This is a genomic window from Microbacterium sp. 01T413_2 (genome assembly GCF_056398985.1).
Genome location: NZ_JBFTQL010000006.1, coordinates 57,672 through 115,342, shown reverse-complemented (window position 1 = coordinate 115,342; position 57,671 = coordinate 57,672). Strand labels below are relative to the sequence as shown.

Genomic DNA, 57,671 nt, shown 5'->3' with positions numbered 1-57,671 from the left:
CCCGCACCGGCGCCGGCGCAGGCCGCGGCCGCTCCCGCGCCCCTCGCCTTCACGGGGATCACCCCGAATCAGACCGTCGGCCTGCTCGGGATCCGGATCCTCAGCAGCTACACGCTGAGCCTGTCCGGGCAGCCCCGCTCGACCGCCTCCGTGACGTACGGCGGCGCACCGGCCGGATCCGTGACCTTCGACGGATCCGGCCGCGCATCGATCACGGTCGGCGCGGGCGCGCTCGATCTGGGGATCGGGAATCCGATGATCACCGCCGCATATGCGGACGGCACCGCAGGCGAGCCCATCCAGGCCCGCCGCAACTCGATCTGACGGGGTGCGGGCGCCACGCCACGACCGCGTGCGGTCCTCCGCCGGGGCGCCTGGCGGGATCTCGGTGGCCGATGGCGGCCGCCGTGCTCGACCGATGTCGGAGGTCTCTGCGACGATCGAAGCATGACCGAGACCACCCCGGAACGGATGCGGGGCCCCGCGCAGGGCGAGGGCACGAGCACGCCCGCTCCACGGCGCAACGGCGCCCTGGTCCTGACGGCGGCGTTGGTGACGGTCGTGCTGTGGGCCTCGGCGTTCATCGGCATCCGCGGCGCCGGTCCGCATTTCGATCCCGGCGCGCTGGCGCTGCTGCGCATGGCGGTCGGCACCGTGGCCCTCACGGTCATCGCGCTGAGGCGCGGGATCCGTCTGCCGTCGCGACGACTCTGGCTGCTCGTCGCCGTCTGGGGCGTGGGCTGGTTCTGCGTCTACAACCTAGCGCTCAACGCCGCCGAGCACACCCTCGACGCCGGCACCGCGGCGATGGTGGTCAACCTGGCGCCGCTCATGGTGGTCGTCTTCAGCGGGCTGTTCCTGCGCGAAGGTTTCCCCAAGCCGTTGCTGATCGGAGCCCCGATCGCCTTCGCCGGCGTGGTGCTCATCGGCCTGAACTCCGGGGCGAAGAGCGGCGTCCTCGACATCGCCGGGCTCCTGCTCGCACTGCTCGCCGCGGTCATGTACGCCGGGTGCACGCTCGTGCAGAAGCACCTGCTGAGCGCCGGCGCCGACGCGACCACGCTCACCTGGCTGGGCGCGGCGGCCGGCACGATCGCACTGCTGCCGTGGACGGGCAGCCTCGTCGGGGCGCTGCACACCGCCCCGATCGACGCGACCCTGTGGGTGGTCTACCTCGGCATCTTCCCGACGGCGATCGCCTTCACCACCTGGGCGTACGTGCTGCAGCGCAGCACCGCGGGGCAGACCTCCGCGACCACCTATGTGGTGCCGGCGATCGCGATCCTGCTGTCGTGGCTGATCCTCGGCGAGGTGCCGACACCGCTCATGTTCGTCGGCGGCGCGCTCTGCCTGCTCGGGGTGCTCGTCACGCGGCTGCGGTGGCGGCGTGCGGCGCAGGCATCCGCCGACGGAACCCCGCCCGCCACCGAGCAGGACCCCGACTGACGGCGGTACCCCCTGCCAGACCGCACTCCTCGCCACGGAAAAGGCGCCTGACGGCCGGCCTCAGCGCGGCCGGATCTCCCCCCGGGCCAGGCCGAGGGCGGCGATCGCGTCGGCGGCCGCCGCGCGCTTGAGCTCGAGAGACTCGCCGATCTCGGCCGCCAGCCGCGGATGCGTGCGGATCAGCTCATCGATCACGGCCAGGGGGATCCGCAGCACCGTCAGGACCTCGACCGCCGAGATCGTCACCGTGGTGCGCTCACGGGTCAGGGCCGTCTGACCGATCAGCTCGCGCGGGCCGGCATCGCCCACGGGGATCCGCGCGTCCCCTGACTCGAACTGCATCACGACGCGGCCGGACACGATCAGGCGCACCTCGTTCGGCACGATGCCGGCGGGCAGTACGACCTCGCCCACACCGTACCGCTGCAGAGTCGCGCCCGCGCGCACCAGCTCCCGCCCCGCGTCATCGAGGTGCAGCACGGGAACGGCCTCCTCGATCGCCGCGTCGAGCATCGCCGGCTCGGCGATCGGGTCGGTGGCGTCGCCGTCGAGGGCGAACCCGCGCCGCCGCGCCGCGTACCAGAGCCACGAGAGGTAGAGGGAGAGCGCACCGGAAGCCTCGGCCGGTGCCGAGATCGGGATCGACACGGCGTACTTCGCGGAGCCGCTGTACTCCGCAGTGGCCCGCTCGTCGCGCCACCGCATCGGCAGGCCGTCGGCCAGCTGCACCAGCAGCGCCATCACCTCCTGAGGCGGATCGTCCGTGCTGAACGCCATCGACGCGGTCGCGTAGTACGGCCCGGCCGGTTCGCTCATGTTCGTGAACGAGGCACCGGAGAGCGTCGAGTTGGGCACGATCTGGATCCCGGATCCGGTGTCGATGTGCACCGCGCGCCAGTTCACCTCGACGACGCGCCCCTTCACCCCGCCGGTGTCGAGCCAGTCGCCGATCTTGAACGGCTGCTCGAACAGCAGCAGCAGTCCGGAGACGACGCCGCCCGCCGCGTTCTGCAGCGCCAGGCCGATGACGATCGAGGTGACGCCGAGCGCGGTGAACAGCCCGCCCACGTCGGCATCCCACACCCAGGAGAACAGCATCGCGAGGCCGACCACGACCAGCACGAGCCGCGCGATCTCGACGAAGATCGACGGCACCCGATGGCGCCAGGATCCCTCTTCGGCGTTCGCGAACAGGACCACGTTGAAGGCCGAGAGCACGAGCAGGATCAGCAGGAAACCGAAGATCGTCGCGACGACGCGCACCCAGACGTAACCGTCGTCCTTCTGCCCGATCGCGAAGACGAGCAGCGCGAACAGCGCGCCCGCGGGGACCACGGCATTGCGCAGCAGCGCGATCGGCTTGGCCATCGGGTTGCCGCGACGGCGCAGGGCTCCGAGCAGCTCGGTCAGCCCCACCAGCAGCACGGGCACGCCGACCGCGAGCGCGATCAGCCACCAGGTCCAGCTCTGCTGGAACACGGCGCCCACGTCAGGCCACCTTCCACACGGTCTCGGCCTTGCCGCGCACCTCGACGGTGCCCGCCTCGATGTACTCCACCAGCTCGGCGGTGCGGTCGCGCACCTGCTGGCTGACGTAGATGCCGGGGTCGCCGCTGACCGAGCGCACCCGGTACGCGAGGTTCACCGCATCGCCCCAGAGGTCGTAGGCGAGGCTTGTGCGAGCGACCAGGCCGCTCGTCACGGATCCGGTGTCGACGCCGGCGCGGAGCCCGATCGACGTGCCGTACTGGGCGTTGAACCTCTCCAGCACCTCGCGCAGGCTGCGGGCGAACTCGACCGCGCGGCGCACGTTGTCGACGCGCGGCACGATGAGTCCCGACGAGGCCAGGTAGCCGCCGTGCAGCGTGCGCACCTTCTCGACGCCGGCCCGCTCGGCCGCTTCGTCGAAGCCGCGCATGAGCACGTTCAGCTGCGCGATCTCCTCTTCGGCGCTGAGCGCGCGGCTGTGCTCGTCGAGTCCGATCAGCTCGGCGAACACGACCGACACGTTGTCGTGCGCCTCGGTGATCGCCTCCTCCCCCTGCTTGTACTTCTCCGCGACGCTCTGCGGCATGAGCGTGTGCATGAGCTTCTCGTTCTCGGCGCGCTGGTCGTCGATGAGCTGCTGCTTGATCCGCAGGCTCGACGCCATGTCGTTGAACGCACTGCCGAGATCGCCGAACTCGTCACGGGATCCGGCCGGCACCTGCACATCGAGATCGCCCTCGGCGACCTGGTGCACGGCCGTGACCAGGCGGTTGATCGGCCTGGTGAACACCTGCGCGAGCACCAGCGAGAGCAGGGCGACCGCGAGCATGATGCCGAGCAGCGAGATCAGCACGATCCGCGTGAAGTCGTCCACCGGCGCGAACGCCTCGCTCGAATCGATGCGCGCGACGACGACCCAGTCCAGACCCTCCACGTCGAGCGGTCCGTAGCTGACGACGCTCGAGGCGCTGACGTAGTCGGATCCCTCCAGCGTGCCGCTCTTGCCGCTCTGCGCCCTGGTCACCGCGTCCCCCGTGATCGGCTGGATCAGCACGGTGCCCTTGACCGCGACCGCGCGCTTCGCCGCCGACGGCGGGGTGCCGTGGTCGATCACGCGCTGCGCGTACTGCTTCGGATGCTCGACGACCTCGCGCGACGTGCTGCGCATCAGCCCGTCCCGTCCCACGAGGTACACCTCTCCCGTCGTGCCGAGCCCCTGGTCCTTCCACCCGTTGCTGCCGGTCATGACGTCGTTCACGAAGCTCAACGGCACCTGCAGCGCCATCACTCCGGTGATGCCGGTGTCGTTGCCGACGGGGGACACGATCCACATCGAGGGCACTCCGAGCGAGGGCACCCAGCGCTCGAAGTCCGTCATCACGACCGTGTCGACGGAGTTGGTGGCCACAGCCTCGCGATAGGCGTCGGCGAGCTTGGAGTCGCGGAACGGCCCGGTCTCGAGATTGGTGCCGAGCTCCGGGCCCTTGTACGCGGTGTATACGACATCACCCGTGAGGTTGAGCAGCATCACATCCTCGTAGCCCGCCTGGTGGACGAGGCGGGTGAAGTAGTCGCCGTAGCGCACCGCGGCGGCCGAGTACGCCGACCCGTCGCCGGCATCGTCGTTCTTCAGGTTCGCGTCGTAGCCGGCATCGTCGAGCGTCGTGTTGCGCACCGTGTAGTGCGCCTGCAGCCACTGGCCGGCAGGGGACGCCGGAACGAAGGCCTGCTTGCCGTACGTCTCACCCGTCTTCTTCTCGAGGGTCGGCACGAACGTGTCGGCGTAGTAACCGTCGAGCGCCGCATCCTGCGCCGGGTCGAGCGTGCTGCTCTGCAGCTGGTCGAAGCCGTCGTTGATCGCCTTGGACATGTTCTGCGCACTGAGGTTGCGCGAGTTCAGGGATGCGGTGCGCTGGACGTCCTCGAGCGCGACCTTCATCTCGTGCGTGCGCATCTCGCGGATCGTCGTGAGCTGRTCGATCGAGCTCGCATGCAGCGAACTGCGGCCGTTCAGGAACCCGATGGCGCCGATGATGAGCGCGGAGACGAGGCTCACCGCGAGCAGCATGATCAGCAGCTTCGACTGGATGCTCAGGCCTGCCCGGAGGCGACGCCTCCTCGGTACACGTTCCGCGCGCGATCCTTCGACGTCCATCCGCCCCCCTTTGAGCACAACTCCTCGAGCAAGACTCCCGGTGGCCACGCTGTGGCACTCGAACCGTACCGATATAACGGTCGGGCCCGAAAGAGGAGAGGCGCCGCGCCTGCGTGAAACGTCGGACGTTCAGAGGGTTGCGGGCTGGTGTCGCGCCCGGTACTCGGACGGCGTGACGCCGTGCGCACGCCGGAACGCACGGGCGAACTGATCGTCGCCGCCGAACCCACTCAGCCGAGCGATGGCCGCGATCGTCAGATCCCGCGTGCGCGACCCGGCGAGAAGGGTCGCGGCGTGCCGGATCCGTGTGGCCCGCAGCTGCGCCCCCGCGCTCAGATCCTCGCCTTGGAACAGGGTGTGCAGGTAGCGCGGGCTCACCCGCAGCTCGTCGGCGAGGGCGGCGACGCCGAAGGAGGGATCCGCGAAGCGGTCGGCGATCGCGGCCTGGGCACGCTCCCGGTACATCGCCCTGGCGTCATAGCCGGCATGCACACGATCGGCCGCCTCGTGCAGCACAGCGAGGGCGAACTCCCGCAGTGCGTGGCCGACGTGGCTGGCCGAGGCGGCCGGAACCGGGTGCGACCCGCTCGTCACGGAGCGCAGGATCTCCCGGAGCACCGACGCCGACGGTGTGATCTCCCAGGAGCGACCCGCCCACGCCTCCGGCGCGTAGCCGTGCGCGAGCATCAGGCGCAGCGGGAGGTACAGCTGGATGGATTCGGCCTCGTCATCGATCCGGGTGCGGAACGGGAGGCTGCCCACCAGCAGGCTGGCCGCACCCGGTTCGATCGTGCCGTGCCGGCCGGACTGCTCGATGTGCATGCGGCCTGACAGCACGAACCCGAGCTGGGCATACCCGGAGTACGGGTCATCGAGACGATCGGGAGTGCGCTCTGCGTGCAGATGGCGGGAACGGATGCGCGTCGCGAACATCTCGCCGAAGGTGGTCGTGGCGACGAGCGTGCGATGGTGATGCGGGCGCGGGCTCGACATGCGGGACGACACCGAGAGTCCGACGAGACCCTCGGCGCCGGAGAACAGCGCGCCGCCCTCGAAGGGGCCTCGGCGTTCGAGCATGGCGTTGTCGACCGTCACCTCCGCACCGCCCTCCGTCGCCGCCCTCCCCTCTGGAAGCGTAGCGTCCGACGGATCCGACATTTCGTGCACGCGTCGATCGGGTACGGAGTCCGACACCGTCTCGGCCGGCTGGCTCGTCATCCGCGAGCGCGGCCCCCGGCCAGCCGCACCGCCGCGAGTACCAGGGCCACGCCGATCACCCAGGCGGAGGGAGCGGATCCGGCCACGAGGATCACGACGACACCGGCCACGCCCAGCGAGGCGGACGTCGTCGCACGCCCGCTGCCGACCGAGATCGTCCGGGTCTCGCGCGCGGCCTCGCGTCGGCCCGCACGGACGACGACGAGGGCCACTGCGATCAGTGCCGCCGCGAACCACAGCGGCCGGCTCGCCCACCATTCGGCACTGAGCGGCACCGGCAGGGCGAGCGGCGAGAGCAGCAGAGCCCCGGCGAGCGCGACCACCACGAGCATGTGCCAGGAGTAGATCGTCATCGCCCTGGCGTTGATCCAGCCCACCGCGGATGCGGTGCGCGGACCCGCGGCCCAGGTGCGCAGCCGGGGGCGCAGGGCGAGGAACAGGGCGGTCTGCGCGACACCGGCGACCACGAGGATCGCCATCGGCGGGTTGAGCGCCGTGATGAGGTCGGCGGGGGCCGCGCCGGTGAGGATCAGCACGGCCGCCACGACGACTGCCGAACTGGCGATCGCGAGCAGCGGTGCGCGGCGCAGCCGGTCGAGGGATCCGTCTGCCACCGCGAAGCCGAGCTGCTGCAGCAGCAGCCACACGAAGGCCATGTTCACGAGTCCGATCGCGGTGACGCCGGTCGCACCGCGCAGGATGTCGATCGCGACGACCCCGGTGGCGAGCGCGACGACGGTGCGGATCCGGTGCCGCTCGTGCAGCCGCACCATGAGCGGCACGAGWGCGGAGCAGCCGAGGTACACGCCCAGGAACCACAGCGGCTGACTGATCCGGAAGCCGGCCGTCGCGACGATGTCGGCAGGAACCCCGGCGATCGCGAGACCGGCCAGCACCACGGCGGTCGCCGCGATCGCGCCGGACGCAGGCAGCAGCAGCCGGCGCATGCGCCCTGCCACGTAGTCGCAGGCGGTGGCTCCCTTCGCCCGCTGCCGTGTCCACTGCGTGTAGGACGCGAAGCCGCCCAGCACGAAGAACAGCGGCATGATCTGCAGGATCCAGGTGAGCGGAGCGAACCCGTCCCAGCCCTCCATGGCGTTGCGCAGGATCGGGGATCCGTCGGCGGCGACGCTCACCCCGACCATGAGCGAGTGCAGCAGCACCACGACGCCCAGCAGGATCGCCCGCACGCCGTCGACGGCCGTGTCGCGCGCGACCTTCGCGGGGACGGGACCGGGAGCGGCGGTGCGTGCGGGCGGTGCCGGCGTGGAAGCAAGGATCGGGCTGAGGAGTGCCATGCCCCTACGGTCGGGCCCGGGTCACGGCCTCCGCGTCCCGCTGCGGAGCCGGATCCACCCCCTACTGCGGTATCACGATCTCGGTGTCGCAAGTTCGCGATAGCGCGCGCGAGTTCGACTCGACTGCGCTAGGAAAGGAGTCACGGCGCATCGCGTCGCACCGACCAGGGGGAATCATGACCTATCCGCAGGATCCGCAGCCCGGACCGCCCTATCAGTCCACGCCGCAGTATCAGCCCGCGCCGCCGTATCCGATGGTGCAGCACCCCGCGAACGGCCAGCCGTACTATCCGATGCCGGCCTACCTCGCGGCGCCGGAGCCCAAGGGCCTGAGCATCGCGTCCATGGTGCTGGCGCTCGTCTCGATCGTGTTCGGCTTCACGTTCCTCGTGCCGATCGCGGCGCTGATCCTGGGCATCGCGGGGCTGCGCAAGGAGCCGGCGGGACGCGGCATGGCCGTGGCAGGCGTGATCATCTCGAGCCTGATCCTGGTGGTGTGGGCGCTGATCCTGATCCTGTTCCTCGCGGTCGGGCTCTCCGTGTTCGGCGTCGCGGTCTCGCAGACGGGCTGATCCGGGGGCGACGTCGACGGACCGAGCCGGTCTCAGCCGACGGGCGCCACGGTTGTCGGCATCAGCCGGCGGGCGCGACCAGGCCGGCGTCGTAGGCGAGGATCACGGCCTGCACGCGGTCGCGCAGCCCCAGCTTGGAGAAGATCCGGCTGACATGCGTCTTGACGGTCTGCTCGGCAAGAAAGAGGCCGGCCGCGATCTCGCGGTTCGACTGCCCACGCCCGATCAGCACGAGGATCTCGTGCTCGCGCTCGGTGAGCCCCTTCAGGCGCAGCTCGGCGTTGTTCGAGCGCGGACGGTTCTCCGCGAAGCGCTCCAGCAGGCGCCGGGTGATCCGCGGCGCGAGCAGGGCGTCACCGGCCGCCACCACGCGCACCGCCTGCACGAGCTCCTCCGGCAGGGCGTCCTTGAGCAGGAACCCGCTGGCCCCGGCCTGCAGGGCCTCGTGCACGTATTCGTCGGCGTCGAACGTGGTGAGCACGAGCACGGCGGGCGGCGTGCGGCCGTCGCGCTCGGCGGCGGCGATGATCCGTCGCGTCGCCTCGATGCCGTCGAGGTTCGGCATCCGCACGTCCATGAGCACCACCTCGGGGCGCAGTCGGCGCGCCTCGTCGACGCCCTCCGCGCCGTCCGCGGCCTGCCCGATGACCTCCAGCCCGTCCTGCGCCTGCAGGATCGCGGCGAAGCCCGCCCGGAGCATCGCCTGGTCGTCCACGATGAGCACCGTCGTCATGCCTTCTCCTCCCGCGGGATGCGCACCTGCAGCACATACCCGCCATCGCCCGTGACGGCCGCGGCGACCGTGCCGCCCATCGCCTCGACCCGCTCGCGCATGCCGCGGAGGCCGTGCCCTCCGTCGTCCGCCCGCGGCGCGGCCGCCCGCGTCGGGGCGGCGTTGCGGATCCTGATCCCGCGCTCCGTCGGCGTCTCGGTCCAATCGATCTCCGTCGCCGCGCCCGGAGCATGCCGGGCGACGTTGCTCAGCCCCTCCTGCACCACGCGGTAGGCGGTGAGCCCCAGCAGCGGGTCGCGCCGCTCGGCGGGAGTGAGCTGCCAGGATCCGGTCTCTGCGACAGATGCGAGATCGTTCGCCCGGGCGACGAGCGCCGGGAGGTCATCGAGCCCCGGCTGCGGCGCATGATCCGCCCCGCTCTCCTCATCGCGGAGCAGCCCGAGGATCACGCGCATCTCCCTCATCGCGGACCGCGCCGTGGCGGCGACCTCGTCGAACTCGGCGGCCGCCTCCGCGGGCAGATCCGGCATCCGGTACCGCGCGCTGGCCGCGCGCACCTGGATCGCGGACATGCCGTGCGCGACCACGTCGTGCAGTTCGCGGGCGATGCGCGCCTTGTCCTGCACGGCCTCGCGGCGAGCGAGTTCCGCGGCGGTGGCGGCGCGCTCGGTCCGCAGCTGGGCGCGCAGCAGCGACCAGTTGCGGATGCCGAGTCCGACGAGCACCGCGCCGAGTGTGACGGCGGCGAAGACGACGAGATTCGCGATCACCGGTCCGTCGTCGGGCAGCGCGGGCGCCTCCACGGCGACCATGACCGAGGACAGCACGCTGAACGCCCATCCGGCGACCGGCAGCCACCAGCGCGCCCGCAGCGCGACGCCGACCCAGACCAGGGCGTAGGCGACGATGGTCGACGCGGCGATCGGCCACGGCTGTCCCGGGGCGGCCACGGCGAGTCCGGACAGCGCATTGCCCGCGATCAGCGCGAGCACGGTCGCCCACGCCGGCGCGAACAGCGCGAGCACGATGGCCGCCGCCTGCACGAGCGACAGCAGCAGCGCCGCCGCGAGCGGGATCCGGTAGAGGGTGACGCTGAGCGAGGCGGAGACCGCGAGCTGTGCCAGCGCGCACGCGATCGCGACCGCCCAGATCGCGAGATTCGCGCGCCCCGGCGCCACGCGCAGCGGCAGGATCCCGAGGCGGCGAAACCCCGGACGCTGTGCGGCCTGCAGGTTCTCGACGGTCATGCCGCCCCCTCTCCACGGTCGCGTGCGGTCCGATTCACGCTACGACCTCCCACGCCCCCGCGCGTCACCCCGCAGTATCGACCTCGGCGCGGTGTCGTTTCGGTGCCGGCTTCACGTCGGCAGGGGCGGGCGCTTCCGGCGTTCGCGGCGGGGAACCCGCGATGGGTAGTCCTCCCCATGCCGTCGGAGCTGCACTGGAGACGCCGGCGGTTACGCTGGCAGAGGTGCGCGTCGCCGGATCGTGCACACGGGAACCAGGGGGAAGCCGCACGTGAGCCAGAACAACGACGCCACATCCTTCGCCGCGCAGACGCCGCCCCCGCCGGCCAGCACGGTCGCGCCGCCCCCCGTGATTCCGCCCGCGCCGCCCATGCCGCCCGCGCCGAGCATCCGGCGGGAGCAGCCGGTGGCGCCGGCTCCGCAGCCGGCGACGACCGCGGCTCCGCCGACCGCAGCCCCGGCAGTAGCGGCCCCCGCAGCACCGGCCGCCGAGAGCCGCCCCAGGCCGGAAGCGCCCACCCCCGCCGCCGATGCGAAGCCCGCACCTACCGAGGCGGAGATGGCGCGAGCGCGGCAGATCCTCGACACCGTCTCCCAGGCCTACTCGGCCCGCATGGTCGGGCAGGAGCGCCTGCGCACGAGCCTGCTGCTCGCACTCATGGCCGGCGGGCACATCCTGCTCGAGTCGGTTCCCGGCCTCGCCAAGACCACGGCCGCGAGCACCCTCGCCGACACSGTCAAGGCCGACTTCAAGCGCATCCAGTGCACGCCCGACCTGCTGCCGAGCGACATCACCGGCACGCAGATCTACGACGCGGCGAGCGGCACCTTCCGCACCGTGCTCGGCCCCGTGCACGCCAACTTCGTGCTGCTCGACGAGATCAACCGGTCCAGCGCCAAGACCCAGTCGGCGATGCTCGAGGCGATGCAGGAGCGGCAGACCACGATCGGCGGCGAGATCCACCGGGTCCCTCGTCCGTTCCTCGTGATCGCGACGCAGAAYCCGATCGAGCAGGAGGGCACGTACGAGCTGCCCGAGGCGCAGATGGACCGATTCCTGCTCAAGGAGATCGTCGAGTATCCGAGCCCGGCCGACGAGCTCGAGGTGCTCGCGCGCATCGACTCCGGAGCCCTGGATCCGGATCGGCATGCGACGACGACGATCTCGCTCGCCGACGTCGAGCAGCTGCAGGACATCTCCTCACGCGTCTACGTCGATCCGGCGATCCGCAACTACATCGTCTCGCTCGTGTACGTCACGCGTAATCCGGTGCCGTACATCGGCGAGACGCTCGGCGGCTACATCAAGTACGGTGCCAGCCCGCGCGGATCCATCGCGTTCCTGCAGGCGTCCCGCGCGCTCGCGCTGCTCGCCGGGCGCTCGTACGTGATCCCCGAGGACGTGCGGAACCTGCGCCACCTGGTGCTGCGCCACCGCGTGCTGCTGACGTTCGAGGCGGAGGCCGAGAACGTGCGCAGCGAAGACGTGATCGACGCCGTGTTCGGCGCCGTGCCGACCCCCTGATCATGGATCCGTTCGTCCGCGGCGCCCGTGTCGGAGATGGTTTTCGCATCTCCGAAGCCCTCGGCAGCGACGTTTTCCATCTCGACGACGTCAACCGTGCGGCCAAGAGATGGATTTCGCCCCTCCCGAGCAACTCGGAGCGACGTTTTCCATCTCCCACCGGGCGCTGACCCTACCGAAAAGCCGAACAAGCCGAGAAGCCGAAGGAACCGAGGATCCCGCCATGGCCAGCCTGCTGACGCCGGTGAAGGGCAAGCTCTTCATCGACTCGACGCGCAAGTCGACGCACGCGCTCGACGGCGCGTACGCGTCGCTGCTGCGCGGGCACAGCCTCGACTTCGACGATCTGCGCGCCTACGAGTACGGCGATCAGATCCGCGACATCGACTGGAAGGCCACGGCGCGGCTCGGATCCCCCGTCGTGCGACGGTCGCTCGCGACCCGCATGCACACCGTGCTCTTCGCCGTCGACACCGGCCTCGCGATGACCGCGCTCGCGCATGATGAGAAGCCGAAGAAGGATCTGGCGATCCTGACGGTCGGGGTGCTGGGGCTTCTCGCCCTCCGCCACGGCGACGACTTCTGCCTGGTCAACGGGGATTCCGCCGGTGTCCGTCGTCGCGAGATCGGCCGCAGCGAGGCGGCGCTGGAGCACACCCTGCGCACGATCGACCACGCGGTCGACGCCGCGTCCGCGCCGAGCGACCGCGACGCGCTGCTGTCGTACATCGCCCGCACGATCGCACGGCGCATGATCGTCGTCGTGGTCACCGACGATGCCCCGGTCTCCGACGAGACCGAGCGACTGTTGCGGCGTCTGCGCGTGCAGCACGACGTGCTGTGGATCACGCTGCGCGACGCCGAGCCCGTGCTGGAGCACCTTCCGCGCTCGTCGAGTGCACACGCTCCCACCGAACGCACACGCTCTTCGCGTCGAGAAGGTGTGCGTTCGGCGAGAGGACATGCTGTCGACGGCCGGGCGCCCGAGTCGGCCGCTCCCGAGCCGGCCCGCGCCCGCCGCGACGTCGCGACGCGCTGGGCGATCCCCGAGTTCCTGCAGGGCGACGCCGAGCTCGCCGCGGAACTGCACGCGGCGGATGCTGCCGATGCCGCGCACACCGAGGCGCTGCTGCGCCGGCTGGAGATCACGCACGTGCCGCTGGCGGAGCAGGACGAAGCGGTCGGCGCGCTGCTGCGGATGCTGGATGCGAGGTCGCATGTCCGGCACGGATGAGCTGTACCCGCCCGCCCAGTACGGCTGGGGCTGGGTCCTGCTCGCGATCGGCGTCCTCGCGCTGATCGCCGGGATCGCGTGGCTCGTCGTCGTGCTGACGCGCCCGCGCCGCGCGGTCGCGTTCGCCGCCGCGCCGGTCGCGGTGCCGGCCTTCACCGCCGACGTCGCCACCGTGCTGCGGCAGGAGTACCTCGGCGCGATCGCGCAGGTCGAGGCCGACTACCGCGAGGGCCGCACCGATGCCCGCCGCGCCAACCTCGAGCTCAGCCGCGTGGTGCGCGGCTTCGTGAACGAGTACAGCGGCATCGAGGCACCCGTGCTCGCGCTCGACGACCTCGTGCGGATGGGCGTGCACCCCGCGCTCATCGACGCGATCGGGCGCAACTACTACCCCAGCATCTTCCGCCGCACCGCTCCGGTCGACCCGCTCGTCGGCGCCGACGCCGCCCGGACGGTGGTGACGACGTGGTACTAGCGAACGTCTGGCTCCTGCTCGCGGTCGTCGGCGCGCTGCTGGTGGCGATCGTGCTCGGCGTGCTGCTCGGACTGCGCCGCCGGGGCACCGGATCCGCGGAGCCCGGCGCCCCGATCGCCCGCGCCGAACGGATCCGCTCCCTCCCGGCGTTCCAGCGCGCGGTGCGCCGGCGCCAGGCGGCGCTCGCGGGCATCGTCGCGCTGGGCGTGCTCGCCGTGGTGCTCGGCGGCGTGGTCGCAGCCCGCCCGATCGCCCAGAAGACGATCCAGCCGGTGTCCACGAACCGCGACATCATGCTGTGCCTGGACGTGTCCGGATCCATGACCGACGTCGACAAGGAGATCGTGTCGATCTTCGACAAGCTCGCCGACGGCTTCAAGGGCGAGCGCGTCGGGCTCACGATCTTCAACAGCTCCGCCGTGCAGGTCTTCCCCCTCACCGACGACTACAGGTTCATCCAGGAGCACCTGCGCAGTCTCATGAAGGGCTTCGACTACTCGACCGACATCCCCGAGCAGTGGGTCGGCACCATGAACGGCGTCGGCGCCTCGCTCATCGGCGACGGCCTGGCCTCGTGCGCCCTGCGCTTCGACCATGCCGACGAGCAGCGCGCCCGCTCGATCATCCTCGCGACCGACAACGAGCTGAACGGATCCCCGATCGTCAGCCTGCAGGAGGCCGCCGACTACGCCGCCTCGAAGAAGATCCGGATCTACACGATCAACCCGGTCGACGGCATCGACCAGCCCGACAGCAAGACCCTGTCCGATGCCGCCACGACGACGGGCGGCAAGGCGTAYGCGCTGCGRGAGACCACGACGGTSGGCGACATCATCGSYCAGGTGCAGAAGCAGGAGGCGACCCAGCTCAAGGGCCAGGCCACGGTGATCTGGACCGACGTGCCGCAGCTGTGGATCGCGGCGCTCATCGTGATCGCGCTCGGCTTCATCGTGCTGCTGTGGAGGGTGCGCCTGTGATCCTCCAGCCCGTCCTCGCACCGCTCCTGGTGATCCTGCTCGTGCTGCCCGTGCTGGCCGCGGCCGTGTGGATGCTCGTGCGGTCGCTGCGCCGCGCGTCGGGTAGCCCAGCGACCAGCGCCGGACCTGTGATCTGGGCGCTGCGCGTGGTGCTGGTGCTCGCCTGCGGGGTGCTGCTGCTGCGGCCCGGCGTGCCCGGCGGGCACGTGCGCACCCTCGCCTCCGCCACCGATGTCGTGATCGCGGTCGACACCACCGCGAGCATGGTCGCCGAGGACTGGGACAGCGCGAACAGCGGATCCGCCGGATCCGCCGGCAACACGCGCATGGCGGGCGTCCGCGAGGACGTGCGCCGCATCGCGGAGGCCTACCCCGGGGCGAGGTTCGCTCTCATCACGTTCGACGCGAACGCGGTGCTGCGCCTTCCACTCACCACCGACACCGGCGCACTCGTCTCCGCCGTCGAGGTGCTGCAGCCCGAGGTGACACGGCAGTCGAAGGGCAGCTCGATCGGCATCGCGAACCAGCTGCTCACGCAGACGCTGCAGAACGCGCAGAAGGCCTCGCCGGATCGGGCGCGGATGGTGTTCTACCTCGGCGACGGCGAGCAGACCGTTTCCACCGAGCCCGAGCCGTTCGACAGCGCGAAGAAGCTGATCTCGGGAGGCGAGGTGCTCGGCTACGGCACCAGCCAGGGCGGACCCATGCGCGAGACGACGGGGGCGTTCGGCGACACCGCGTCGGGCTCCGGCGCCGGGCCGTACATCCAGTACCAGGGGTCCGACGCTCTCAGCCGCATCGATGAGAAGAACCTGCAGCGCATCGCGTCCGAGCTCGGCGTGACCTACGAGCACCGCACCGCCGACGCGAAGACCGTGCTTCCACCCGCGCCGAAGTCGACCACCGCCTACCGCGAGGACGACCCGCTCACACAGCCCACCGATCTGAGCTGGATCGTGGCGCTCGTGGTCGCGGCGCTCCTGTGCGCCGAGATCGCCCGCGCGACGATGCTGATCGTGCGCATGCGCGGGCTCTCGGTCCGTCCGACGTCGGGAGGTGAGAACGCATGACCAGCATTCATCCGGGGTCGTTGAGCGAGGACGCCGAAGGCGACCGAGACGAAACGCGGAACCCCGATGCGGGCGTTTCTTCTCACTTCGCTCGCTCAACGAGCGCTTCGGAGACGGACGCCGCCGCGCCCGCGCTGCTCGCCGCGAACCGGCGTCGCCGCGCCGCTCGCCGCTGGATCGCCTGGTGTTCGCTCCCACTGCTGCTCGTCGCCGCCCTCTTCGTGGGCAAGCTGGTGAGCCTGTACGCCTTCGCGTACCAGTCGATCGTCACGTACGTCGCGGGCGACTACACCGGATCCGTGAGCGCCGCGGAGGGGCTGAACCCCGCGAACTGGTTCGAGCCGTACAAGGCCCCCTTCGATCAGGGCGTCGGCCTGGCCGAATCGGGGAGGCTCGCCGCCGGGCAGAAGAAGTTCGAGGAGTCGCTGAAGCTCGCGCGCGGCCTCGAGGTGTGCGCGGTGCGGTTCAACCTCGCCCTCGTCCTCGAGCGTGAGGGYGACGCTGCCGCCGACAAGCAGGACCATGTCACCGCGCTGGAGCTCTACGCGCAGGCGCTGCAGGTGAACGCCGACCGGCCGAAGGAGTGCGACAGCAAGCAGGCGCAGGAGCAGTCGCCGGATCCGCAGCGCGACATGAGCCAGTCGAACAAGGATCAGCAGGACCGCCTGGAGCAGAAGCAGCAGGACGAGCAGCAGAAGCAGCAGCAGTCTCCGGATCCGAAGCAGGACCCGAAGCAGCCGCCGCAGCCGCAGACGCCCGATCCGGACAAGCTCGACGAACTGCAGAAGAAGCTGCAGCAGGGCGAGCAGGACCGCCAGCAGAACCAGCAGGGCGGCACCGACGACGGCGGCAGCAGCGGGACGGACAAGCCATGGTAGAGCGCAGCGACCCGCCCCGGTACGTGTCCGACTCCGCCGGCGCCCCGCCCGTACCGCCGCCCGGTGGCTACCGCGGCGCCCGCCGTGCGCTGCTGGGCACGGCGGTGCCGATGGCGCCGACTCCGGTCCCTGAGCCCGTCGAAGGGACCATACCGGGGTCGGGCGCTTCGACGAGCTCAGCGACCGAGTTCGTCCCGAAGAAGCGGAGTCCGCTCGGCTGGATCGCGCTGTGCGCCGCGATCGCCTTCGCCGTGCTCATGCTGATTCTGATCGCGATCGGCGCCGCCGACGCGTTCTTCGGCGCGACCATGCTCGTGCTGCAGCTCGTGGTGCTGGGCCTCGCGATCGCCGCACTGGCGACGAAGGCGGGACGCGTGCTGGGCGCTGCCGCGCTCACGATCGCGCTGGTCCTGAACGTCGGCACGATGGGTGCGCTGAGCGCCGTCCGGGTCGCGGCGACCGGATCCTACGACGGGCACAAGACCGCCAAGCAGAAGCTCTGGGAGGCGTATCCGGGCATCAAGGACAAGGATTCGAGCACGTTCCTGCGGCAGCAGTCGCTCGAGGAGCTGCATGCGCTGGCCGACGAGACCATGGCGGATGTGCGCACGCAGTTGACGGCCGATTACGGGCTGCAGTGGGTGAAGTCCGCCGACGCGCAGGAGCGCCCGGAGCGCAACGGCTACGGCGGCGAGTCGATGCTGGTGCGCTTCACGTCGGACGTCTGGGCGACGACGAAGCCGGTGACCGGCTACGCGCACAAGCTCGAGGTCATGCAGACGGTCGAGACGGTGATCGAGCAGCACGGCTGGCGCAGCATGGTCGCGTTCAACGACCCGGGCAGCGGTGTGGATCCGGCGATGATCTCGAAGATGTACGGCGGAGCGACCCCCGAGACGCAGGTCGACTGGGAGTGGTTCAGCGACGACGAACCGGATCCGGGCTGGTTCTACGCCGACCTGACCGACCTCGCGAACGACACGACCGGCGAGTACCGCAAGTCCCGTGAGCAGACGGCGCAGCGCACCGGCGAGCCGCTCGAGGGCCTGCAGCTCGCGATCGTCGGCCGCTACATGCTCAGCGAGTCGAAGGTCGACGACTTCCAGAAGGCGCTCACGAAGTACCCGTGATCGCGGCGCCACGCCGCTATCGTCAGAGCATGCACACGTCCGCGCCGGAGCGCACAACGACCCGCCCTGCCTTCGCGATCGGCACGACGCCCTGGGCGATCGTGCGCCTGGTCGGAGCCGCCGCCATCCTCGCGGCGGTCGTGAACCAGCTCGCCGTGACGATGGGCAACGCGCTGCAGGCCACGACCCCCTACGCGTCGCACGTGCCGACCGTGGCAGCGAACTTCCTCAGCTTCTTCACGATCGAGTCGAACATCTGGTCCGCAGTGATGCTCGTGATCGTGGCGGTCTGGAGCCTGCGCTCCACCGGATCCGTCACCCCGGAGCCGCGCTGGATCGCGATCCTGCTCGCCTGCGGCTCGACCTACATGATCGTCACCGGCATCGTCTACAACACCCTGCTGCGCGGCATCGAGCTCCCGCAGGGTACGACGGTGGCCTGGGCCAACGAGATGATGCACGTGGTGGGGCCGCTGCTGATGCTGGCCGACGTTCTGTTCGCGCCGCGCCGCCGCTGCCTGGGCTGGGGCGTCGTCGCGATCACCGCGGTGTTCCCGATCGTGTGGGCCGCGTACACGCTGATCCGCGCGAACCTCATCATCAACCCGCGCACGGGCACCCGCGGCTGGTACCCGTACCCCTTCCTCGACCCAGCCAACGTCGGCGGTTACGGCGGTGTCGCGGCCTACATCGCGGCGATCGCGGTCGCGATCCTTGCCGTGGGCGCGGGCGTGGTCTGGGTGTCCCGCAAGCGCGGATCGTAGAAGCCGGGCGGCACCGGATCCGGCCCGTCCTCCCTCATTCAGGGGAAGACGGGCCGGACCTCGAGCGGTCAGAGCCTCAGCGCCACGTGTCGTCGAGCGTCATCGTGCCACCGGACCCCGTGGTCACAGTGCGGTTCGGGTCGCTCTCCCAGGTGACGTTGCCCGCCGCATCCTTGCGGATGTACTTGTACTCGATCGTCGTCGAGCCGGGCAGCGTCACCGTCCCCGTGTACGTGCCGTCGCCGACAGCCGCGAGCGGGATCGCGGCGTCCGGACTCCAGTTGCCGAGGGCGGGGGATCCGCCGACGATGTACGCCGTCTGGCCGGGGTCGAGGGTCGCATGCAGGGTCACCGAGGCGTCCACCGTCGCCCCGGCATTCCAGCCGTCGTTGAACGCGAGAGCGCCGTCCGCGGGCACGGTCGCGGTGCGGTTCGATCGCGATTCCCACTCCACGGTGCCGTCCGCCGACACCTTCGCGTACTTGTACTCGAAGGAGGTGCCCGCGGGGATTGCGGCCGAGGCGCGCCACACCGGGTATGCGGCGGACGAGAGCGCGAGGCCCTTCGCCGGATCCCAGGCGCCGAGCGCCGGATCGCTGCCCACCACGACGAGCCTCTGCCCGGCGTCGACCGAGGCGTACGCCGTGAACGCGACCGCCGCGACGGGAGCCGTCGTGGGCTTGCTGACGCGGGCGTCCTTGGAGATCACGAGGGCCRACAGCCCTGCCACGGTCGTCGCGAGGGATCCGTCGGCCGCCACCGTCACGGACGGACCGGTGCAGTGGTTGCCCACCACGTGTCCGGTGACGAGGTTGCAATAGCTGCCGGCGGCGAGACCCGTGTCGAAGGTGCGGGTGAGGGATCCGCTCTCCTTGTTCACGACGACGTAGCCCGCCCCCTCTCGCGCGAAGGCGATCGCATCGGATCCGTCGCTCCACCAGCGGGTCACGGCCGCGCCCGACGCAGTGCTGCGGAACGCCACCATGCCCACGGTCGCGTCGGCGCGATCCTGGCAGAGCCAGCCGCCCACGCCCGACGTCGCCGCGTTGCAGGCGACCGGAAGCACGGTGCCGCCGGCGTCGGAGATGGGGCCCGCGTCGGTGCTCGTGAAGTGGTAGCTCGACAGCACGAGCGGATGCCCATACGGCCAGGCGAGCTCGAACACCGTGGCGAGATCGTTCAGCGCGCCGTCCTTGTAGGTGACCGAGCCACCGGAGCCATCGCGCTCGGTGTCGTGACTGTCGGTGTAGACGACCGAGGTGTCGGAGGCGTTGAACCCCCAGGCCTCGCCGAACATGTTCAGCCAGGACAGGGATCCGGTCTTGAAGACCCGGGAGATCTGCGTGCCGTAGCGATCCTCGATCACGCTGCCGACGGGCAGGTACTCGCTCTTCTGGATGGGGCCGCCGTCGAGCACCTCCTGGTAGATGTACGCCGGGCGATCGAGCCTCGCCGTGATGGCCTGCAGGTCGGCAGCGGGGATGTGCTTGGCCGCGTCGAACCGGAAGCCGTCGACGCCCAGGGCCAGCAGGGAGTTCAGGTAGCCGGCGAGCGTCGCCTGCACGTGCTCGGTCTCGGTCGCGAGGTCCGAGAGTCCGAGTAGCTCGCAGTTCTGGATCTCCCAGCGGTCGTTCCAGTTCGCGATCCAGTCGTCGCCGTTACGACCGCAGTGGTGGAAGTCGCTGTTCGAGTACAGACCGGGGTAGTCGTACTTGGCGAATGTGGAACCGTCGCTGCCGACGCCGCCGGTCTGCTGGCCGCTCATGTGGTTGAGCACCGCGTCCACATACACCCGCACGCCCGCGCGGTGGCACGCGTCGACCATCTGCGCGAACTCCTTGGGCGTGCCGTAGCGGCTTTGCAGAGAGTAGGAGACCGGCTGATACGCCTGCCACCACGGGTAGCCCTGGTCCTTCAACTCGACGTGCGCCTGCGGCGGCGAGACCTGCACTGCGCCGTAGCCGGCCGGGCCGAGCACGTGCCTGCACTCGTCGGCGACCGACTTCCACGGCCACTGGAAGAGATGCGCCGTGACGTCCTTCGTCGCGGCGGCGGCCGGATCCGCAGCGGGTGCCGGAGCCTTCGTCGCGACCGTCGGCGTCGCGGCCAAGGCGGACGGGGCGACCAGCACAGCGGATGCGATCAGCGCGGCGGCCGCGAGCGCCGTCGCGATTCTGCGGGGGAAGAGTGTCATCGTCGACTCCTTGCCGCGCGGCGGGCGCGCGCGATCGTGCCCGAAAGTAGCAGGGCGCCCGCTCATTGTGCAAGCGTTTCCAGAGAATCTGCGCTTTTCCTCGCAACACCGAAGCATGCTGTTTGCGTTGTGGCTCAAGAAGCCATTGCAAACGTTTCCAACGGTCGGATCATGAGCCGCCCCCGGCACGATCTGGCCGCCATCTCTCAGGTCGACCATTCCAATGGTATTCTGATGGCATGAAGGCCACCATGGACAAGGCAGGGCGGATCGTCATCCCTGCGACGATCCGCGAGCGTCTCGGGATGGTGCCAGGACCGGTGGACCTGATCATCGACGGAGACGGGATCCGGATCGAGATCGAGACGCATGACAACGTCACCGAGAAGGATGGTCGGCTGGTCATCACCGGCGGGCCCGTGCTGACCGCCGACGACATCCGCGAGCTTCGCCTTGCCGACCAGCGCTGACCTCCTCCTCGACACGAGCGCGGCGCTCGCGGTTCTCCGAGATGCAAGTCCGTCGCACGATGTGGCCTTCGAGCTCACACAGGGGTTGACGCTGGGCCTCGCAGGCCATGCGCAGTTCGAGACTTACTCAGTTCTGACCCGGCTCCCCGGAGACAATCGACTCAGCGCTGCATACGCCGCGCAGATGATCGCCCGCGAGTTTCCCGCATCGGCCGCGCTCCCGCCGGGCGTCGCCCGCGATGCCGTGACCACGTTGAGCCAGGCGGGTATCGCCGGCGGCGCGATCTACGACGGCTTGGTCGGCCTCGCCGCAAAGGCCGCCGGTGTCCCGCTGCTCTCCTGTGACCGTCGCGCCATCGGAACCTACGCGGCTCTCGGCGTAGACGTGCGCCTGATCTGAGCGACTTCGCATCCGCCCGGTCCTGCGTCACTCGCGCACCCCTGCCCGTCGCCCCGCCCGGGTGGGCCTCCCCCGAAATGCACCCCCTGCCCGCCGATAGACTGGATCCCATGTCCAAGGTCCTCCAGTCTCTGCCCGTCGGCGAGCGCGTCGGCATCGCTTTCTCGGGAGGCCTCGACACCTCCGTGGCCGTCGCGTGGATGCGCGACAAGGGCGCCGTCCCGTACACGTACACCGGTGACCTGGGCCAGCCCGATGAGGACGACATCGCGTCGATCCCCGGCCGCGCACTCGAGTACGGCGCCGAGGATTCGCGCCTCATCGACTGCAAGACCGCGCTCGTCGAGGAGGGCTTCGTCGCCCTGGCGTGCGGCGCGTTCCACATCCGCTCCGGCGGCAAGACCTACTTCAACACGACGCCGATCGGCCGCGCCGTCACCGGCACGCTGCTCGTGCGCGCCATGAAGGAGGACGGCGTCGACATCTGGGGCGACGGCTCCACCTACAAGGGCAACGACATCGAGCGGTTCTACCGCTACGGCCTGCTGGCCAACCCGCGTCTGCGCATCTACAAGCCCTGGCTCGACGCCGACTTCGTCACCGAGCTCGGCGGACGCCAGGAGATGAGCGAGTGGCTCGTCGCGCACGGCTTCCCCTACCGCGACTCCGCCGAGAAGGCGTACTCGACCGACGCCAACATCTGGGGCGCCACGCACGAGGCGAAGACCCTCGAGCACCTCGACGTGTCGCTCGAGACGGTCGACCCGATCATGGGCGTGAAGTACTGGGATCCCTCCGTCGCGATCGAGACCGAGGACGTCACGGTGACCTTCGCCGGCGGCCGCCCCGTCGCGCTCAACGGCGTCGAGTTCACGGATCCGGTGGAGCTCGTGTTCGAGGCGAACCGCATCGGCGGCCGGCACGGCCTGGGCATGAGCGACCAGATCGAGAATCGCATCATCGAGGCCAAGTCCCGCGGCATCTACGAGGCCCCCGGCATGGCGCTGCTGTTCATCGCCTACGAGCGACTCGTCAACGGCATCCTCAACGAGGACACTCTCGCGACCTACCACGAGCAGGGCCGGCGCCTGGGCCGCCTGATGTACGAGGGCCGCTGGCTCGAGCCGCAGTCGCTCATGCTGCGCGAGTCGATCCAGCGCTGGGTCGGATCCACGATCTCCGGCACCGTCACGATCCGCCTCCGCCGCGGCGACGACTGGACGATCCTCGACACCGTCTCCCCCAACCTGTCCTACGGCCCCGAGAAGCTGTCCATGGAGCGCGTCGGCGACGCCGCGTTCGGTCCGGTCGACCGGATCGGCCAGCTCACGATGCGCAACCTCGACATCGCCGACTCGCGCGCACGCCTCGAGCAGTACGCGGGTCTCGGTCTCGTCGGCGGTGCGACGGGTGAGCTCGTCGGCCGCGTGACGGCGGGCGAGGCCTCGGAGATCGCGGCTGCGGTCGAGGGCACGACCCTCGCCGACACGGAGGAGGCGCTGGCCGACGCGGTGGATGCAGCCAGCGAGGGTGCCGCATTCGACTCCGGCACGGACTGAGGTCTCCCGGGGCTCCATAAGCCCCCGGCGGATCCGGTCGATCAAGAAGCAAAGAGCTTATCTTTATAGAAGATCAGTGATATCCTTTTTTCATGATCGCCGTGATCCTCGACATCGTCGGATCCCGCGCGCTCGATGACCGTTCGGGCGCCCAGCGCGCGCTCGATGACGCCATCGCGCGCGTCGAGGCCGACCGGCCTCTCGCCAGCACCCCGCTCCGGCCGACGGTGGGCGACGAGCAGCAAGGCGTCTACCCCACGCTCGACGCCGCGCTCGCGGCGCTGACCCTGCTGCGGCTCGCCCTGCCCGAGCACATCGACTGCCGCTTCGGCGTGGGCATCGGGCCGGTCGAGGAGATCGCCTCCGCCGCGGGAGACCTCCCGGAGGGGCCGGGGTGGTGGGCCGCACGCACCGCGATCGAGCACGTGCATGCGCTGCAGAAGCGCACCGTGCCAGGAGCCCGCACCTGGGTGGTCGTGCACGAGGCCCAGCCGGACGCCGCGCGCCTCCTCGCCCATCAGGCGAACATCGGGCTGATGACGCGAGACCAGCTCATCAGCGACATGAGCGCGCGCACACGGCGCCTCACCTATGGCCGCTGCCTCGGCGTCTTCCAGCGCGACCTCGCGGCCGCCGAGGGCATCACCCAGCCTGCCGTCTCCCAGGCGCTCGCCTCGTCGGGTGCGGGAGCGATCATCGAGGGACTCCGACTGCTGCTGGCCTGACCCGGCGCCGACGCGCCGCGAACCCGGATCCAGGCCGCACGGATCCGGATCCCGCATATCCCGTTCCAGGACGCCCTGCGTCGCCGGATCCCGCAAATCCCGCTCATTTCCCCGTTCGCTGGTCGCAAAATGCCCTCATTCCCGCGGCATAACGGCAATACGCGACCAGTGAACGACCGGCCACACACGCACTCATTCATAACTTGCACACGTATGTGCACTTTAGAGTTACACTGATGGGGTGACAGACATCACCGCACCCCGCCGTCAGCGCAGGGACGCCGCCGAGAACCGGGCCGGCATCCTCGCCGCCGCCTCGCAGACCCTGGCCGCGGATCCGCATGCCTCCGTCGACCAGATCGCCCGCGCCGCCGGCCTCAGCCGCCGCGCGCTCTACGGCCACTTCGACGACCGCTCCGCCCTCGTGCATGCGCTGATCTCCTCCGGCGCCGCGCGCTTCAACGCGATCGCGCAGCGGGTCGACGACGCCGACAGCCGCATCGCGCTGGCCCGCCTCACMGCGGACCTGTGGCACGAGGCCGCGCACGTCCAGGTCGCCGCGGCGATCGCGCTCGACGACGCGCACGTCGAGGAGACCGCCGCCGCGCTCGCACCCCTGCGGCGGGTGCTCGCGGCGCTCGTCCGCCGCGGCCAGGAGGACGGCGAACTGCGCCAGGACATGGCCGCCCCCACGCTCGCGCGTCTCATCGAGGAGAGCGCCCGCACCGTCGTCACCCGCACCGACGCTTCCTCCCCCGCCGCGGGCGGCATCGCCGTGCGCGCGGTGCTCAGCATCGCCGGGCTCGGCTGGCGCGAGATCGACACGCTGCTCGCCGCGCACCCCGAGCTCTCTGCGACCGGTGCGCCGGATACGCTTGCCACGATTCCCGCCGAGGAGGGCCGCGCATGAGGATCGCCGTGCACGACGTCAGCAAGGGCAAGAAGGGCCATGCGCTGCCCACCACGTCGCTCGAGATCGAGACGGGCCACGCCCGGTTCGTGCTCGCCGAGACCGAGCTGCGCCCCACGGTGCTGGGCCTCATCGCGACCGGCCGGATGCGCCCCGACACGGGCGAGGTCACGATCGACGGCACCCGGAACGACCGCGACCTGCGCCGCCGCATGGCGCTCGTCGAYGCMCCSGAGGTCAGCGACCCGCACCCCGGCGTGACRCTCGCCGCSGTCGTGGGCGAGGAGCTCATGTTCGCSGGCCTSCCCGCSACCCCGCTGCACGCCCGGCGCTGGCTCCAGCAGATCGGCTTCGCCGAGCTCGCCGCGCAGCCGATCGGCACCATCAAGCCCTCCGTGCGCGTGCGCGTCATGGCCGAGCTCGCCGTGCTGCGCGACGACGTGGAGGGGTTCGTGCTGGTCTCCCCCGATCGCCACGGCGGGCGCCCCGAAGGCTGGTGGCGCATCGCCACGGAGTTCGCCGAGCGCGGTTTCGCCGTACTCGTGATCGTCGGCGGATCCGCGGCCGCCGTCATCGAGCGGCTCCCCGAGGCGCTCGAGACCGACTACCCCTCCAACGCCACGGTGCCCGTGCGCCCGCTCGCGGACGTGACCGGATCGACCACGGTGAGGGACGCAGATCCGGATCCGGTCGCACCTGTAGACGTCGAGGAGATCCTCATCGAGCCGGATCCGGTCCCCTCCGAGGTCGTTGAGGAAGACGACACCGACAACCCCACCGACACCGAGAACGGAGCCGCGCGATGAAGATTCCCGCGATGATCGGCGCCGAACTGCGCCGGCTGACCGCGACCCCCATGGYCGTGATCGCCCTGATCGCCCTCATGGCCGTGCCGATCCTGTACGGCGGGCTGTACCTGTGGGCGAACCAGGATCCGTACGGAAAGTTCAGCGAGGTGCCTGTGGGCCTCGTCGTCGAGGACGCCGGGTCGACCTCGAACGGCACCACCACGAACTACGGCGAGAAGGTCGCGGACAACCTCGTCGAGGGCAAGGCCTTCGACTGGAACCGGATGAGCGCCACTGCCGCGCGCGCGGCCCTCAAGAACGGCGACGTCGACTTCACGGTGACGATCCCCAAGACCTTCTCCGAAGCACTGCTCTCCTCCTCGGGTACGAGCCCGCACCAGGCACGGATCGAGCTCGAGACGAACGACGCCAACAACTACCTCGCGTCGTCGATCGGATCCGGAGCCGTCGAGAAGATCCGCCGGTCTGTCGCCGAGATGGTCGGCCAGGAGGCCGCGGACAAACTGCTCACCGGGCTGAGCGACGTCCGAGACAAGCTCGGCGAGGCGGCCGACGGCGCTTCGCAGCTGCACGACGGTGCGAACACCGCCGTCTCGGGCAGCGGGCAGCTCGCCGACGGCACGGCCCAGCTGGCCGACGGCGCCGCACAGCTCGCCGGCGGCACGCAGCAGATCGCGGACGGATCGCAGCAGCTCGCCGACGGCGCGGCGACCCTCGCCAACGGCGCGCAGCAGGTGAGCGACGGCAATCAGCAGATCGCGCAGTACGCGAACGAGGCCGGATCCCTCGTGCAGCAGGCGACCGACACTCTGCCCCAGGTGCGCAGCGACATCGCGACCGCCCTGGCAGACCGCGGACTCTCGCAGCCCGAGATCGACGCGGTGCTGGCGAAGCTGGATCCGCTGGGCGACAAACTGCGCAGCGGCAACGACACCGTGCAGGGCGCGGTCGGCAAGATCGACCAGCTCGCCGACGGCAGCGCCCAGGTCGCTTCCGGCAGCGCCACGCTCGCCGACAAGTCGCAGCAGCTCGCCGACGGCGCGCAGACCGCGGCGTCGGGCGCGGCGACGCTGAGCACGGGCGCGGCGAGTGCGCGCGACGGCGCGAAGGCCCTGCACGACGGCCTCGGCACCCTCGCCACGGGCATCGGCACCCTGCACGACGGCCTCGCCGCGGGCGTCGACGCGATCCCCGCGTCCACACCCGACCTGCGCGAGCAGCAGGCGAAGACGATCGCGAACCCCGTCGACGTGTCCAGCGACAAGGTCGCCGCGGCCAAGGACTACGGCCAGGGCCTCGCACCGTTCTTCGCCGCGCTGGCGGGCTGGATCGGCATCTACGCGCTGTTCCTCATCATCAAGCCGATCTCGCGGCGCGCGGTGACCGCGCTGCACTCGCCGATCCGGATCACSCTSGCCGGCTGGCTCACGCCCGCSGCGTTCGGSGCSCTGCAGATGSTSGGCCTGCTCGGCGTGCTCGCCTGGGCCCTCGGGTTCACGTTCCAGAACGGCTGGGGCGCCCTGGGGATCATGGTGCTCGCCTCGGCCACCTACGCCGCGATCATCCTCACGCTGAACGTGTGGCTCGGATCCGTGGGGCAGTTCATGGGCCTCGTGCTCATGGTGCTGCAGCTGGTGACCGCAGGCGGCACATTCCCCTGGCAGACGCTGCCGGCGCCGCTCGCCGCCCTGCACCATGTGCTGCCGATGGGCTACGTCGTCGACGCCATGCGCCAGCTCATGTACGGCGGGCAGGTCGGGAGGGCCTTGACGGATCTGGGAGTGCTGGGGATCTGGATGGTCGGATCCCTGCTGCTCGCGATGATCGGGGTCACCCGCATGACGCACAAGCGCACCCTGCGCGACCTGCAGCCCAGCCTGATCGGCTGAGCCGCGGCGGGCGGGAGCCCCACGCTAGGATGCGAGGACGTCTCACGAGCTGCGACCCGATCCGCCGCTTCATGGGACTCCGTGTCACGCGAAGGAGCGCCCATGTCGTCTGCCGATCCCACGGTGAAGCCCCGGCCTCGCATCGGGCGGATCATCGGGCGCACCGTCTTCGGGGTGCTCGCAGGTGTCGTGCTCCTCGCCACGGCGGCCGCTCTGGTCCTGGTGTGGACCGTGCAGCGCTCGTTCCCGCAGACCTCGGGAGAGCTGGCGCTGAAAGGACTGCAGGCGCAGGTGACCGTGCAGCGCGACGACCGTGGGATCCCGACCGTCACGGCCGACAACACGCACGATCTGTTCTACGCGCAGGGCTTCGTACACGCGCAGGACCGGTTCTGGGAGATGGATTTCCGCCGGCACGTGACGAGCGGCAGGGTCGCCGAGCTGTTCGGATCCTCCCAAGTCGCCACCGACGAGTTCCTGCGCACCCTCGACTGGCACGGCATCGCCGAGAGAGAGGTGGCGGCGATGGACGCTACCACCCGCGGCTACTACCAGGCGTACGCGGACGGCGTGAACGCCTACCTCGCGGACCACGAGGGCGCCGAGGCATCCTTCGAATATGCCGTGGTCGGCATGACCAATCCGGACTACACCATCGAGAAGTGGACCCCCGCCGATTCCGTCGCCTGGCTGAAGGCGATGGCCTGGGATCTGCGTGGCAACGTCGAGTCCGAGACGACGCGCGCACTACTCGCCCCCACCGTGGACGCGGCGACCATGAACGAGATCTACCCCGCCTACCCGTTCGACGAGCACCCCGTGATCGTGCCGTCCATCACGCCGATGGAGCAGGGCCGCGGATCCGGGGCGGCGAGCGCGCCGGCCGGCACCGGTGCGGGCGCTTCGACGAGCTCAGCGACCGGCGTGACGTGGACCACCGCGCGCAACACCCTCGAGGCTGTCCAGACGCTGCTCGGAGACCCCGGCGAGGGCATCGGATCCAACTCCTGGGTGGTCTCCGGATCCCTCACCGCGACCGGCAAGCCGCTGCTCGCGAACGACCCGCACCTGGGTGCGGCGCTCCCCTCGGTCTGGTACCAGATGCAGCTGCGCTGCCGCACGGTGAGCACCGCCTGCCCGTTCGACGTGGCCGGGTTCTCGTTCTCCGGCCTGCCGAGCATCGTGATCGGGCACAACGCGAACATCGCCTGGGGGTTCACGAACCTCACCAGCGACGTGACCGACCTGTACATCGAGAAGATCGACGGCGACAGCTACTGGCGCGACGGCGTGCGCGTGCCGCTGCAGACGCGCACCGAGACCGTCAAGGTCGCGGGCTCCGCCGACATCACGCTCACCGTCCGCTCCACCCCGCACGGCCCGATCGTCTCCGGGCTGACCGACGACTTCACCGCGCTCGCGAAGACCCCGATCGTGGGGCGCACCGACACGGCCTCACCGGGGGGCGAGACGGGCGTCGCCCCCGATGCCGCGACCGACGCGCTTCCCGGCCAGTACGCGGTGAGCCTGCGCTGGACCGCACTGGATCCGGGCACCACGTCGACCGCCATCTTCGCCATGAACACCGCTGCGGACTTCACCGGTTTCCGGCATGCGGCGTCGCTGTTCGACGTGCCGGCGCAGAACCTCATCTACGCCGACCAGAAGGGCAACATCGGCTACCAGACGCCCGGACGCCTGCCGATCCGCGGTGCCGGAAACGGCTACTTCCCGCAGCCGGGCTGGTCGAGCGCGTCCGACTGGACCGGGTACATCCCCTTCGAGAAGCTCCCCGTCTCGTACAACCCGGACGAGGGCTACATCGTCACCGCGAACAACGCGATCGTGCCGGACAGCTACCCGTACTTCCTGTCGCGCGACTGGGACTACGGCTATCGCGCCGCACGGATCGCCGATCTCATCGAACGCACCGCGAAGCAGCATCCGCTCACGACGCAGGACATGCGCGACATCCAGTTCGATCAGCAGAGCTGGATCGGCAAACAGCTCGCGGCGGAGATGCAGGAGATCCCGGCCTCAAAGGATGCCGGTGTGCGCAAGGCCGTGAAGCTGCTCAAGACCTGGGACGCGCAGGCCACCGCCGACTCGCCCGCCGCCGCCTATGCGAACGTGCTCTGGCAGAAGCTGGCGCTCAACCTCTTCGCGAACCGCGAGCATCCGCTGCCGATGGACGGGCAAGGACGACTGTTCACCGTGGTCGGACCGATGCTCGAGAACCCGGATGACCCGCTCTGGACCAACCCGAAGATCGGCGTGTCCGGGCGCGACGAGATGCTGGCCCTGTCGGCGAAGCAGGCCTATGACGAACTCTCGACCGCGCAGGGATCGGATCCGGCCCGGTGGAACTGGGGCGACCTGCACGCGATCACGCTCACCCATCAGACGCTCGGCAAGAGCGGCATCGCACCGATCGAGTGGCTGTTCAACCGCGGTCCGTACCCCGTCGGCGGTGGATCCTCTCTCGTGGATGCCACCGGCTGGACGCTCGGCGGCTCCTACGCGACGACCACGGTGCCGTCGATGCGGATGGTGGTCGACCTCTCCGACTTCGACGCCTCCACGTGGAACCACCTCACCGGCGCGAGCGGCCACGCCTTCAGCCCGCACTACACCGACCAGACCGAGAACTGGTCGAAGGGCGTGCAGTCCCCCTGGGCGTTCACGAAGAAGGCCGTGGATGCGGCCGCCGTGGACACGCTGGTGCTCAAGCCCGCGGGCTGAGCCTCGCCGTCCTGCGGCCGTGGGCGCCCCGATGCTCGCGGCCGAACTCGGCGCGATGTGATGAAGTGGTGGGGTGAGCACTCCCGATCTGACACCGGCGCTCGGCGGGAGCGTCACCGCCTTCGTGGAGGGCTCATCCACCCTGATCGTCGAGCGGACCGGATCCGGATCGGACGTGTTCCTGCTCGTGCACGGCCTGGGCATGGGGCGCAGCGTCTTCGCCGAACTCGCCCGCCGCCTCGACGGCACCGTCGTCGCCGTCGACCTGCCGGGATTCGGCGCGGCGCCCGAGCCCGAGCTGCCGCTCACGATGCCCCAGCACGCCGACCTGATCGCCGCGCACCTCGCCTCGACCGGCACACCGCCGGTGACCGTGATCGGGCACTCGATGGGCAGCCAGGTGGCGGCGGAGCTGGCGGTGCGCCATCCCGGTCGGGTGCGCGCGGTGGTGCTGGCGGCCCCGACCGTCGACGCCGGCGCCCGCCGTGTGGCACGGCAGGCGCTGCGGTTCCTGCACGACACCGCGTCGATCGATCCCCGCGTGGTGATCCGCGGCGTGCGCGAGTACCTGCGCGCCGGCCCGCACATCGTCCGCAAGATCCGTGCCACGGTCGTGCATCGCCCGGAGCAGGTTTATCCGCGGATCTCCGTGCCGACGCTGGTCCTGCGCGGCTCGCGCGATCCGGTCTGCCCGCCGGTGTGGACCCGTTCCGTCGCCGACGCGATCCCGCAGGGCGAACTGGCGGAGATCCCAGGCTGCGGACACGAGACGATGATCCGGGATGCGCAGCCGGCGGCCGACCGGATCCGGGAGTTCCTCGCCGGGATCTGACAGGGCGGGGCCCGTTCACTGGTCGCGAATTGCGGGTTCTGTGCCTGCAGAACCGCAATTCGGGACCAGTGAACGAAGAAGGCACAGCCCCCTCGGCGGTACGAAGGGCGGCCGACGTACTCAGAGCGTCCAGGTGTGCACGGGCTCCCCGGTGTGCATGCGCTCGAGGTAGTCGGCGAGCATGCCGTGCAGCGCCTCGGACCGCGTGGCGCCGGCGCGCTCCCGGGCTGCGACGGCCTCCCGCTGCCAGACCGCGCCGTTGCGACCGGTCAGGCACCTCTGCTCGATGACCCCGAGGTATCGGTCGCGCGCAGCCGCATCAACGCCGAAGCCGTCCAGCCCCTCCGCGGCGAGCGGCAGAAGCCGGCGCAGCACGAGCTCGCGCGGACCGATCCAGCCCACCTCGGGCCAGTACAGCCGCGACTCGATGCCGTCGCGTGCCGCGGAATGCAGGTTCTCCTCCGCGGCGTCGAACGTCATCTGCGTCCACAACGGCCGGTCCGCGAGCGCGAGGCTGCGCACCAGGCCGTAGTAGAACGCGGCGTCGGCGAGCACGTCCACGATCGAGGGCCCCGCCGGCAGCACGCGGTTCTCGAGACGCAGGTGGTAGCGGTCGCCGTGCCCGTCGTAGATCGGCCGGTTCCACCGGTAGACGGTGCCGTTGTGCATGCGCAGCTCGGCGAGCGCGGGGGTACCGCCGCGCGCGAGCACCTCGAACGGATCCTCCTCGGTCGTCACCGGGAGCAGGGCCGGGAAGTAGCGCGAGTTCTCCTCGAAGAGATCGAAGATCGAGGTCACCCAGCGCTCACCGAACCACACCCGTGGCCGTACCCGCTGGTTCTTCAGCTCGACCGAGCGGGTGTCGGTCGCCTGCTCGAACAGGGGGATCCGGGTCTCGTGCCACAGCGCCCGCCCCGCGAAGAACGGCGAGTTCGCGGCCAGGGCCACCTGCACGCCGGCGATGGCCTGCGCCGAGTTCCAGTAGGCCGCGAAGTCGGCCGGGTCGACCTGCAGGTGCAGCTGCACCGAGGTGCACGCGGCTTCGGGCAGGATCGTGTCGCACACGATGTCGAGGCTCTCCCGGCCGCCCGCACCGGTGAGGGCGGCGCCGTCGAGGCGCAGCTCGATGTCCTCCCCGCGGGCAGCCAGGATCTGCTGACTGAGCAGGTCGTAGCGCGGATCCTCGGAGAGCCACTCGCTCGTGAAGTGGTGCTCGTCGAGCGTGGGGAGCATCCCGATCATGGCGAGCCCGCACCCCGTGCTGCGCGCCTTCGTATCGGCGGCGTTCAGCGCCTCGCGCAGGGATTCCTCGAGCCGGATCACGTTGCCGCCGGCGAGCGGGCGCGGTTCAACGTTGATCTCGATGTTGAACTGGCCGAGCTCGGTCTGGAATGCGGGGTCGGCGATCGCCTCGAGCGCCCGGGCGTTGGCCATGGCCGGGTCGCAGGCGTCGTCGACCAGATTCAGCTCGATCTCGAGGCCGAGACGCGGCTCGGACACCTCGAACTGGCCGTCGGCGAGCATGCTGGCCAGGGCGTCGAGGCACCGCGCCGTCTTCTCGCGGAACTGCGTGCGGTCCTGCCGGGTGAACACCCGATCATCGACACGGTCTCCCATGAGCAGAAGCTACTCGCCCCGCGTCCGCGCGTCGAGGTCGGATCCGTCGACCCGGGACCTCAGACGCCGCTCACCCGCGCACCTCCGACCGCACGCCGTCCTCGCCGGAGACCGGGATCACGGCGCCTTCCCGGATCCACAGCGGAACCGTGTCGAAGGCGTGCGTCTCGCGGCGCCAGCCGCCTCCCTGCACCTGCTCGCGCGTGAACCAGTTCGTCCACCGGCCGCGGGGCAGGTAGTACTCGACATCGCCGGCTGCGGTGAACACGGGCGCCACCAGCAGATCGGGGCCCAGCATGTACTGGCGGTCGAGGTGGCCCGCCGCCGGGTCGTCGGGGAACTCGAGCACCATCGGGCGCATGATCGGGCGGCCTCTGCGGTGCGCCTCCTCGCCGGCCGCGACCAGGTAGGGGCGCAGGGAGCGCTTGAGCTTCGTGAAGGCGCGAGCGACGTCGACCGCGCTCTGCCCCGGCTCCTCGCCGCCGGTATCGAACGCCCAGGGCACCCGGTAGTTGGTCGAGCCGTGCAGGCGCGAGTGGCTGGAGAGCAGGCCGAACGCGAGCCACCTCTTGAAGACCGCCGGATCCGGATCCCCCTCGAAGCCTCCGATGTCGTGGCTCCAGTATCCGAACCCGCTGAGCGCGAGCGACAGCCCGCCGCGCAGCGACTCGGCCATCGAGACGAACGAGGAGGAGTTGTCCCCGCCCCAGTGCACCGGCATGGCCTGCCCTCCGGCGGTCGCCGAGCGCGCGAACAGCACGGCCTCGCCCTCCCCGCGCTCCTCGACGAGCACATCGAACACCGCGCGGTTGTAGAGGTGCGTGTAGCGGTGGTGCATCGCCTCGGTGTCGCTGCCGTCGTGCCACGCCAGTCCAGTCGGGATCCTCTCGCCGAAGTCGGTCTTGACGGCGTCGACGCCCTGCCGCAGCAGGCGGCGGATGTAGCCCTGGAACCAGGCCGTGGCCTCCGGGTTCGTGAAGTCGACCAGCGCCATCCCAGCCTGCCAGAGATCCCACTGGAACACGGATCCGTCGGGCCGCCGGACCAGGTACCCGTGCTCCATGCCTTCGTCGAACAGCCGCGACCGCTGGGCGATGTACGGGTTCACCCACGTGCTCACGCGCAGCCCGCGCTCGTGCAGACGTGCGAGCATGCCCTCCGGATCGGGGAACACCGCCGGGTCCCATTCGAAATCGGTCCAGTGGAACTCCCGCATCCAGAAGCAGTCGAAGTGGAACACCTCGAGCGGGATGTCGCGCTGGTCCATGCCGTCGATGAAGCCGTTGACGGTCGCCTCGTCATAGTCGGTCGTGAAGCTCGTGGACAGCCACAGGCCATACGACCAGTCCGGCACCCTGGCCGGCCGTCCGGTGAGGCGGGTGTACCGGTCGAGCACCTCGGCCGGAGTGGGACCGGCGATCACGAAGAACTCCAGGCTCTCCCCCGCCACCGAGAACTGCACCTGCTCGACTGCCTCGGATCCGACCTCGAACGAGACATGGCCGGCGTCGTTGACGAGCACGCCGTAGCCACGGTTGGAGAGATAGAACGGGATGCTCTTGTACGACTGCTCGCTCGACGTGCCGCCGTCGGAGTTCCACACGTCGACGGTCTGTCCGTTCTTCACGAAGGGGCCGAACCGCTCGCCGAGTCCGTAGATGAGCTCGCCGACGTCGAGGCTGAGCTGCGCATGGATGTAGTTCGCCGCCTCGGCCTTCCCCTCGCGACTGATGCCGTCGGATCCGACGGGCTCGGCCACGACCGCGGCGTGCGAGGCGAGCGCGATCGAACCGATCGAGCGGTGACCGCTGGTGGTGTACACGCCGCCGTCGTGCTCGAAGGAGAGCTCCCACGGCGCACCGCGGCGGATGCGCGCCCGCAAGGCGCCGGCGTCGAGCACGCCGCCAGCGTCGTCGACGCGTGCCTCGGCGCGGTGCGCGGGGTCGGCATCGAGCGCGAACGCACGACCGGCACCGGCTGCGCCACGATGGTGTTCGATGCGCACCCGGATCACGCCCTCGGCGGGGCTCGCCAGCGACACCGTCAGCATCGGGCGGTTGAGGGTGTCGCCACGCGACGCGATCACCCGGGTCGGCGCCCAGACGGTGAGCTCGCCCTCCTGGGCGGTGAGATCACGCGCCTCCTGCGCGTACAGCGCGTCGACTCCGGGGCGGAGCTGCCAGAACCCGTCGGTGAACTTCATTACTTGACTGCTCCTGCCGTGATGCCGCGCGTCAGCGTGCGCTGGAAGATGAGGAAGAAGACGAGCGTCGGCAGCAGACCGAGCAGCGCCGAGGCGCTCGTCGTGGTGACGTCCATGAGCCGGTCGCCCTGCAGCGCCGTGATCGCCACGGGCACCGTCTGGTTCGCGTTCGACACGAGGAACGTCAGGGGGATGAGGAACTCGTTCCACGTCCAGATGAAGAAGAAGATGAGCAGCACCGACAGCGTCGGCCGGGAGATCGGGAACACCACACGCCACAGGACGTGCCAGCGACCGGCGCCGTCGAGCGCCGCCGCCTCGAGCACCTCCTTGGGGAACGTGCTGAAAACGGAGGAGAGCAGGTACGTGCCGAAGGCCGACTGGATGACCGTGAAGGTGATGATCACCGACCACGGGTTGTCGTACAGCCCGACCTGCTTGAACAGGAAGTACAGCGGATACAGGAGCACCTCCTGCGGCAGCATGTTCGCCAGCAGGATCAGCACGACGATCCACAGCCGTCCCTTGATCCGGCCGATGCCGAGCGCGAAGGCGTTGAGCATCGACAGCCCCACCGCCAGCACGGCGACCGTGCCCGAGATGAAGAAGCTGTTCCAGAGCTTGAGCGGGAAGTCGACCCGGTTCCAGAACGCGCTGATCCCGTCGAAGTAGAGCTCCTTCGGCAGCGAGAGCGGTCCTGAACTGTTGTAGTCGCCGGGCGACTTGAACGAGTTGATCAGGATCAGCAGCAGCGGCACCGCGATGAACAGGCCCAGCACGATRGCGACGGCGAGGACCACCCAGTCGGACGGCCGGCGTCGCGCGATTCCCCGGCGGCTCATCGGGCCTCCTCCTTCTCCATGCGGTTCTGCACCAGGATGAACACCACGCTCACGATGGCGATGACGACGGTCAGCGCGGTCGCGATGGTCGCGCCGTAGCCGACCTGCTGCGACTGGAAGAACTCGCTGTACGCGTAGTACGCGGGAACGATGGTCGACGTGCCAGGACCGCCGCGGGTCAGCGCGTAGACGGGCCCGAAGACCTTGAGCGCGGCGATCGTGCAGGTCAGCGTGACGACGAAGATCTCGGGCCGGATGATGCCCACGGTGATGGCGCGGAACCTCTGGAACCAGCCGGCGCCGTCCAGTTCCGCCGCCTCGTACAGCTCCGGGTCCACCCGCTGCAGCGCGGCCATGAAGATCACCACCGGATAGCCCAGCTGCACCCAGACCATGATCACCATGATGCTGACGAGCGCGGTGTCGCCGCTGCCCAGCCAGTTGTGCTGCAGTGCGCCGAGGCCGATTGCTTCCAGCACCTGGTTGAGCGCGCCGTTCTTCGGGCGCAGGATCCAGCCGATCACGATCGCCGCGATCACGGCGGGGAGGATCTGCGGCAGGTAGTACGTGGCGCGCAGGAAGCTCGCGATCCGGCCGCCGAACTTCTTGCCGATCAGGTCGAACAGCATCGCCGCCAGCAGCAGGCCGAGCAGGGTCGGCACGACCACCATCGCGAGGATCATCGCGATGGAGTTGCCGAACGAGGTCCAGAACACCTCGTCGCCGAGCAGCTCCTGCCAGTTGCTCAGCCCGATCCACTGCGGAGGCCGGATGCCGCGGTATCTCGTGAACGTGAGATAGACGTTCCAGGCCAGCGGGATCAGGATGATCACGATGAGCAGGATCAGTCCCGGGAGCAGATAGGGCCAGAATGCGCGCGGGCGCGACCCCGGGATGAGGCTGCGTGCGTCGGACATGCCGTCGTCCTTTCGGTAGAGAGGTGCGAGCGCCCGGGGGCTGCGGACGACGCCGCAGCCCCCGAGGGCCTCAGCCGACGATGTCCTTCACGCCGGACGCGTACTGCTCACCCAGCTGCTTGCGCACCTCCGCGGGAGACTTGGTGCCGTTGACGAGCTCCTGCAGACCGGCGTTGATCTGGTCGTAGAACGTCGGGGTGGGCCAGTCGGGGTAGAACGCGATGCCGTCGTTCTTGGTGATGGCGTTGAAGTTCTCGATGAGCTGCTTCGACTTCTCATCCGTGATGGCGGACACGTCGGCGGCGACGGGCACGCCGCCGTTGTTGCCGAGGATCGCCTGGATCTCGGGCCGCATCGTGATGTCGATGAACTTCTCCGCGAGGTCCTTGTTCTTCGCACGCTCCGGCACGACCCACATGTTCCCCGCGGATCCGGGGGTGAAGTCGCTGCCCGGGAACAGGAACGTCCCCCACTCGAAGCCCTTGATCTCGCTCATGAACCGGCCGTACCACCAGCTGCCCGAGTAGAACATCGGTGACTGGCCGTTGATGAACGAGACGCCCGCATCCTCGGCCTTGACACCGCTCGCGTCCTTGGAGATGTACCCCTTCGCGGTCCAGTCCGCGATGGTCTGGGTGGCGTAGGTGAGTGGCTCGCCGTTCCAGTCCACCTTGTGCTTGTAGAGCTGGTAGTCGTCGATGAACGACCGGTCGGCCTTGGTCAAGGCCAGCTGGTACCAGAGCTGGCTGAGCGGGTACTCCGCCGCCGACTCGGAGAGGGGAGTCTGGCCGGCGTCCTTCAAGGTCTTCATCGCGGTCTCGAACTCGGAGAGCGAGGTCGGCACGGCGACGCCGGCCTTCTCGAACGCCGTCTTGTTGTAGTAGACCTCGACGTACTCRCCGTAGTTCGGCACGCCGTACCAGCTGCCGGATCCCATGATGCCCTTGTCGTCGTACTTCGCGGTCGTCTGCAGGCTGGAGGCGAGCTTCTTGTCCCAGCCGTACTTCTTCACCGCATCGTCGAGGGGGGCGAGCAGTCCCTGGCTGGACAGCAGGCCCGCGGTTCCGTTGCCCTTGGCGTACTCGAGCACGTCGGGCGCCTGATCGGAGTTGAGCACCTGGCTCGCCGTGGAGCGGATCTGCTCGAAGCTCTTCTCCTCGAACTCGACCTTGGCCCCGGTCTCCTTCTCGAAGACCTTGATCGCCTCGGCCCACGCCTTGCCCATGGCGCTGTCCGCGCCCTCGTAGTGCCACAGGCGCAGGGTCTTGCCCGCGCCATTCGTGTCGCCGCCGCTGCTGCTCGCGCCGCCACTGCAGCCGGTGAGAGCCGCGGCGACGGCCGCCGTCGCGACGACGGCCGCGAGGATCCTGGTGTGCTTCATTGCTACCTCCATGAGATTGTCGAAGCGTTTCGACATTGGTGGAAAAGGGATGGACGTGCGGAACGGGTGATCGAGTGGACGGGTGCTCGGGTGAACGAGGGGCGAGGCCGGGCCTCAGCGGGGAGCGCTCACCGAGCCGAACGGTTGATACCGCGGCGCGGTGAGGCGCACGCCCGGTTCGACGTGCTCTCCATCGGCCAGGCGGGATGCGAGTTCCACGGCGAGCTCGCACGAGATATCGGGCTCGAGCGGGATGCGGTCCAGCGGAGTCGCGAACGAGGAGGTGTCGAACGACGAGCCGACCGACACGACCGACATCTCCCCCGGCACCGAGAGCCCGGCGGCGGCGAGCTCCTCCAGGACGGCCGAGTGCGCCGCGTCGTCGCAGTGCAGCGCCAGGGCGGTGACTCCTTCGCCGATCATGCGCCGCACGGCGTCGCCGATGTCGCGGCGGCGCCCATCGCCCTCCCCGGGGAAGGCCGTCGAGAGGACGACCGCGCGATGCCGCGCCGCCTGCTCGATGCCGCGGCGCACCCGCGGAGGGAAGTTCGAGAGCGCGTACGCGCTCTCCGGGTGGCCGAGGAACCCGATACGGCGATGGCCCGCGTCGGCGAGATGGTCGACGGCGAGCGCGGCGGCCGCTTCGAAGTCGAGGTCGACGCAGACGAGGCCCTCCACGTCGTCGGGCACGCCGATGAAGACCGTCGGCACGTCGATCGCACGCGACAGCGCGACCCGGTCATCCTCCGGCGCGACGTCGAGGACGATGATCCCGTCCACGAGCCCGCTGGCCGAGACCCGGCGCATCCCTGCCGACGCCTCTGCGTCCGTCAGCAGCAGGATGTCGTAGTCGTACCGGCGCGCGGCGATCGAGGTCGCGAGCACGAAGCTCATGTGGGTCGGGGCGTGCGTGTCGGCCCGGAACGGCTCGGTGAGCGCGAAGATGTGAGTGCGGCGCCCCGCGAGCATCCGCGCCCCGGCGTTCGGCTCGTAGCCGAGCCGGGCGGCCGCACGCTCCACTCGGTCCCGCGTGGCCGGTGAGATCGACCGCTTGCCGCTCAGCGCATACGAGACGGTGCTGATCGACACACCGGCGGCCTCGGCCACCTCGTGGATCTTCGCCATCGTCGTCTCCGGTCTTCTTCGGTCGGTACGGATTGCGCTGGTGAAGCGCTTCGACAGCCGACGATAGCGAGCCCGCCGCTCTCGCGCAAGCCTTAAGTTGTTTTCTTCAACTTATCGAGCGGGTGTGCCCCGAGGCGTCCATGCCCGCCGGCTCAGGGCGCGCTGCACCCTACGCTGGTGACGTGCAGCGGGCGACGGTGGAGCGGGTGCGGATCGCATGGACGCGCTCCGCCCTTGACGACCGGCGTGCGGCCGGGCGCGCGCTCATCCGGGAGCTGACCGCCGAACTCGTCCCGGGGGCAGACCTGCGGATCGAGCAGCGCTGCCCGGGCTGCGGTGGGCCGCACGGGCGACCGATGCTGCCGCACGCGCCGGTGCTGGCGAGCGTCGCCTACGCGGGTCCGTGGGTGGTCGTCGCCGTCGGTTCGGATCGAGACGTCGCCGCCCTCGGCATCGACGCCGAGCAGGAGCGCGCCGCGCCCGACCTCGCCGCACTGTTCCCCCTGACGAGTCCGCCGGATCTTCGCGGCTGGACCGCGATCGAGGCGGCGCTCAAAGCCGATGGGCGCGGGCTGCTGCTCTCGCCCGATCAGGTGCGTCTCTCCCCGGACGGCCGCGCGACCGTCCCGGACGGCGGCGAATTCCGGATCCTGCCTGTCGCCACCGCCCCCGGCCTGATCGTCACGCTCGCGCTGCGGCATCCGGATCCAGGCCCGAGGCCCACTCGTCGACCGTGACCACGTCGGCTTGGCGCGGGAACACCTTCTCGAGCAGCACGCGGTGCACCTCCGGGTCCTGATCCGCGCAGGCGTCGGCGAGCACGGTGACCCCGAAGTCGCGATCCGCGGCGTCGCGCAGCGTGCTCAGCACGGCCCCGCTCGTGGAGACGCCGGCGAGCACCAGTTCGTCGGCGCCGAGCCCACGCAGCACCACATCGAGGTCGGAAGCGAAGGCGCCGATCCGGCGCTTGACGACCACGGGCTCTTCCGGCAGTGGCGCGAGCTCGGCGACGATCTGCGTGGCCTCCGCAGATTCGATCAGATGCGAAGACGTCGTCGAGTCCTTGATCGCGCCGAAGGACTTGTTCCGGGCGACGGCCTCGGGGAATCCTTCGCGGAGAGCGACACGGACGAACACGGCGGGGATCCCGGCGGTCCGAGCCGCGGCGAGCGCGCGCCCAGCGTTCTCGATCACGTCGGAACCGCCCGCGGCGTAGCGCCCGGCGATGCCGTTCTGGAAGTCCATGAGCAGGAGTGCGGTGGTCATGACGGCATCCTTGCACAAGATAGACAGTTTTACCTGTTCAGTTTAGGCTGTTGATATGTCCGAGCCTGGGTCCGAGACCGTCATCCCCATCCCGAGTCCCGCGCAGACCGCCCTCGATCTGCGAACCGTGGTGGCCCGCCTGTTGCGGCGCTTCCGCGAGGCGGGCGCCGACGACTCGCTGACCCCGTCGCAGGCCTCGGCGCTCGCTCGGCTGGGCAAGGGCGGTGTCTCGACCGTCAGCGCGCTGGCCGCCGCCGAACGGGTGCGGCCCCAKTCGATGGCGGCGACGGTCGAGACCCTGGAGAGTGCGGGGTTCGTGACCCGCAGCCAGGACCCGAGCGACGGAAGGCGGCAGATCATCGATCTCACGGACGCAGGCTGGGCGCGGATCGAGGGCCAGAAGGATGCCGCGGCCGCCTGGCTGGAGCACGCCCTCACCGACCTCGACCCCGCCGACCTCCGCGCGGTCTCCACCGCCATGGCCGTGCTCGAGCGGATGCTGCCCTGATGCGCTTCCCCGCACCTATCGGGGGTCCTGCTCCCGAGGGACGGTTCGATCGGCGACTGCTCGCGCCGATGATGGTGGGAGCGATCCTCAACCCGATCAACACCGCGATCATCGCGGTGGCGCTCACCCCGATCGGCCTCGCGCTGGGCGCTCCGGCTCGCGAGACCGTGTGGCTCGTGTCGAGCCTCTACCTCGCCACCGCGATCGGGCAGCCCCTGGCCGGTCGCCTCGTCGACATCTTCGGCGTGCGCTCCCTCTTCCTGCTCGGCGCGGTGCTCGTGACCGCCGCCGGCACGATCGGCATGCTCGCGCCGGAGAACCGCGACAGCATCTGGTGGCTCGTGGCGGCACGCGTCATCCTCGGCCTCGGCACCTGCGCGGGCTACCCGGCGGCGATGCACATGATCAGGGCCGAGGGCGAGCGCACCGGCCTCGCCTCGCCGGCCGGGATCCTCACGCTGCTCAGTGTCACGACCCAGACCATCGCCGTGGTCGCGCCCGCGCTCGGCGGCGTGCTCGTCGGCGCCTGGGGCTGGCGCGCCACGTTCGCCGTCAACGTGCCGCTCGGACTCGCCACACTGCTGCTGGGCGCGCTCTTCCTCCCCCGGCGGACGGGGCTCGAGCCCGCCGTGCAGGACCGACCACGGATCGACGGCATCGGGATCGTCCTCTTCGCCGTCACGATGCTCGCCCTGCTCGTCTTCCTGCAGAACATCGCGCCGGCCCTGATCTGGCTGCTCGTCGTGGCACTCGCGGCCGGAACCGTCTTCGTGTGGTGGGAGCGCCGAGTCCCGGATCCCTTCGTCGACGTGCGCGTGCTCTCCGGCAACAGGCCGCTGCTGCTCAGCTACGTGCGATCGCTGCTGACCGCGACCATCTCGTACACGTTCGTCTACGGCTTCACCCAGTGGCTCGAAGACGGCCGCGGCCTCAGCCCGACCGTCGCGGGGCTGGTGCTGCTCCCGGTGTTCGCGGCGGGCATCGCGGTCGCACTCGCATTCGGACGCCGGCCCGAGGTCGTCGGCAAGCTCATGGTCGGATCCGCCGCGCAGCTCGTCGCCGGGATCCTCGTGCTGTTCATGACGGGCTCTTCGCCGATCTGGTTCCTCGTCCTGGCGATGCTGGTGCTCGGCATCCCGCAGGGTCTCAACAATCTCGCGATCCAGAACTCGCTGTACTACCAGGCCGAGCCCGCACGCATCGCCTCCTCGGCCGGTCTGCTGCGCACGTTCTTCTACCTCGGCGCGATCGTGTCGGCCGTGATCTACGGCAACGTCTACGGTGCGCGGGCGACGACGGCCGGCCTGCACGTCCTGGGCTGGGTCGTGGTCGGGATCGCCGTGGTGTTCCTGCTCGTCACGGTGTTCGATCGGTCGCTGCTCAGAATCGGGCGAGCGACCGGATCCGATTCCTGAGCCGGCCGCGAGCCCGAGGGTCGGGCACGAAAGACGAGCCTCAGGGCAGACGGGTGATTCCGCTGTCGTGGAGCCGCGCCGTCGCGGTCCGATCGATGCTCACCCTGACCTGGCCGACGCCATCGATGGCGGCCCAGAACAGGAAGGGCAGGAACACCGTGCGGATCAGCATCGCCCACCCGGCCTTCGCGAACCCGATCGGGGTTCCGTCTTTCATCCGCACCACCTGCGTGCCGGTGAGCACCCCGCCCAGGGCGCGGCCGTTGCGAAAGGCCCAGGCGTAGACGAAGGGCAGCACGACGATCAGGGAGATCCCGATGACGACCGCTCCGACCGCCCGATCGGGGTCGAAGGATCCTGTGCCGTAGAGGATCGCCACGGTGACCGCGACGGCGTACAGCAGGACGGCATCGATCAACCAGGCCAGGAGGGCCCCCGACATGGTCGAGTCGACGTAGAGCGCGCCGTTCTCGAAGGCTCGGACGCGCCTCGCCGCCTCGGGGCCGAGCGTGGGAGCCAGCTGCGTGCTGACCTCCGCGAGAGCTGCTCTGCGGTCGGCGCGCGCGACCGCACCGGGCTGCCGCGTCTCCTCGGTCACCGACGCTGCGCCACGGCGCGCGGGACGACGTTCAGGGCCTGGGTCACGGGGGCGGGCTCCACTCCGCCGGTGCCGGGGGCCGCCTCCGGCAGCGGCGGCAGCGCCGGCTGGTCGAGCCACGCGTCGAAGAACGCCTCAAGCCGGCGTCCGGCGACGGACGCGGCCAGCAGGCGGAAGTCCTCGGTCGTCGCCGTCGCGCCCGCGTTGCGCTCGGTCCACGAACGCAGGATCCGGAAGAACGCATCGTCTCCGACCGTCATCCGCAAGGCGTGCAGCGCCAGGGCCCCGCGCTTGTAGACCCGATCGTCGAACATGAGCTCCGGGCCCGGGTCGGACAACACGAGATCCTGCGGCTCGGCGGCGAGGGCGGCCCAGTGCCCGAGCGCCTTCGCGTGCGCGCTGTGACCGCCGCTGCGCTCGGACCAGATCCACTCGGCGTAGCAGGCGAAGCCCTCGTTCAGCCAGATGTCCCGCCAGCGCGCGACGCCCACGCTGTTGCCGAACCACTGATGCGCGAGCTCGTGCGCGATGAGGCGTTCGAGGCTCCCCCGGCCGTCGATGTGGTTCGCACCGAACACCCCCATGCCCTGCGCTTCGAGGGGGATCTCCAGGTCGTCGGCCGTCACGACGAGCCGGTAGGACGGCAGCGGATAGGGCCCGAACGCCTCGGCGAACACGGCCATCATCTGCGGCAGCGGCGCCAGGTCCGCGTCCACCCGCGCGGCGAGTCCCGCCGGATGCAGCACCTGCCCCACAACACCGGCGAGATCCATGCCTCGAGAGACATATTTCCCGATCTGGACGGTCGCGAGGTAACTGGGCGTCGGCGTGGAGCGCTCGAAGACCCACGTCGCGCGGCCGCCCTTGGTCGTCGTCGACACCGGCTCCGCGGCGGCGACCGCGTATCCGGGGTCCGTGGTGATCGAGATCCGGTACGTCGCCTTGTCGCCGGGGTGATCGTTGCAGGGGAACCACGACGGCGCGCCGATGGGCTGCGAGGCGACGAGCGCGCCGTCCTCCAGCTCCTCCCAGCCGAGCGTGCCCCAGCGCGTGCGCCGCGGGCGCGGGGCGCCGCCGTACGAGATCGTGAGCTCGAACGGATCCCCCGCGGCGAGCTCGCGGCCGAAGGCGACCTTGAGCTTGCGGTCGGTCTGCGTGAAGCCGATGCGCCCGCCGACGTCGCCGCGCACCTTGGTCGCACGCAGCCCCACGAGGTCCAGGGAGACGGCCTTGGTCGCCTCGACGACCCGCCCGCGCACGACGGCGACACCGTCCAGCCGGTTCGTGCCGAGCCGGTAGTCGACGCTCAGGTCGTAGTGCTCGACGCGATAGCGGCGGTCGCCGGAATGCGGGGTGTAGTCGTCGGGGCTCACTGTTCCATGCTCACAGATCGCGGGGCGTGCGCGCTCACGCGGCGGGGCCCTCAGGCCCGTCGGGCATCTCGAGGACCTGAGACTGCTGGTCCGATGCGGGGGTCGAAGCCGCCGGATCCTGATAGCTGCGCACCTTGACCGCGCGCCACGGCCCGATGGGATTGCCGCTCCAGCGGCTGCCCACCGGCACGCTCTCCCCGCGCATCACGAGGGATGCGGGGCCCACCGTGGCGTCGGATCCGATGGTCGCAGCGGGCAGGATCACGCTGTGCGGGCCGAGGGTCGCCCCCGCCTCGAGCGTGACCGTGTCGATGCTCATCACCCGGTCGTGGAAGAGATGCGTCTGCACCACGCAACCGCGGTTGACCGTGGCGCCGTCGCCGAGCGTCACGAGGTCGGGCTCGGGCAGCCAGTAGCTGTCCGTCCAGACGCCCTTGCCGATCGTCGCGCCCAGCGAGCGCAGCCACACGGCGAGCGCGGGCGTGCCCGCCGCCGCGTTGGCGAACCATGGCGCGGCCATCATCTCGGTGAACGTGTCGGCGACCTCGGTGCGCCACACGAAGCTCGACCACAGCGGGTGCTCCCCCGGGCGGATCGGCCCGACGAACGCCCACTTCGCCGCCGTCGCGAATCCGGCGGCGACCGCGCCCGCGGCCAGCAGGACGAGGCCCGAGAGCACCACGGTCCACACCAGGCCGATGCTCAGGGCCAGCGCGGCGAGTGTCAGCAGCACCGCAAGGCCCAGCGCGCAGGTGAGGATGACCGGGACGATGCGGCACAGCTCCCAGAGGCCGCGGGCGACCCGCAGCGCCGCGCGGGGGCGGTAGGTGCGCTCCAGATCCGACTCGTTCACCACCCGGCGCAGGCGCACCGGTGGCGATCCGAGCCACGAGGATCCCGCCTTGGCCTTGTCCGGCGCGGCCGAGAGGACGGCGACGAGACCGTCCTTGGGCACCTTGTGGCCGGCGCCCGCCATGCCGGAGTTGCCGAGGAACGCGCGCTTGCCGATGCGCGCCGCAGCCAGGCGCATCCACCCGCCGCCGAGCTCGTAGGACGCGACCATGGTGTCGTCGGCGAGGAAGGCGCCGTCGTCGATCGTCGTCATCGAGGGGATCAGCAGCACCGTGGAGATCTCCACCTCGGATCCGACCTTCGCACCCAACAGGCGCAGCCACATCGGCGTGATCAGGCTCGCGTACACGGGGAACAGCAGCGTGCGGGCGGAGTCGAGCAGGCGCTCGGTGGTCCACGCCTGCCACGCGATCCGGCCGCGGACCGGGTGGATCCCCTCCCGCAGCCCGATCGACAGCAGCCGGGTCGCCGCCACGACGAGCCCCGCGAACACGACCCCCGTCACCAGCACCGAGGGCACGAGCCAGATCGCCAGTCCCGGGAGCGCGGCCGCGAGCGAGGACGCACCGCGGCCACCCTGCACGAGCACGAGCGCACCGAGCGCGAACGCCAGCACGGGCAGCAGGCCGAGGCCCATGCTCGATGCGGCATATGCCCACAGCCAGCGCCGCGGAGCGGGCGGGCGCTCGGGCGCGAGCGGGGCGGATTTGCCGCCGATGCGCACGGCGGGCGAGCCGGCCCAGCGCTGCCCGGCGCGCACACGGCCGAAGACGGCGGATCCGGGAGCGACCTCGGCGGCGCGGCCGATGCGCGTGCCGGGAGCGAGCGTGCTGCGCGCGCCCACGACCGCGCCCGCGCCGATCCGTATTCCGCCGATGCGCACGGTGTCGCCGTCGATCCAGTAGCCGGAGAGATCGACCTCGGGCTCGATCGCGGCACCCCGGCCGATGTCGAGCATGCCGGTCACGGGCGGCAGCGTGTGCAGGTCGACGTCGGGGCCGATCTTCGCTCCGAGCGCCCGGGCGTAGTAGCTCACCCACGGAGCCCCCGCGAAGCCGACCGGGTCGATCTGGTGGCTGACCTGCTCCGCCAGCCAGAGCCGCAGGTGCACCCCGCCGCCGCGCGGATAGTCGCCGGCCCGCACGCCGGCGAGCAGCATCCTCGCGGCGACCGCGGCGATCGCCATGCGGCCGAACGGCGACGCGAACACCACGAGTCCGACGATCAGCAGCCACAGCGGCGCCGTCGGCAGCCAGTCGAACCCGGGCACCAGATGCAGGATCGCGCTGCCGGTCAGCAGCCACAGCACCCACCGGATGCCGCCGAGCACGAACAGCGGCACGCCCAGGATCGACTGGATCCACTGCATGCGACGCGGCGTGGGCCGGGACTCGTGGAACTCTCCCGGCTCCTCGTCCTCGTCGCCCGCCTCGGCCTCGACGGCGTCGGCCATGCGCCGCAGTCGCGGCAGGTCGTAGACGTCGGCCATCGTGAACTCGGGCGCGCGGGCCCTGATGCGGCTCACCAGCTGCGCGGCCGCGAGGGATCCGCCGCCGAGCTGGAAGAAGTCGGCGTCCTCGTCGAGCGGCCGGGTGCCGAGCACGGCGAACCACTGCTCCGCCAGCCAGGCCGCGGTGCCGGTGAGCGTGGAGTCGTCGGCGTCCGGATCTGTCAGCGGCCACGGCAGTGCCGCCTTGTCGACCTTGCCCGAGGTGCGCACCGGCAGGTCGTCCATGATGGCGAGCAGTGGGATGAGCGGCGCCGGGAGCGTCTCGGCGAGTTCGGCGCGCGCGGTCTGCCGGTCGAAGCCCTCCGTCGGCACCACATAGCCGACGAGCAGGGGGATGCCGCCCTCGCTGCGCTGCACGACGACGGTCGCCGCCGTCACCGCGGTGAGGTTCTGCAGCGCGGCCTCGACCTCGCCGAGCTCGATGCGCCGGCCGCCGATCTTGACCTGGTCATCGGCGCGGCCCTGGAACACCAGGCCCGCCTCTTCGTACCGCACGAGGTCCCCGGAGCGGTAGGCGCGCTCCCAGCCCAGAGACGGCATCGGCGCGTACTTCTCCGCGTCCTTGGCCGGATCCAGGTACCGMGCSAGYCCGACGCCGCCGATCACGAGCTCGCCSACCTCGCCCTCGGCGACSCGGTYGCCCTCGSCGTCGACGACCGCGAGCTCCCAGCCGTCCAGRGGCAGRCCGATCCGCACCGGCTCCCCGGCGCGCAGCGCCTCGCCGTCCATCTCGGCCGCGCAGGCGACGACCGTGGCCTCGGTGGGTCCGTAGGTGTTCCAGACCTCGCGGTCCTCTCCGACCAGCCGCGCGGCGAGTTCGGGCGGCAGCGCCTCGCCGCCGAAGATCAGCAGGCGCAGGTTCTCGATCGCATCCTGGGGCCAGAGCGCCGCGAGCGTCGGCACGGTCGACACCGCGGTGATSCCGTGCCCGAGCAGCCAKGGTCCGAGGTCCTCGCCGGAGCGCACCAGTGCCCGCGGCGCCGGCACCAGGCAGGCCCCATAGCGCCAGGCCAGCCACATCTCCTCGCACGAGGCGTCGAAGGCGACGGAAAGCCCCGCGAGAACGCGGTCACCCGGGCCGAGCGGCGCATCCTGCAGGAACAGGTTCGCCTCGGCGTCGACGAAGGCGACGGCGGAGCGGTGGCTCACGGCGACGCCCTTGGGCACGCCGGTCGAGCCCGAGGTGAAGATGATCCAGGCATCGTCCAACGGCATCGGGTGCGGCACGGTCGTGATCGCGACCGAGTTCGGGTGCGGATCCTCACCGGCGAACAGGCCGGATCCGGATGCACCGCCCGGTCGGGATCCGCCTGTCTGCGTCGAACCGCCGTGCAGATCCGCGGAAACCCGCTGTTCGGCAGCGCCAGACGGATCCGCCGTCGGCGCGAACACCCCGCCCGCCCCGATCACGCCGCGCACCTTCGCCTCGCCGAACACGAGATCGGCCCGCTCCTGCGGATCGTCCGCGTCGACCGGCACGTACGCCGCGCCGGCCGCCATGGTGCCGAGGATCGCGAGGTACAGTTCGCGTCCGCCCGAGGGCATCCTGATGCCGACCCTGTCGCCGCGCATCACGCCGTGCTCGTGCAGCCGGGCCGCCGTCCGCCAGACCTGGGCGAGCAGCTCGGCGTAGCTGAGCGCACCGTCCACATCCTCGATCGCGGAGGCGTCCGGGTATCGGCGGGCGGTGTCGACGAGGATGTCGATCAGCGTGCGCGGCAGCGCCGCGAGCGCGGCACGGTCGAGGATGTCTTGCATCGGTTTCCGTTCGAGCGGCTGCACACAGGGCGCGTGCGCGCCCAGGGTACCGCGGGCGGGGAAACAGCAGGTGAAGCGGATCCCGGTGGGCTGTGCTGCCGCGAGGCTGGCTGCGGGGTCATGGGATTCGCGTTCGCAATTCAGGTCAGAATTGCCAGATCCGCGGAAACTCCACCACATTTCGCCAAGAACCGGCGTTCATCCTGAATTGCGAACACGAGCGCGACGGAATCGCGGAGTCAGCGCGTCGAGAACCCGCGCGATCTGGGTGCGAACCGAGGAGGAGTCGCCGAAGACGTCAGCCGCGATGAATCGGACCGTCACATAGCCCTGGGCCGCCGCCTCGACATCACGGCGTCTGTCTTCCTGTTGCTTGTCCCAGCCCTGATGGAACTCGCGGCCATCGCACTCGATGATGAGCCAGCCGTCGACGAGGAAATCGACACGACCGACCCGCGTGATCGTGACCTGCGTCCGCACATCCACCGGAAGGGTGCGCAGAATCAGGCGTAGCAGCGTCTCGCCGCCCGACTCTGCCCTGCCGTCGACCAGACGGCGCAGCACCTGAGTCCGCGCGGGAAGTGCGCGGAACATCGCATCCAAATCGTCCTCCGACAGCAGCTTCAGATGGAGCAGGCTGTCCAGAGTGGCGACGGCCGCACGGGCCTCCTGGCACAGCACAGCCTGCGCGGCTGCATCCCGGATGCTGACCATGTCTTGCCCAGAGATGTCATCCTCCGGCACTCGCCAGTGGATCACGAGACCTCGCTTGTCGAATCGACCGGCGTGGGCGTTGACTCGGACGTGCGGCCGAGACTCGTCGAGTACGAACACGCCGAGAAGTCGCAGCATCGACACGCAGTCCAGACGACCCCCCGTTCTGGCCGCCGCAATGATCGCAGGCGGAGCATCGCCTCGGGCGTAGCGCCCGCGACGGACTCTGATCAGGCTCCCTCCATCGACCGCCGCGCGAATCGTCCGGGAGGTGAGTCCCGCGGCACGCAGTTCTGCGGTGAGGAAGACCGCTCTCCTCGGGAGGGGCGCCGGCGAGCGAGGATTGTCGTGATGCATGGTCGCGACTCTCTCGGTGTTTCGAAGCGCGGCGGGGCATGAATCCGGAACCCGTGTAGAACGCGCCAGCGCCGCAGCCTGTGCAGGACGAAGGCTCACGTGCTGCGACGCCGGCACTCCATCCCCTATTCAGGAGCGATCTGCGGGATCAGTGGATTCGCGGCGTCTTGTCCGGTGAAAGACCGGGTTCATCCTGAATACGGAACCAGCCGGCGTCGTGACCCAGACTCGGAGCCGGTCGTCCCACCCCCGTCGCCGTCCGTCGGGCCGATGCCCGCCGAATTCAGCCTGAATCCGCTTCTGCGTAGGAGCGACTGCCCTCCGCAGCCCGCGGGTACGCAGCCCGCGGGTAGGCGGCCCGCGGGCGGGCGCCCCGCGCTGGGCCTCAGCCGCCCTCGGCGGCGCTCCGCGGCCCGGTGCCCGGGACCTCAGCCCGCGCCGGGCGGGGTGCGCTTCGAATCGGCGAGCTCGTCGACCACGAGGGAGCGCTCGTCGATCGTGCCGTTGCGGTAGGCCTGGCGGCCGACCATGTGCGCCGACAGGGGCGCGGTCGCGAACTGCATCAGCACGACCGGCGCCACCAGCAGCAGCCCCAGCACGACCCCGATCACGGAGCGCTGCGAGAGCGCGATCGCCAGGCAGATCAGCAGCAGACCGAGCACCTGCGGCTTGGTGGCCGCGTGCAGCCGGCTCGGCACGTCCCGCAGGCGCAGCAGCCCGATCGCGGCGGTCAGGCACAGGAGCGCCCCGATCAGGACGAGGATCCACACCGCCGTGTCCACGACGACATCGGGGATCCGCAGTTCGAACACGTTCATCGCGCTCCCCCGTTGCTGCGGGTCCGGTGCGCGAAGGCCTGGTTCATGGTGACGGCGTTCATGATGGCGTGTTGTCCCTCCGCGCGACATAGCGGGCGACCGAGATGGAGCCGAACACGCCGACCGCGGCGACGACGATCAGCACCGGCAGCGTGCGGGTGTGGTGGTTGATCGCCATGTCGGCACCGAGCACGCACATCACCTCGGTGAGCAGCACGTCCGCGGCGACGGCGCGGTCGAGGATCGACGGTCCGATCACGATGCGGATCACGGCGAGCACGGCGGCGACCGCGAACACGATCATGATGACGAGCAGCAGCGGATTCATCGGCGACCCTCCTCGGATCCCTGGGACGAGCCGGATCCCGGGGACGGACCGGATCCCTTCGGCCGGCGCGGCGTCGGGGAGCTCCCGGCGATCGCCCCGGCGAGACGCTCCCCCTCGGCACGCTCGTCGGCGCGCAACCGCGCGGCCTGCGCCGGAGTGCCGAGGGCGCGCACGATGCGGCGCTCCCAGCGCAGCACGCCCGCGCGCTGGTGCTCCACGTCCTCGAGCGAGCGCACGCCGATCACGTGCAGATACAGGGTGCGGGTGTCGCGGTCGGCCTCGACCACGAGCGACCCCGGGATGAGCGACGACGTCACCGCCACGTGGGTCATCACGAGGTCGTCGGCGTAGCGCAGCGGCACCGCGATGATCGCGGACCGCGGCGCGCGCCTCGGGTTCAGCACCTGCGCGRCGACGCTGAGCGAGCCGTGCACGACCGCGGCGAGGAACTGCACCACCAGCAATGCCGCCCACCACAGGTTGATCCGCCCGGAGAGCTCGATCGTGGGCAGCCGGAACACGCGCGTCACGAACAGCGCCACCGCGATGCCGGTCACGGCCGACAGCACCGTGAACTGGCCCCACAGCAGCATCCACAGCACGATCAGCCAGAGCAGGAACGGCAGCTGCACGCCGATCTCGCGCCAAAGTCCCCGCTTCGTCCCCGGGTTCATGAGGAAACCTCGTCCCCATCGAGCATGTCGAGGTGCACAGGCTGCAGCAGGTTTGCGCCGATCCGCTCGCAGAGTCCGTAGATCGGGCCCGCGAACACGGTCAGCGCGAGGGTGACCGCGACCATGCCGCCTGTCGCGAAGGTCATGATCGTGGGGATCCGGCGCCGCTCCTGCTGCTCGTCGGCGGCCGGTGCGCTGCCGAGATGGGCGATGCGCTCGTTCTCCATCTCCTCCGGCGTCTCATCCTTGCTGCGCCAGAACGCGAGGTTCCACGCGCGCATGAGGGCGTAGAGCGTGAGCAGCGAGGTGAGCACGCCGCCCACGATGAGCACCCAGATCAACGGCGTCGCGACCTGCGCCGCCGCCTGGAACAGCGCGAACTTGCCGATGAACCCCGAGAACGGCGGCAGGCCGCCGAGGTTGATCGCCGGCACGAAGTACAGCACGGCAATGAGCGGCGCCGCCTTCATGAGTCCGCGCACCTTGAGGATCGAGGTGCTGCCCGCGCGTCGCTCGACGAGTCCCACCGCGAGGAACAGCGTGGTCTGCACGATGATGTGGTGCACGATGTAGTACACCGTGGCGCCGATGGCAGCCGGCGTCGCGATCGCCAGGCCGAACACCATGTAGCCGACGTGGCTGACCAGCGTGAACGACAGGATCCTCTTCAGCTCCGCCTGTGCGACGGCGCCGAGTATTCCGATCAGCATCGTCGCGAGCGCCACGATCATGAGCAGCGTGTTGATGCTCGACACGTTGAACAGCTGCGTCTCGGTGCGGATCAGCGCGTACACGCCGACCTTGGTCAGCAGTCCGGCGAACACCGCCGTGACCGGCGCGGGCGCGGTCGGATACGAGTCCGGCAGCCAGAACGACATCGGGAACACGGCCGCCTTGATGCCGAAKGCSACCACGAGCATGAGGTGCAGCACGAGCTGCGTGCTCGGCGGGATCTCCCCGATCCGCTCCGCGATCTGCGCCATGTTCACGGTGCCGAGCGCCGCGTAGATGAGCGCGATCGCGACGAGGAACAGCACGGAGGAGACCAGCGACACGACGATGTAGACCGCGCCTGTGCGGATCCGGGACTCGGTGCTGCCCAGSGTGATSAGCACGTAGGASGCGACCAGCAGGATCTCGAATCCGACGTAGAGGTTGAACAGGTCGCCCGCGATGAAGGCGTTGAAGATGCCCGCCGCGAGGATCAGGTAGGACGGGTTGAAGATCGAGATCGGGGTCTCCTCGGCCCCATCCGCGGCACCCTGGCCCACTGAGAAGAGCAGCACCGCGACCAGCACGATGCTCGACACGAGCACGAGCAGCGCCGCGAGCCGGTCGACGTASARCACGATGCCGAACGGSGCGGGCCAGCCKCCCACCATCACSGCGATCGGCTTSGTCTGGTCCACCACGACGAGYAGGGTCGCGGCGATCACCGAGACCGCGGCGAGCGTGACGACGGTGACGATGACCTGCACGCGGGTGTTGCGGCCGAACACGAGCGTGATCGCGGCGCCCAGCAGCGGCAGGGCGACGAGCAGCGGGACGAGGGCGTTCATCGCGGCTCCTCCCCCGGTTTGCGGTCGTCGTCTGTCTCGGGTGTGCTCGTCTCCGCCTCAGGGGCCGAGCGATCCGCCCGGGAGAACGGGTGCGGATCCGGCCGGTCCACCGGTGCGTCATCGACGAGCCCGTCCAGATCCTTCGCGTGCAGCACACGGATCGGCGACGTCACGACGCCCACGAAGTCGGTCGTGGCGTCCTCGTCCTCGAGATCGACCTCGTCGTCCATGAGGTCTTCCTCGATCTCGGTGCGCTCGCGCAGGGCGAGGTCGGCCTCGTCGTCCTCGACCGTGTCGGCCTTGCCCAGCTGCCACGAGCGGTAGATGAGCGCGAGCAGGAAGGCGGAGACCGCGAATGTGATCACGATCGCGGTGAGGGTGAGCGCCTGCGGCAGCGGGTCGCTCATATCGTCCGCGATGCCGTAGAACGGCGCGCGTCCCGGCCGGCCCATCACGATCAGCAGCAGCAGGTTCACCGCATTGCCGAGCAGCAGGAACCCGATCAGCACGCGGGTGAGGCTGCGTTCGAGCATCGCGTACACGCCGCAGCCGAACAGCACCGCCATCACGATGATGAGCACCAGGGAGACGTCCATCAGATGTCCACCCCCCGCGCGCGCATCTCGAGCGTCTGCCGGTCGACCTCGGCCCCGAGGCTGCGCAGCACATCGAGTACCAGACCGATCACGACGAGGTAGACGCCGATGTCGAAGAACGTGGAGCTGACGAACTCGATGTGGCCGATGACGGGGATCTCCGCCTCCCACACCGCGCTGGTGAGCGGTGCGAGCCCGAAGAACAGCGGCACCACGGCCGCGCCCACCGCGAGGATGAGCCCCGCGCCGAGCAGACGCCCCGCGTCGGTGGGCGCCGCGGCGCCCAGCTCCCAGCGGCCGCCCGCGATGTAGCGCATGACCAGGGCCATGCCCGCGACAAGACCGCCCGCGAAGCCGCCGCCCGGGGCGTTGTGGCCGGCGAAGAGCAGGTAGATCGAGACCACGATGATGGTGTGGAAGAGGATCCGCACGATCACCTCGAGCAGGATCGAACGGTTCTCCGGCTTGACGTTGCCGCCGCCGACGAGCCACGCGCGCGGCGCCGTGTCACCGGCCGTCTGCACGCGCACGCCCTCGGTCGTCTCCACGAGCGGGCCGCGCCGGGCCCGCCGCGGGCCCTCGGGCAGCGCCTTCGTGGCGGAGAGCCGGTCGGCGCGGTGGGTGACGAACACGAGCGAGGCGACGCCGGTGGCCGCGAGCACAAGCACCGACAGCTCCCCCATCGTGTCCCAGCCGCGCAGGTCGACCAGGGCCACGTTCACCACGTTCTTGCCGTGCCCGAGCTCGTAGGCGAGCTTCGGGAACGCCTCGGAGATGGGTTCGGCGACCCGGGATCCGGTGGCGACGATCGCCACGAGCGCCATCATCACGCCCGCTGCGATGCCGAGGATCGCGCGCGGCACCCGGCCGACCGAGGCGTTGTGCTCCCCCATCCGGGCCGGCAGCCGCCGCAGCACCAGCGCGAAGGTGACCAGCGTCACCGTCTCGACGAGGATCTGCGTGAGCGCCAGATCGGGCGCGCCGCTCGTGCCGAACAGCACGACCATGCCGAGGCCCGTGACGGAGACCAGCACGACGCCGGTGTAGCGCTTCTGCGCCCTGATCGCGAGCAGGCCCGCGAAGATCATGATGGGCGCCACCACGAGCTGCACCGGCGTGTGCCACGCGCTCAGCTGCGCATTCGCCGGGCCGCCCGCGATGAGCGCGGTGGTCTCGGCGGCGATCACCACCACGAAGATCGTGCCGACGTAGACCGGCAGCGAACCGCGCTGCGTGAGCGACGTGGTGACCAGGGAGAGCCGGTCCACGCTCCGCATCACGAAGTAGTACGCGTCCTGCGCGGTGAACGGCAGAAGGCGCGGTCGGCGGTCCCAGCCGAGGCGCCGCGTGAGCGGGAACAGCGCGAGACCCAGCAGCACCGCGCCGAGCGAGAGGAACAGGGCCGGCGCCAGACCGTGCCAGAGCGCCAAGTACCCGGGGTCCAGGGGCGAACCGTCGTAGCCGGGTGCCTTCGCGTCGTCCGCGTAGCCGTAGAGCACCACGGTGACCGCCGAGGCCAGCGGGCCCAGCACGAACGTGCCGAACGCGAGCWGCACCGGCGACACCAGGAACCCGAAGGGCGGGGTCGGCCATTCCGTATCGGGCATATAGGCGCCCGTGGCGTCCTTCTTCCGCCAGAACGCCCCCCAGAGGAAGCGCGCCCCGTATGCCGCAGTGAGAATGGATCCGAGGATCACGCCCACGAGCGCCACGATCCCCCACGGGGATCCGCGCTGCGCCTCGTCGAAGAAGGCGGCCAGGGTCGACTCCTTCGCGGCGAATCCGATCGTCGGGGGGATCCCCATCATGGAGCCGACGGCGAGGAAGCCGGTGATCGCGAGCAGCGGCGCCTGCCGGCCGACCCCGCTGATCTCGGTCACGTCACGCGTGGACAGCTGGCGGTCGATGACCCCGACGATGAGGAACAGGGCAGATTTGAACAGGGCGTGGCTGATCACGAGCGCGAGCCCGGCCAGCATCGCGTCCGGCGTCCCATAGCCGAGCACCACGGTGAAGAAGCCGAGCTGACTCACGGTGCCGAACGCGAGGATGCGCTTGAGGTCGGTCTCCCGCAGCGCCTGCACGCCGCCCAGCAGCATCGTGAACACGCCCAGGGTGATCGTGATCGGCCGCCAGGGGCCGGACAGCGCGAACACGGGCGCGAACCGCGCGATGAGGTAGATGCCCGCCTTCACCATGGCTGCGGCGTGCAGGTAGGCGCTCACCGGGGTGGGAGCTGCCATGGCGCCCGGCAGCCAGAAGTGGAACGGGAAGATCGCGGACTTGCTGAGCGCGCCGACGAGCAGCAGCACGATCGCCGCGTCGACCACCGGGCCGGTGGGCGCGATCTCCAGGATCCGCGACATGCTCGAGGTTCCGGCCTCCACGGCCAGGAACACCACCCCGATGAACATCGCGAGCCCGCCCAGCGTCGTCACCAGCAGCGCCTGCAGCGCGGCACGTCGGCTCGCACCGCGGCGGTGATAGTGCCCGATCAGCAGGTAGGAGAGGATGCTCGTCAGCTCCCAGAACATCACCAGCAGCACGAGGTCGTCGGTGGTCACCAGGCCGTACATCGCGCCGGCGAAGGCGAGCAGCACCGCCGCGAACTGGCCGATGCCCTCCTTCGAGCCGCGGAAGTACCAGCGGCAGTACAGCAGCACGAGCGCCCCGACGCCGGTGACGATGAGGGCGAGCAGCCAGCTCAGCTCGTCGAGCCGGAAGGAGAGGGACAGTCCCAGCTGCGGGATCCAGTCGATCGACTCCCGCGGGATCAGCGCGGAGTCATCGGATCCGGCGAGCACCTGGGGCGTCAGCGCGATCAGGTGCACGAACGCGGCCGCCGGCACGAGCGCCGCGACAGCGAAGGCACGGGCGCCGATCCATGAGACCAGAAGCGGCAGCAGCAGCGAGGCGACGGCGAACACGGCGAGGAGCGTCAGCATGGCGGTCTCCTCTGGCTCGTCGGTCTCTGCGGACTCAGCAGGTGAGCGTGCAGGTCGACACAGGCGGGCGGGTTCGGAGCCAGTTTACGTGCCGGATCCGGAATCGACCGCCGCCGTCGTCACGAAAGCGGCTGCGGAGCGGGCACGGGCCCGGTCGTGGTGCCCTCGCGGAATGTGCAGGTGAAGCGGATGGACGCGGCCTGCTCCCCCGCCAGCAGACGCGCGACGGCGTCTCCCGCGGCGCGTCCCTTCTCCACCGCGGGCTGCACGGCGGTGGTGAGCACGTGCTCGCCGAGCCCGTCCACGGCGATGCCGTCGAACCCCGCAATGCTGACATCCTCGGGCACGCGCAGACCCGCCTCTTCCGCAGCGCGGATGACGCCCGCGGCGAGGAGGTCGCTCTGAGCGATGACGGCGGTCGGTCGGGTCTGCGGATCCGCGAACAGGGTTCGCCCCGCGATGAGGCCCTCGTCGATGAGACTGCTGGCGGCGGACACTACGCGCGCGTCCGGGAACACCTCGAGGGTCGGCGACAGGCGCGCGCTCGTGACAGGGGTCGTGATCATCGCAATGCGCTCGGGCGTCGCATCGCCGCGCACCTTGTCCCCGTCTAACGGCAGCGTGACCACGGCGACATCCCTGTGGCCGAGCGCACGCAGGTGGTGCGCGATCTGCGCGGCAGCCTCGCCGTTGTCCAGCTCCATGCGGGGCACGTCGTCGCCGGCGTCGCCCTCGATCACCACCACGGGCAAGCCGCGGTTGCGCACCGCCTGCAGGGTCTCGCGCATGCGCGGGCTGCAGCCGATCAGCACGGCCGCGTCGATGGGCGCCGTGGCGAGGGTCGGCGCATCGGCCCCGGCCTCGGGGTCATCCCGCAGCAGCAGCACCCCGGCGCCGAGCGCGGCCAGGCCGTCGGTGAGCCCGTCCATGGTCGCGGTCTTGATCGGATCCAGGAAGGCCGTGCGCAGGTGCTCCTCGAGCGCCACGGCGACGATGCCGCTGCGCCCCCGCCGCAGCGAGGCGGCGCGGGGGTCGGGGCCGGTGTAGCCGAGCTCCGCGGCGACGGCGAGCACCCGCTCCCGGGTGGCGTCGGCGACCGGCGCCTTGCCGCTGAACACGACCGATGCCGTGGACGGGCTCACGCCTGCCGCACGCGCCACATCCGCGATCGTGGCGCGTCGACGCACCGCCGCAGCATCCGGATCCGAGCTCATGCCTCGACAATAACATCGTTGGGAACACAGAGATCGAATCGATTCGATACACTGACCGGATGGACACCGCCCTCACCCGCTCCCAGTTCGTGCGCTGGCGCGCCGCGATCTTCGCGATCTTCCTCGCCAGCGGTCTGTCGATCGCCACCTGGGCGTCGCGCGTGCCGGACATCAAGGCGGCGCTGCACATCGACAACGGCCAGATGGGCCTGCTACTGCTCGGCATGGGCATCTCGTCGATCATCGGCATCTCGACGAGCCCCGCCGTCATGGCGCGCACCGGCGCGCGCCTCGGCATGCTCGTCACGATGCTGAGCTTCGCGRYCGGCGTCGGCCTGGTGGGCCTGGGCACCAACGTGCT

The 57,671-nt window shown here is 70.3% G+C and carries 50 protein-coding genes (2 of these 50 cut by a window edge); 24 read left to right on the top strand and 26 right to left on the bottom strand.

Annotation, left to right across the window (positions count from 1 at the left end; genetic code table 11):
* Together AC1DMN_RS05785 and AC1DMN_RS05780 are read left to right on the top strand one after the other, a co-directional pair.
* A protein-coding gene (locus AC1DMN_RS05785) for a hypothetical protein (protein WP_477229926.1) crosses the window boundary here: on the top strand, positions 1-324 show its end. 591 nt of this gene lie to the left of the window's left edge; only the last 324 of its 915 coding nucleotides appear in the window; the start codon falls outside the window, past its left edge; the stop codon is at positions 322-324.
* Between the two features lie 123 nt (positions 325-447).
* Positions 448-1,446: a DMT family transporter gene (locus AC1DMN_RS05780; protein WP_477229927.1), complete on the top strand. Its 999-nt coding sequence runs from the start codon at positions 448-450 to the stop codon at positions 1,444-1,446.
* Between the two features lie 60 nt (positions 1,447-1,506).
* Here the strand turns inward: AC1DMN_RS05780 and AC1DMN_RS05775 are convergent, their stop codons facing one another.
* From AC1DMN_RS05775 to AC1DMN_RS05760, 4 genes are all read right to left on the bottom strand, one after another.
* Positions 1,507-2,934, bottom strand: coding sequence for a mechanosensitive ion channel domain-containing protein (locus AC1DMN_RS05775; protein WP_477229928.1), 1,428 nt, complete (start codon positions 2,932-2,934; stop codon positions 1,507-1,509).
* A gap of 1 nt (position 2,935) precedes the next feature.
* Positions 2,936-5,002: an adenylate/guanylate cyclase domain-containing protein gene (locus AC1DMN_RS05770; protein WP_477229929.1), complete on the bottom strand. Its 2,067-nt coding sequence runs from the start codon at positions 5,000-5,002 to the stop codon at positions 2,936-2,938.
* A gap of 216 nt (positions 5,003-5,218) precedes the next feature.
* On the bottom strand, positions 5,219-6,184 hold the full coding sequence (locus tag AC1DMN_RS05765; RefSeq protein ID WP_477229930.1) for an AraC family transcriptional regulator: 966 nt from the start codon (positions 6,182-6,184) through the stop codon (positions 5,219-5,221).
* Between the two features lie 119 nt (positions 6,185-6,303).
* Positions 6,304-7,605, bottom strand: a complete 1,302-nt coding sequence (locus AC1DMN_RS05760; RefSeq protein ID WP_477383971.1) for an acyltransferase family protein — start codon at positions 7,603-7,605, stop codon at positions 6,304-6,306.
* A 176-nt stretch (positions 7,606-7,781) separates the two neighbouring features.
* Between AC1DMN_RS05760 and AC1DMN_RS05755 the strand changes: the two genes are divergently transcribed.
* Positions 7,782-8,177 carry a DUF4190 domain-containing protein gene (locus AC1DMN_RS05755; protein WP_477229932.1) on the top strand — a complete coding sequence of 132 codons (396 nt, stop codon included), beginning with the start codon at positions 7,782-7,784 and terminating at the stop codon, positions 8,175-8,177.
* A 61-nt stretch (positions 8,178-8,238) separates the two neighbouring features.
* Here the strand turns inward: AC1DMN_RS05755 and AC1DMN_RS05750 are convergent, their stop codons facing one another.
* The 3 genes from AC1DMN_RS05750 to AC1DMN_RS05740 form a co-directional block, all read right to left on the bottom strand.
* The gene (locus AC1DMN_RS05750; protein ID WP_477229933.1) at positions 8,239-8,910 is read right to left on the bottom strand and encodes a response regulator; all 672 of its coding nucleotides are present in this window, start codon (positions 8,908-8,910) and stop codon (positions 8,239-8,241) included.
* Positions 8,907-10,157 carry a sensor histidine kinase gene (locus tag AC1DMN_RS05745; RefSeq protein WP_477229934.1) on the bottom strand — a complete coding sequence of 417 codons (1,251 nt, stop codon included), beginning with the start codon at positions 10,155-10,157 and terminating at the stop codon, positions 8,907-8,909. Before AC1DMN_RS05745 ends, AC1DMN_RS05750 begins: the two co-directional genes overlap by 4 nt.
* Before the next feature lie 210 nt (positions 10,158-10,367).
* Positions 10,368-10,676 carry a hypothetical protein gene (locus AC1DMN_RS05740; protein WP_477229935.1) on the bottom strand — a complete coding sequence of 103 codons (309 nt, stop codon included), beginning with the start codon at positions 10,674-10,676 and terminating at the stop codon, positions 10,368-10,370.
* A gap of 40 nt (positions 10,677-10,716) precedes the next feature.
* Here AC1DMN_RS05740 and AC1DMN_RS05735 point away from each other — a divergent pair, with 40 nt between their 5' ends.
* The 8 genes from AC1DMN_RS05735 to AC1DMN_RS05700 all read left to right on the top strand — a co-directional run bounded on the left by AC1DMN_RS05735 (position 10,717) and on the right by AC1DMN_RS05700 (position 18,210).
* Complete coding sequence (locus tag AC1DMN_RS05735; RefSeq protein WP_441976632.1) at positions 10,717-11,682, top strand: AAA family ATPase; 966 nt, start codon at positions 10,717-10,719, stop codon at positions 11,680-11,682.
* A gap of 223 nt (positions 11,683-11,905) precedes the next feature.
* Positions 11,906-12,916: a DUF58 domain-containing protein gene (locus AC1DMN_RS05730; RefSeq protein WP_477229936.1), complete on the top strand. Its 1,011-nt coding sequence runs from the start codon at positions 11,906-11,908 to the stop codon at positions 12,914-12,916.
* A complete protein-coding gene (locus tag AC1DMN_RS05725) occupies positions 12,900-13,391 on the top strand; it encodes a hypothetical protein (RefSeq protein WP_477229937.1) in 492 nt (163 codons plus the stop codon). Before AC1DMN_RS05730 ends, AC1DMN_RS05725 begins: the two co-directional genes overlap by 17 nt.
* Positions 13,382-14,368, top strand: a complete 987-nt coding sequence (locus tag AC1DMN_RS05720; protein ID WP_477383969.1) for a vWA domain-containing protein — start codon at positions 13,382-13,384, stop codon at positions 14,366-14,368. The genes AC1DMN_RS05725 and AC1DMN_RS05720 overlap by 10 nt, the downstream gene beginning before the upstream one ends.
* Positions 14,365-15,438 (top strand): vWA domain-containing protein, encoded by a 1,074-nt coding sequence (locus AC1DMN_RS05715; protein ID WP_477229938.1) that lies wholly within the window; start codon positions 14,365-14,367, stop codon positions 15,436-15,438. The genes AC1DMN_RS05720 and AC1DMN_RS05715 overlap by 4 nt, the downstream gene beginning before the upstream one ends.
* Positions 15,435-16,316, top strand: coding sequence for a hypothetical protein (locus AC1DMN_RS05710; RefSeq protein WP_477229939.1), 882 nt, complete (start codon positions 15,435-15,437; stop codon positions 16,314-16,316). The genes AC1DMN_RS05715 and AC1DMN_RS05710 overlap by 4 nt, the downstream gene beginning before the upstream one ends.
* A complete protein-coding gene (locus AC1DMN_RS05705; RefSeq protein ID WP_477229940.1) occupies positions 16,310-17,446 on the top strand; it encodes a hypothetical protein in 1,137 nt (378 codons plus the stop codon). Before AC1DMN_RS05710 ends, AC1DMN_RS05705 begins: the two co-directional genes overlap by 7 nt.
* A gap of 29 nt (positions 17,447-17,475) precedes the next feature.
* Complete coding sequence (locus tag AC1DMN_RS05700; RefSeq protein WP_477229941.1) at positions 17,476-18,210, top strand: Pr6Pr family membrane protein; 735 nt, start codon at positions 17,476-17,478, stop codon at positions 18,208-18,210.
* 76 nt (positions 18,211-18,286) lie between these two features.
* On the opposite strand, the gene AC1DMN_RS05695 is transcribed toward AC1DMN_RS05700, so the two are convergent.
* The gene (locus tag AC1DMN_RS05695; RefSeq protein WP_477383967.1) at positions 18,287-20,404 is read right to left on the bottom strand and encodes a carbohydrate-binding module family 20 domain-containing protein; all 2,118 of its coding nucleotides are present in this window, start codon (positions 20,402-20,404) and stop codon (positions 18,287-18,289) included.
* Positions 20,405-20,643: 239 nt separating this feature from the next.
* Between AC1DMN_RS05695 and AC1DMN_RS05690 the strand changes: the two genes are divergently transcribed.
* From AC1DMN_RS05690 to AC1DMN_RS05650, 9 genes are all read left to right on the top strand, one after another.
* Positions 20,644-20,874, top strand: coding sequence for an AbrB/MazE/SpoVT family DNA-binding domain-containing protein (locus AC1DMN_RS05690; RefSeq protein WP_441976580.1), 231 nt, complete (start codon positions 20,644-20,646; stop codon positions 20,872-20,874).
* Positions 20,858-21,274, top strand: a complete 417-nt coding sequence (locus tag AC1DMN_RS05685) for a PIN domain-containing protein (RefSeq protein ID WP_441976579.1) — start codon at positions 20,858-20,860, stop codon at positions 21,272-21,274. The genes AC1DMN_RS05690 and AC1DMN_RS05685 overlap by 17 nt, the downstream gene beginning before the upstream one ends.
* 110 nt (positions 21,275-21,384) lie before the next feature.
* On the top strand, positions 21,385-22,833 hold the full coding sequence (argG, locus tag AC1DMN_RS05680; RefSeq protein WP_477229942.1) for an argininosuccinate synthase: 1,449 nt from the start codon (positions 21,385-21,387) through the stop codon (positions 22,831-22,833).
* A 92-nt stretch (positions 22,834-22,925) separates the two neighbouring features.
* Positions 22,926-23,558, top strand: a complete 633-nt coding sequence (locus tag AC1DMN_RS05675) for a SatD family protein (protein ID WP_477229943.1) — start codon at positions 22,926-22,928, stop codon at positions 23,556-23,558.
* 241 nt (positions 23,559-23,799) lie between these two features.
* Positions 23,800-24,468 carry a TetR/AcrR family transcriptional regulator gene (locus AC1DMN_RS05670; protein WP_440732796.1) on the top strand — a complete coding sequence of 223 codons (669 nt, stop codon included), beginning with the start codon at positions 23,800-23,802 and terminating at the stop codon, positions 24,466-24,468.
* The gene (locus AC1DMN_RS05665; RefSeq protein ID WP_477229944.1) at positions 24,465-25,274 is read left to right on the top strand and encodes a P-loop NTPase family protein; all 810 of its coding nucleotides are present in this window, start codon (positions 24,465-24,467) and stop codon (positions 25,272-25,274) included. Before AC1DMN_RS05670 ends, AC1DMN_RS05665 begins: the two co-directional genes overlap by 4 nt.
* Positions 25,271-27,166, top strand: coding sequence for a YhgE/Pip family protein (locus tag AC1DMN_RS05660; protein WP_477383964.1), 1,896 nt, complete (start codon positions 25,271-25,273; stop codon positions 27,164-27,166). Before AC1DMN_RS05665 ends, AC1DMN_RS05660 begins: the two co-directional genes overlap by 4 nt.
* A gap of 102 nt (positions 27,167-27,268) precedes the next feature.
* A complete protein-coding gene (locus AC1DMN_RS05655; RefSeq protein WP_477229946.1) occupies positions 27,269-29,908 on the top strand; it encodes a penicillin acylase family protein in 2,640 nt (879 codons plus the stop codon).
* Between the two features lie 73 nt (positions 29,909-29,981).
* Positions 29,982-30,740 (top strand): alpha/beta fold hydrolase, encoded by a 759-nt coding sequence (locus AC1DMN_RS05650; protein ID WP_477229947.1) that lies wholly within the window; start codon positions 29,982-29,984, stop codon positions 30,738-30,740.
* Positions 30,741-30,860: 120 nt separating this feature from the next.
* Here AC1DMN_RS05650 and AC1DMN_RS05645 read toward each other — a convergent pair whose 3' ends face one another.
* The 6 genes from AC1DMN_RS05645 to AC1DMN_RS05620 all read right to left on the bottom strand — a co-directional run bounded on the left by AC1DMN_RS05645 (position 30,861) and on the right by AC1DMN_RS05620 (position 38,825).
* On the bottom strand, positions 30,861-32,357 hold the full coding sequence (locus tag AC1DMN_RS05645) for a glutamate-cysteine ligase family protein (RefSeq protein WP_477229948.1): 1,497 nt from the start codon (positions 32,355-32,357) through the stop codon (positions 30,861-30,863).
* A 70-nt stretch (positions 32,358-32,427) separates the two neighbouring features.
* Complete coding sequence (gene yicI, locus AC1DMN_RS05640; protein WP_477229949.1) at positions 32,428-34,560, bottom strand: alpha-xylosidase; 2,133 nt, start codon at positions 34,558-34,560, stop codon at positions 32,428-32,430.
* Positions 34,560-35,402 (bottom strand): carbohydrate ABC transporter permease, encoded by an 843-nt coding sequence (locus AC1DMN_RS05635; RefSeq protein ID WP_477229950.1) that lies wholly within the window; start codon positions 35,400-35,402, stop codon positions 34,560-34,562. Before AC1DMN_RS05635 ends, yicI begins: the two co-directional genes overlap by 1 nt.
* A complete protein-coding gene (locus AC1DMN_RS05630; protein ID WP_477229951.1) occupies positions 35,399-36,319 on the bottom strand; it encodes a carbohydrate ABC transporter permease in 921 nt (306 codons plus the stop codon). The genes AC1DMN_RS05635 and AC1DMN_RS05630 overlap by 4 nt, the downstream gene beginning before the upstream one ends.
* Before the next feature lie 70 nt (positions 36,320-36,389).
* On the bottom strand, positions 36,390-37,700 hold the full coding sequence (locus AC1DMN_RS05625) for an ABC transporter substrate-binding protein (RefSeq protein ID WP_477229952.1): 1,311 nt from the start codon (positions 37,698-37,700) through the stop codon (positions 36,390-36,392).
* A 114-nt stretch (positions 37,701-37,814) separates the two neighbouring features.
* Positions 37,815-38,825 (bottom strand): LacI family DNA-binding transcriptional regulator, encoded by a 1,011-nt coding sequence (locus AC1DMN_RS05620; protein WP_477229953.1) that lies wholly within the window; start codon positions 38,823-38,825, stop codon positions 37,815-37,817.
* 182 nt (positions 38,826-39,007) lie between these two features.
* Between AC1DMN_RS05620 and AC1DMN_RS05615 the strand changes: the two genes are divergently transcribed.
* Complete coding sequence (locus AC1DMN_RS05615) at positions 39,008-39,562, top strand: 4'-phosphopantetheinyl transferase family protein (RefSeq protein WP_477229954.1); 555 nt, start codon at positions 39,008-39,010, stop codon at positions 39,560-39,562.
* Here the strand turns inward: AC1DMN_RS05615 and AC1DMN_RS05610 are convergent.
* Positions 39,507-40,091: a cysteine hydrolase family protein gene (locus AC1DMN_RS05610; protein WP_441976562.1), complete on the bottom strand. Its 585-nt coding sequence runs from the start codon at positions 40,089-40,091 to the stop codon at positions 39,507-39,509. The two genes, AC1DMN_RS05615 and AC1DMN_RS05610, sit on opposite strands and share 56 nt — an antisense overlap.
* A 55-nt stretch (positions 40,092-40,146) precedes the next feature.
* On the opposite strand from AC1DMN_RS05610, the gene AC1DMN_RS05605 reads away from it, so the two are divergent.
* Positions 40,147-40,599, top strand: a complete 453-nt coding sequence (locus AC1DMN_RS05605) for a MarR family winged helix-turn-helix transcriptional regulator (protein ID WP_477383962.1) — start codon at positions 40,147-40,149, stop codon at positions 40,597-40,599.
* Positions 40,599-42,014, top strand: a complete 1,416-nt coding sequence (locus AC1DMN_RS05600; protein ID WP_477229955.1) for an MFS transporter — start codon at positions 40,599-40,601, stop codon at positions 42,012-42,014. Before AC1DMN_RS05605 ends, AC1DMN_RS05600 begins: the two co-directional genes overlap by 1 nt.
* A 40-nt stretch (positions 42,015-42,054) precedes the next feature.
* Here the strand turns inward: AC1DMN_RS05600 and AC1DMN_RS05595 are convergent, their stop codons facing one another.
* From AC1DMN_RS05595 to AC1DMN_RS05545, 11 genes are all read right to left on the bottom strand, one after another.
* Positions 42,055-42,612, bottom strand: coding sequence for an RDD family protein (locus tag AC1DMN_RS05595; RefSeq protein WP_477229956.1), 558 nt, complete (start codon positions 42,610-42,612; stop codon positions 42,055-42,057).
* Positions 42,609-43,985: a M1 family metallopeptidase gene (locus tag AC1DMN_RS05590; RefSeq protein ID WP_477229957.1), complete on the bottom strand. Its 1,377-nt coding sequence runs from the start codon at positions 43,983-43,985 to the stop codon at positions 42,609-42,611. The genes AC1DMN_RS05595 and AC1DMN_RS05590 overlap by 4 nt, the downstream gene beginning before the upstream one ends.
* A 34-nt stretch (positions 43,986-44,019) precedes the next feature.
* A complete protein-coding gene (locus tag AC1DMN_RS05585; protein ID WP_477383960.1) occupies positions 44,020-48,105 on the bottom strand; it encodes a Pls/PosA family non-ribosomal peptide synthetase in 4,086 nt (1,361 codons plus the stop codon).
* A 198-nt stretch (positions 48,106-48,303) separates the two neighbouring features.
* Positions 48,304-48,957, bottom strand: a complete 654-nt coding sequence (locus AC1DMN_RS05580; protein ID WP_477230353.1) for an endonuclease domain-containing protein — start codon at positions 48,955-48,957, stop codon at positions 48,304-48,306.
* A gap of 647 nt (positions 48,958-49,604) precedes the next feature.
* The gene (gene mnhG, locus AC1DMN_RS05575; protein WP_440732778.1) at positions 49,605-49,994 is read right to left on the bottom strand and encodes a monovalent cation/H(+) antiporter subunit G; all 390 of its coding nucleotides are present in this window, start codon (positions 49,992-49,994) and stop codon (positions 49,605-49,607) included.
* Between the two features lie 58 nt (positions 49,995-50,052).
* Positions 50,053-50,322: an MrpF/PhaF family protein gene (locus AC1DMN_RS05570; protein WP_045271280.1), complete on the bottom strand. Its 270-nt coding sequence runs from the start codon at positions 50,320-50,322 to the stop codon at positions 50,053-50,055.
* A complete protein-coding gene (locus tag AC1DMN_RS05565; protein WP_477383958.1) occupies positions 50,319-50,996 on the bottom strand; it encodes a Na+/H+ antiporter subunit E in 678 nt (225 codons plus the stop codon). Before AC1DMN_RS05565 ends, AC1DMN_RS05570 begins: the two co-directional genes overlap by 4 nt.
* Positions 50,993-52,555, bottom strand: a complete 1,563-nt coding sequence (locus tag AC1DMN_RS05560) for a Na+/H+ antiporter subunit D (RefSeq protein WP_477383956.1) — start codon at positions 52,553-52,555, stop codon at positions 50,993-50,995. The genes AC1DMN_RS05565 and AC1DMN_RS05560 overlap by 4 nt, the downstream gene beginning before the upstream one ends.
* Positions 52,552-53,151 carry a Na(+)/H(+) antiporter subunit C gene (locus AC1DMN_RS05555; RefSeq protein WP_441976556.1) on the bottom strand — a complete coding sequence of 200 codons (600 nt, stop codon included), beginning with the start codon at positions 53,149-53,151 and terminating at the stop codon, positions 52,552-52,554. The genes AC1DMN_RS05560 and AC1DMN_RS05555 overlap by 4 nt, the downstream gene beginning before the upstream one ends.
* On the bottom strand, positions 53,151-56,096 hold the full coding sequence (locus AC1DMN_RS05550; RefSeq protein WP_477383954.1) for a Na+/H+ antiporter subunit A: 2,946 nt from the start codon (positions 56,094-56,096) through the stop codon (positions 53,151-53,153). Before AC1DMN_RS05550 ends, AC1DMN_RS05555 begins: the two co-directional genes overlap by 1 nt.
* 119 nt (positions 56,097-56,215) lie before the next feature.
* On the bottom strand, positions 56,216-57,310 hold the full coding sequence (locus tag AC1DMN_RS05545) for a LacI family DNA-binding transcriptional regulator (RefSeq protein ID WP_477229961.1): 1,095 nt from the start codon (positions 57,308-57,310) through the stop codon (positions 56,216-56,218).
* Positions 57,311-57,369: 59 nt separating this feature from the next.
* Here AC1DMN_RS05545 and AC1DMN_RS05540 point away from each other — a divergent pair, with 59 nt between their 5' ends.
* On the top strand, positions 57,370-57,671 hold the beginning of the coding sequence (locus tag AC1DMN_RS05540; RefSeq protein WP_477383953.1) for an MFS transporter. It continues 922 nt past the right edge of the window; 302 of the gene's 1,224 nt are visible here — the first part of the coding sequence; its start codon is at positions 57,370-57,372; the stop codon falls past the right edge of the window.

Coding starts and splice junctions, on each gene's coding strand:
- AC1DMN_RS05780 (WP_477229927.1), top strand. CDS start 448: ATGACCGAGACCACCCCGGAACGGATGCGGGGCCCCGCGCAGGGCGAG.
- AC1DMN_RS05755 (WP_477229932.1), top strand. CDS start 7,782: ATGACCTATCCGCAGGATCCGCAGCCCGGACCGCCCTATCAGTCCACG.
- AC1DMN_RS05750 (WP_477229933.1), bottom strand. CDS start 8,910: ATGACGACGGTGCTCATCGTGGACGACCAGGCGATGCTCCGGGCGGGC.
- AC1DMN_RS05745 (WP_477229934.1), bottom strand. CDS start 10,157: ATGACCGTCGAGAACCTGCAGGCCGCACAGCGTCCGGGGTTTCGCCGC.
- AC1DMN_RS05730 (WP_477229936.1), top strand. CDS start 11,906: ATGGCCAGCCTGCTGACGCCGGTGAAGGGCAAGCTCTTCATCGACTCG.
- AC1DMN_RS05725 (WP_477229937.1), top strand. CDS start 12,900: ATGTCCGGCACGGATGAGCTGTACCCGCCCGCCCAGTACGGCTGGGGC.
- AC1DMN_RS05705 (WP_477229940.1), top strand. CDS start 16,310: ATGGTAGAGCGCAGCGACCCGCCCCGGTACGTGTCCGACTCCGCCGGC.
- AC1DMN_RS05700 (WP_477229941.1), top strand. CDS start 17,476: ATGCACACGTCCGCGCCGGAGCGCACAACGACCCGCCCTGCCTTCGCG.
- AC1DMN_RS05690 (WP_441976580.1), top strand. CDS start 20,644: ATGAAGGCCACCATGGACAAGGCAGGGCGGATCGTCATCCCTGCGACG.
- argG (WP_477229942.1), top strand. CDS start 21,385: ATGTCCAAGGTCCTCCAGTCTCTGCCCGTCGGCGAGCGCGTCGGCATC.
- AC1DMN_RS05675 (WP_477229943.1), top strand. CDS start 22,926: ATGATCGCCGTGATCCTCGACATCGTCGGATCCCGCGCGCTCGATGAC.
- AC1DMN_RS05655 (WP_477229946.1), top strand. CDS start 27,269: ATGTCGTCTGCCGATCCCACGGTGAAGCCCCGGCCTCGCATCGGGCGG.
- AC1DMN_RS05645 (WP_477229948.1), bottom strand. CDS start 32,357: ATGGGAGACCGTGTCGATGATCGGGTGTTCACCCGGCAGGACCGCACG.
- yicI (WP_477229949.1), bottom strand. CDS start 34,560: ATGAAGTTCACCGACGGGTTCTGGCAGCTCCGCCCCGGAGTCGACGCG.
- AC1DMN_RS05630 (WP_477229951.1), bottom strand. CDS start 36,319: ATGTCCGACGCACGCAGCCTCATCCCGGGGTCGCGCCCGCGCGCATTC.
- AC1DMN_RS05620 (WP_477229953.1), bottom strand. CDS start 38,825: ATGGCGAAGATCCACGAGGTGGCCGAGGCCGCCGGTGTGTCGATCAGC.
- AC1DMN_RS05610 (WP_441976562.1), bottom strand. CDS start 40,091: ATGACCACCGCACTCCTGCTCATGGACTTCCAGAACGGCATCGCCGGG.
- AC1DMN_RS05600 (WP_477229955.1), top strand. CDS start 40,599: ATGCGCTTCCCCGCACCTATCGGGGGTCCTGCTCCCGAGGGACGGTTC.
- AC1DMN_RS05580 (WP_477230353.1), bottom strand. CDS start 48,957: ATGCTGCGACTTCTCGGCGTGTTCGTACTCGACGAGTCTCGGCCGCAC.
- mnhG (WP_440732778.1), bottom strand. CDS start 49,994: ATGAACGTGTTCGAACTGCGGATCCCCGATGTCGTCGTGGACACGGCG.
- AC1DMN_RS05570 (WP_045271280.1), bottom strand. CDS start 50,322: ATGAATCCGCTGCTGCTCGTCATCATGATCGTGTTCGCGGTCGCCGCC.
- AC1DMN_RS05555 (WP_441976556.1), bottom strand. CDS start 53,151: ATGGACGTCTCCCTGGTGCTCATCATCGTGATGGCGGTGCTGTTCGGC.
- AC1DMN_RS05545 (WP_477229961.1), bottom strand. CDS start 57,310: ATGAGCTCGGATCCGGATGCTGCGGCGGTGCGTCGACGCGCCACGATC.